The following is a 51,412-nucleotide window of genomic DNA, read 5'->3' on the forward strand; positions in this document are numbered from 1 at the left end:
ACGCGGGGTCGGTGGGCCGGTTGTCGCGCACGTCCACCGACGACGGCGTGCGCTGCATGACGTACAGGTGCGCCGCGTCGCGGGCCACGTGCGGGATCACCTGGAGCCCCGTGGCCCCGGTGCCGACCACGGCCACGCGCTTGTCCGCGAGCCCGGTCATCCCGCCCTCGGCGCTGCCGCCGGTGTAGCCGTAGTCCCACCGGCTGGTGTGGAACGTGTGCCCGCGGAAGTCCTCGATCCCGGGGATGCCGGGAAGCTTCGGCTGGGTCAGCGTGCCCGAGGAGACCACCACGTACCGGGCGCGCATCGCGTCGCCCCGGTCGGTGCGCACCAGCCACTCGGCGCCGTCCTCGTCCCAGGTGAGCTCCGTGACCCGGGTCTGGAAGACGGCGTCGCGGTACAGGCCGTACTGCTCGGCGATCCGCACCGCGTGCCGCCGGATCTCCTCCCCGGGCGCGTAGCGCATCGTCGGGAGGTACCCCGTCTCCTCCAGCAGCGGCATGTACACCGACGCCTCGATGTCGCAGTGGATCCCCGGGTAGCGGTTCCAGTACCAGGTGCCGCCGAAGTCGCCGGCCTCGTCCATCATCCGGATCGACCCGAAGCCCGCCTCGCGCAGCCGGGCGCCCGTGAGCAGGCCGCCGAACCCGCCACCGACGACCAGCACCTCCACCCGGTCGGTCAGCGGGGCGCGCTCCGTGCGCTCGGTGTACGGGTCCTTCGCGTAGTAGCCGAACTCCCCCGCCGCCCGCCGGTACTGGGCGCTCCCGTCGGGGCGCAGCCGGCGGTCGCGCTCGTGCCGGTACCGCTCGCGCAGGGCGTCGGGGTCGAGGGCGGCGATGCGGTCGGCAGGCGTCGTCGTGTCGGTCACGGAGGGCCTTTCGTCAGGAGAACGGTTCGCCAGGGCGACAGCCCTGCACCCACGAAACGTACATCAACGTACGTTTCGCGTCCGCCTCTGACGCCGTGTCGGTACGTCGGTACCCTCGGCGCCATGGCCGAACCCGTCCGTCGCGACGCCGCGCGCAACCGCGACCTGCTGCTCGCGGCGGCCCGCCGCGTGCTCGCGGCCGAGGGCCCCGACGTCCCGCTCGAGCGGGTCGCGGCCGCCGCGGGCGTCAGCCGCACCACCCTGCACCGGCACTTCCCCAGCCGCGAGGCGCTGGCGTCGGCCGTGCTCGAGCAGAACGTCGCCGACCTGGAGACGCTCGCCACCGCCCTGGGCGACGCGGACGACGGCGTGGTCACGCTGCTCCATCACGCGCTGGACGTCCAGGTCGCCGCACCGTCGTTCGCGCTCGTCGCCCTCAGCGACTCCCCCGCCCTCGCCGACCTCGCGCGGCGCACCGCGGCGGCCTTCGCGCCGCTGCTCGCGCGTGGCCTCGCGGCCGGCGTCGTGCACCCCGGCGTGACGACGCAGCACCTCATGCTCGCCCTGCCGATGGCCATGTCCGCGCTCGCCCTCGAACGGCGGGACCGTGGCGGCGCCCGCGGCACCCAGGCCCGGGAGATCGTGCACCGCGGCCTGTTCACCACGGCGGTCCCGGCGTCCTGACGTCGCGGCCGGGGGTCGCGCGGCACCGGCGGGCTGGCGCGGCTACGCGGAGGCCAGGAGCGCGGTGCAGTGCTCGAGGAGGTCGAGGTTCCCGTCCACGACGTCGCGCTCGGTCATGTCGTAGCGCTCCTCGCCCGCCACCCCGACGTCCTCGATCGCGAGGCCCGCGGAGGTGCCGGACCGGACCATGCGCCGCACGGCGAGCGCGAAGCCGATCCCTGGCGGCAACGGCGGGAGCGCGCGGTGGGCCGCGTGGTAGGCGTACTGGACGTCGTCGCCGCTCCAGACGTTCGCGCCGCCCCCGCCGGTCGCCGCACCCACGGCGACCACCCGGCCGATGCCGTGGTCCACCAGGCCCGCCGCGAAGAGGTCGCCGCAGGAGTACGTGTTGGCGTCGACGACGGCGACGACCGGACCCCGGTACGCCCGCGCGGCACCGTTGCACAGGTCGGGGTCCGCGAGGGGCAGGTGCTGCGAGAACTCCTCGCCGAGGTCGAGGGCGGCGCGCAGGGAGCCCGCCCAGTCGGCGAGGTCGGCCCCGTTGCCGTCGGCCTCGGCGAGGTCAGCCATCGCCGGCGTCGCGCGGCACGCGAACCGCGCCGGCTCGACCCGCTCGTCGGTGAAGAGCTGGAACAGCCGCTCGGCCGCGTCGACGACGCCGCCAGGGTTGGAGCGGAGGTCGACGACGAGCCCGTTCTGCGGCAGCCGGCGCAGCAGCCGGGCGACCTCGTCGACGAACCGGCCGGGATGGCGCACGTCGAACGTCCAGATCCGCAGGTAGCCGAACGTGCCGTGCGACGTCGTCACCGGCCGGGCGGCGAGGGCGTCCGCGATGCTGGTGCGCAGCCACCCGGAGCCCTTCGCCCGGGGCTGCACGCCCCGCCGGTCGCCCTCCCACAGGTCGGTGGCGAAGAGCAGCTTGCGAGCGCGGCGGGCGGTCTCGCCGACGACGTCGATCCCGCGGCGCGTCCGGGTCGCGACCCGGTCGTCGGCGGTCGCGGCGGCCCCCGGGCGGATGGCGCGCCACTCGAACCTGGCGGTGCGGTCGGGGTCTCCCGCCGGGTCCTCGGGCCTCCGGAAGCCGACGTCGACCCACAGCTCGTCCGGCGGCGGCAGGAAGGCGAGCGGCCGCTGGGTGAGCGTCTCGAGGGCCCGCGCCCGGCGGGCGTCCGGCCGTCCCCCGGTGAGGGTGTCGGCGAACAGGTCGACCGCGCGGGTGAAGGGCACCGCGTTCCAGGTGGTGAGCCGGACCCCGGGGGCGAACGCCGGGTCGGGCACCTCGTCCGTCGTCTTCGTGACCAGGAACGTGGGCGACGTGTACGGGCCGGACGACTCCACCAGGAACGGCAGCGCGGCGACGTACGGGTCGGCCCCGGGCACACCCACGAACAGCTGCGTGTGCTGGTCGCGCAGCCGGTTGACCACCCTGGTGAGCGCTCGCAGGAACCCGGCGCCGTCGAGCAGGGGGATCTCCCGGCGCAGGGCCGCGAGCGCCCGCAGCGGGTCGTAGCCGTAGAGCGCCCGCTTCTGCCCGTAGTGCACGTAGACGTCGGTGAGCAGCGTGGTCCAGAGGTCGACCAGGTCGTGCTGCTGCGTCGCCGTGAGCGTCACCGGCTCCGGCCCGGGTTCGGCCCGGGACGGCACGACGTCGTCGAGGCGGCTGCCGGCGCGCGCGCGGAGGGCGGCCGGGCTCGGCGGCGGCGTCACGACCCGAACCTCGCGCGCAGCGGGGCGAGGACGCCGTCCGGGATCGGCGCGGCGTCGAGGAGGTCGAAGTACGCCGCGTCGTGCTCCAGCGCCGGCACCGGCGGGATCCGCACCGTGCCCGGGTCCTTGGGCGGACCGGCGCGACCCGTGCGGCGGGTGTCGGGCATGTCGAGGAAGAGCTCGAGCTCGGCGTCCGGCGCGAAGCGGGGCCCGGCGGAGGCGCGCGCCTGGGCGGTCGCGATGGCCTGCTGGGGGTCCTGCTGCACCTCCCGCAGCCTGTCCAGGACCGCGCGCCACGACCAGGCGCGCTGCGGGTCGGCCGGGTCGGGCAGCGCGACCCGGCGCCGTCGGCCCCCCACCGTGGCGGTGAAGGCGGGCGGCGCCGCGGCCGCCGTCATGAGGCCCGAGTCCCCGTAGCGGGGGACGCCGCCGACGACGACGAGGGCGACGTCCCGCTCGCGGGCGGCGACGACGCGCGTCCAGGCGTCCCCGCGCCCGCGGCCCCGCACGACGGTGACGTCCGCGAGCGCCCCCGGGACGAGGCGGCCGACGGGACGGTGCCAGCACCGCTCGAGGAGCGTGCCGGGGTTGCTGGTGACCATCTCGACGATCTGCGCGTCCGTGAGGTCGTAGCCGAGACGGTCGGCGGCGATGCGGGCCACCTTCATCTCGCCGAGGAGGTTCTTCGTGCCCGACGGGCCCCAGTCGCTGCCCAGGCACACGGTGACGCCGCGGGCGCGGGCGTCGTCCACGAGGGTCGTCTCCGCGTAGAGCAGCAGGTTGGACAGCGGCGACCAGACGACGCCGCCCGCCTCGGCGGGGTCCCACCGGGCCCACCCGTCGGCGTCCACCGCGCAGGCGTGCACGGCCAGCAGCGTGGGGAGCAGCCCGTCGGCGCGGTCGAGGTCCGTGTAGTCGGCCAGGACCCGGGAGCCGCGACGCCCCTCCGCGCAGTGGTAGATGAACCCGGAGCCGGCGGTCATGCGCCGGACGGCGGTGGTGAGCGCCTCGCCCGTCTTGGTGACCACCGAGGTGTAGATCAGGTCGTCCCGACCGGTGCCGACGTCCTCGGCGTCGACGTTGCGCATCACGGTGCGATACCCGCGGTTGGCGGTGGGCCAGCCCTGCGCCGCGGTCGCTCCCCCGGCCATCGCGCGCACCTGCACGTACGCGAGCAACGCCTCGGGACAGGCCTTCGCGTACACCCAGGCGGGCTCGGTGATCGACTCGGTGTAGGTGTCGGCGTCCGGCCAGTGCTTGTTGTGCAACCAGGGCTCGGTGCGGCCGGGCTCGGCCCACAGCGGCAGCGCGTTGTAGGCCAGGTGGTTGTGCATGTCCACGAAGCCCGGCAGCACGGACGCGTCGCCGACGTCGACCTCGGTGGCGCGGGCGAAGCCGGCGACCCGCCGGCGACCGGTCGTGACGTCGACGACCGTGTCGCCGTCGATCCAGACCCGCCCGCGCGACGGGGGCTCCGACGCCCCCTGCGCCATCGTCGCGACGTTCCCGGTGATGACCAGCTGCGCCATGGCCGTCCCCCTGCTGTCGACCCCGGCGGGCGGGCGCCCGCACCGGGACTGTCGCCTCATTGTCGCCACGGTCAGCGGTGACCCACCGGCCGCGGGCACCGACTTCACCCGGTGGCGGGCGTGCGTGTCGCGCGCCCTGGGCGCTCCCTGTCGGTGAGGGAGGCGCCATGATCACCGATCCGTTCGACACCGGGCCGACCGGCCGGTTCCGGACCCTGTGCCGCACCTACCCGGACGACACGGTGTTCCGCGGCACGGACGGCTTCCGGTCGCTGTGGGGGCCGGTGTTCTACCGCGGACGGGCGAACGGCGCCGCCCGGCTGCTCGTCGTCGGGCAGGACCCGGCGCAGACCGAGGCGTTCACCCGGCGCATCCTGTCGGGACAGGCGGGACGGCGGGTGCAGGGCTTCGTCGAGAAGCTCGGGTTCACGTCCAGCTACCTCATGGTCAACGCGTTCCTGTACGGCATCTACAACCAGTCGATGGCGCTGCCGCACCTGAACGACCCGGAGGTCGTCGCCTACCGCCACCGGTGGTTCGCGGCGGCGCTCGCGCCCGGCCGCATCGAGGCGGTCGTGACCTTCGGCACCCCCGCCTTCGAGGCCTGGCGCACGTTCGTGACCTCCCCCGAGGGAGCCGGGGTGTCCGTGTTCCACCAGCGGGCCCTGCACCCGACGGCCGACAAGCCCGGCGGACCCATCAGCCGCAAGGACCTGCTCGACAACTGGAACGTCGCGCTGGAACGGCTGCACACGAGGGTCCAGGCGCCCGACGAGGTGCGACCGCTGATCCCCTACGGCGCCGACTTCACGCCGGACGAGCTGCCCGCCGTCCCGAGCCGCGACCTCCCGGCGGGCATCCCGGCCTGGATGCGCGACACCGACTTCTGGGCGGTGCTCGGCGACCCGCCGGGCACCGAGCGTGCCAACATCAGCGTCGAGGTGCCTTCCGCCTGACGACCGCCGCCCCGGCGCCGTCCGACGGTCCGCACTCCCGGCAGACCTGGCATGCTCTTCTCGACCCCCGTTCTCGGCCCCCGTTCTCGACCCCCGTTCTCGGCCCCACCTGGAAGGACCGGCGTTGGACGGATCCGCACTGGCGCACGTGTTCGCCGCGACCGCCGAGCGACGCCGCGCCGTCGCGGACCTGCTCGAGGCGTTGGACGAGTCGCAGCTCGCCGCGCCGAGCCTGTGCGCCGGCTGGGACGTCCGGACCGTCGGCGCGCACCTCGCCCAGACCGCGGCTCCCGGGGCTCTCGGAGAGTTCCTGCGGGACGTCGTCCGTGCCCGGGGCAGCATCCATCGCGCGAACGACGCCGCCGCCCGGCGCGCCGGGCGGCGACCGGTCGCGGAGACCGTGACGCTGCTGCGCCGGCGCGCCGAGAGCCGGTTCAGCCCGCCGTTGACCGGCCCGCGAGCGCCCCTCACCGACCTCCTCGTCCACGAGGGCGACATGCGGCTTCCCCTGGGGCTCGGCCACGACCCGGACCCGGACCCCGGGACGGTCCGCGTCGGGCTGGAGTTCGTCACGACGGGGCATGGGTGGCTGCGGGACGAGGCGTCGCTCGCGGACGACGAGTGGACCGACCAGCGTGTGCTCTACGAGTCGTTCCGCATCTACGTCGAGTCGGGCGGCGGCGGCCGGCCCCTCAGCAAGCGCGAGTTCTACGCCCGGCTAAGGCAGGTCGACGCGCTGAGCGAGTCGAAGCGGCGGGGCATCCGGGGCTTCCGGGGCATCACGATCCGCGCGGACCGGCCGTAGGGGGCAAGGGGGGGCGCGTTCCTCAACCTCTTCTCTATTAATCCCGCCCCTGTGCGGGACGGACTAATAGAGAAGAGGTAGGGACTGGCGCCCCCAACGCCCCCTCTGCCCCCTCATGCGCGAGGTTCGGAGTGAAGTCGCGCGCCGTACTCCGCGAGCATTCGCCTTGCCTCGGGACGGAGCTCAACCGGGCGACGACCGGCCGGAGCATCCTGGAGAAGGCGCAGAGGACGCCCACTCGCGGTGAGCGACGCGGGCTGCTGCGAGCGCCGACGGGGTGCGGGCGTCGTGGCGGCTGCAGCGGTCATGGCGGGATCCTCCTCGTGCTGCGGATTGTCCTACACAGTGGAGCCATGCTTTACGGGCGACGGGATATCGTGAAGCGACCCTGCATCGAGAAGGCCCCATGGATACCGCCGACCCCCATGCATAGCCGCTGTCGCCGCGCACCAGAGGTATCCCCGGCCAAGGGGGGTCACCTCATGCACGTCGGCCGCCTCTTGGATGCGGGCATCCCGTCCAGGGGTGCCGCCTCATGAACCCCTCGGGTCCCCATAGACCCTTGGCTCGATCCACCGCACGCTCGGGTAGGCCCCACATCTAGGACATGAACGGTTTTTGTGGATGGGCCCCCATCTCGAAAACTGGGATCGGCGGCCCATTCAAGTGCCTAAGGGGCGTCGGCAGCGGAGGATGGACTCCGAGGCCTATCGACCATGCCCCGCTGGCAAGCTGAGGGAACGTTGAACCTCGCATGATGGCTGGCGGCGCCAGGAGATCAGCACCGGCGATTACCGGCGTGAACGCGGCCACGGTCCTGCTCGGATCCCGATCGAACATGATGTGCATGCGCCGGTCGACCGGGACGAGATGGATGGTCATGCAGTCGGTGCCCACTGTTGAACAGACACGCGAGGTCTTCCTGACGGCCTCGACGAGCAGGGTCTCGACAGCATCGAGAGTCTGTCCGTCCGACGCACACAGTGCCTCCGCCAGTTCGTCTTGGATACTGTCCGGAACTCTGGTCCCGATCCGGTAGATCTTGAACCTTGAAGGTTCCCCCCACATCTTGGGGAACGTCTGCACTTTGGTCTTCCGACGCCGCTCGCCCCTGTGTTTGAGGGAGAGGAAAATCGGTCGGCTGTTCCGCGGGTCAGACGGGGCGACGCGCCAACGACGCTTCGAGACGTAGCCAGCGATCGACACCTCAACCTGCCTATCACGAACCTGCTGGCGCGGAAGGTCCCGCTCCAGGGCACGGCAAAGCCGAGCGATGATCTCGCCCAGGTGCGGTACCTCCTGCGGAGCGAACTCAATCGGGTTGCCCTCGCCCAGGAGCCTCGACTCGGGCAGCTTCCGAGCCATGACCTGCTCGGCAATCCAGTTTGCCGTCGACGCCCCATCGATGTGAGCCAGACCCGTGTATGAGACGACGACGGCACAGCCGATGCCCAGCACCACGACTGACTTGTTCGCGTACGCGTCGAACTCGGTAATCGTGCCGTCATTCGACACGGTCAGGCGTCGGTCACCAACCGTGACGATGAACCGCGGCCCGACGTAGGTCAGGTGAAGCGTCACAAGGCACCACCGCCTCGTCCCGACTCTCGTCGAGTTACGTCACAGCGTTGCCAGATGCCGCCCCAGCGCGTCACTCTCATGTCCAGATGCTCGCAGCGCCGGTCCTGAAGCTGGAGGGCAGCCCGGAGGTTTCACCCTCACCTGTGGCACAAATAGTGCTGCGCCCGGGCTACCTTCTCGGCATGCCGACGCCGTCCCCCAGTCCGATCCCGAGCCTCCAGGTCCTCCTCCAGCAGCAGAGTGAGCAGGGCTGGTGGCAGGACTGGGGTTCGTCGATCGTCCCGGGTCTAATCACGATGGTCGGTTCGGTGGCCGCGTCGCTCCTCGTCGCGTACTTCGCGCTGCGAGGCGTGAAGGAGAGCGCACAGAAGAACGCCCAGTCGCTCATAGACGCGGAGACGGAACGCGCCAGGAACGCGCGCGACCACGACGACTATCGATGGCTTCGAGGAGCGAGGGCGACGGCGTACTTCGGGATCATCAAGTCGACGCACGCCGCGGTCTTCGCCTGCAACCAGGTGGTGTGGTTCGGACGGCCGAAGGACCCTGCGGGTGAGAAGTACGAGGCGACGAACGTCGACAAGATGGTCGCGAATGTCGAGATCTGGAACGACGCATCCACTGAAACGCGCCGCTGGGCAGCCGAGGTTCGAGCCGTCGGCGACAGGCAAATCGCGACGCTTGGTGAGGCTGCCATGCATGTCGCTGGCAAGGCGATCCCTGCTGCGTACGAGGCCGGGGAGCAGCACACGCCCGAGGAGCCGTACGTCCGCGAGAAGGTCGGCGTGGAAGACCTCAAAGCAGCCCACAACAAGTTCGTCGAGATGGTGGCTCTTATCCGGATGGAACTCGGCTCCGACAACGCGGGCGTCCCGGAACCCGAGAGCCTCGCTGCCTCCAGCACCACACCTCAGCACGAGGACTGACGCCATGCCCCCGATCGACGTCGTGCTCCACACCGACTCCGGGTTCTGGTCCACCTGGGCCCCTCCCCTCGTGGCCGCTGCCTCCGCCGTCCTGGTCGCCGTGAGCTCACTCGCCGGCGTGCTCGCCGCCTCGCTCATCACGGCATGGCAGTCCCGAAGGGCGTCTGAGCGGAACGCCCAGGCGATGCTGGCAGCATCCGAACGAAGCGCGAAGGCCCTGCGCGACGTCGAGAACGCGCGCACTCAGACGGAACATGTCCGCCATCTCCAGGAACTGATCGCCGACGTCGCATCGACCTGCGCGGCGTACATCGGTGCGAGCCTTGCGGAGTTCCGGGACGACCTCGACACTTCGGAGGTCCACATGTCACGCCAGAGGTTCGAGAGGGCAATTGCTTTGGTCCGCCTCGCGTCCTCACACGCAGCGCTCGTGAGCGCGATTCACGACATCGAGGCCGCGCTTGAGAGACTGGACGAGGCGCGCTACAAGAACCTTGAGAACCAAGGTGTTGGCATGCCCTTGTCCGTAGCGGCTGCCCTGCTGATCGATAATGACGGCCTCCAAGACAAGTGCAGCGCTCTTGTCAGCACCGCGGCGTCGGTCCTGGCTGAGCCTCTTTCTCGAACACCCGAGGCCTGACAACCGCAGCTGACAAGCGGGCAACGGCACCGACCTAGTAGCGGCCACGCACCCCGCCAGTCGGCGCGCGGAGTGCCGAATACGCGCGGTGTCCGTGCTGGCAGAACGGTAATTGCGCTACAGACGTACTAACCGGCAGCATCGTGTCGACCTGCTGGTGCGGTCACCGAGACGTCGCCCTGACCGCCTCCGGAGCCCATGCCTCCTACGACGCCCATGAGTCCGAGGACCACGACGAGACCGTGCGCCTGGGCGCGATGGCGAGGGCGCGAGCAGCAGTGCGGGCGCGGACGACAGCCGTGTCGTCCCAGCCATCAAGCACGCGCGAACCTGCCCCTGCCGAAGCCGCTCGGGATCGGGTGAGCGCCTAGGGCAATTCACCCCCTGGTGTGCTACCCGCTGTACTGCACGGCAACTACCGTCTCGACATGGCCCACGTCGAGCCCAGCGTCGCGCTCGTTCAACTCGAACGTGCTCTCCGCCGCGTCATTCAGCACGCCTACCGCGAGCACTTCAAGGAAGGCGACTGGCTCGCGAGGATCAGCACCGACGAGCAGCGCGCGTGCTGGGCGAAGCGCGCCACCGAGGAAGAGAAGAAGCGCACGAAGCGGGGCGCGGCCGTCACGCCGACGACCGGCCTGGAGTACGCCCACCTCGCGGAGTTGCGGACGATCCTCAAGAAGCACTGGTCACCGGTCGCGCCCGCCCTCGGGGCGCACAAGGAAGTCGGCACGATGCTCGAACGCGCGGCCGACATCGAGGCGCTGCTGAAGAGGTTCGACGACCTCCGCAACACCGTGGCGCACAGCCGCGACCTCCTCCCCTTCGAGAAGGACCTCCTCGCCGGGATCGCCGGCGACATCGAGAATCGGGTGACGATCTACATGTCGAGCAAGGACCCCGCCGGGGACATCTACCCGCGCATCACCGCTGTCATGGACTCCTTCGGTCATCAGCCCCCGAGGAGAGCCTCGCCACCGAGCCATACGCCTGGGCCACGCCGAAGGTCAGGCTGCGACCGGGGGACATCGTGACGTTCACGTGTCGCGGCCACGATCCCCAAGGTCGCCCACTCGAATGGACTCTGATGCAGCACCACCGTGCACTCGCCTGGGATGGCAGCAACGGCCTGGACCGGGCCGTTGGCGACGAGGTGACTCTCACCTGGAAGGTGCAGCGGGACGACACGCGAGAGACATGCGCGACCGGCGTCGTGATGCGCACCCTCGACACCGAGTTCCACCGTCTGGGCACGACCGATCAGCACGCCATGTTCGAGTACGAAGTCCTGCCGCCCGCGGAGTAGGCGACATGCCCCCGATCGAGGTCAACCTCCACACCGACGCGGACTTCATCACGACGTGGGGGCCCGTCATCATCGCCGTCGTGTCCCTCGTCGGCGTGCTCATCGCCTCGAACGTGAACGCGAACGCGGCGCGGGCCGCCGCGAAGACCAGCGCGGAGTCGGTGATCGACGCGGAGCGCGTGCGCGCGCTGAACGAAGACCGGCGTCACGCGCGGAGCCTCGTCGCGGCTGCGGCCTCGGCTGCCCGAGAACGCTCGGACCTCGTGGCCCAGCACTCCTACCTCTGGCATCACGACCTGGCCGAGGAGCACTGGTCTGACGAGAAGCAGGCTCGGATGGTCGCCACCTACAACGAGATGTTCCGCGCCGTCGCACTGATCCGGCTCACCACCGACGATGAGACGATCCGTGGGGCCCTCGACGACCTCGCCACCGCTGTCGCCACCGTGCGGACCGCGATCGAGGCCGGTGCTCCCAGGCAGCCCGGCTGGCTGGAAGGCGTCACCGCCGCGTGCACGGTCATGGACGAGGCCGCGGACGCGCTCGTCACCGCCGCGGCGCCCGCTCTCGTCCCGGAGAAGGTCGCTGCTGAGTCGTGATCGCTCCCGCGTGCGAGCGGGCGGGCGCGGAGCGCCGATGGCGGCGCGGTGACCGTGCTGGTACGCATCCCGCTCGCGCGTGAGCGGCGGGGCTCTGGGCACGGTCCTGGGCACGCCGTTCTAGGCGGAACTGGGCACATAGTGGGCATGGAAAAGGCCGCGCCCCGTGGGGTGCGGCCTTGACCAGGAAAAACGTGCGTGGGCGATACTGGGTTCGAACCAGTGACCTCTTCGGTGTGAACGAAGCGCGCTACCACTGCGCCAATCGCCCGGTGCGTGGACGATATTAGCCACAGATCGGGCGGCGGACCAAACCGGCGCCACGGGCACTCAGGGGTCGAGGCGCTCGCGGCAGTTCCGCTCGAACAGCTCGCGCGCCGCGCGCGACACGTCCCCCACCTCGACGTCGGCGCCGTCCAGCCACACGACGGGCTGGACGTTGCGCCCGGACGAGGTGAGGGCGAGCTGCGCCTTCCCCCGGGTCACCTCGTCGAGGACGGTGAACGGCAGCTCGCCGTCCTTCGCCTCGCGCACGGGCAGGCCCTCCTCCGCCGCCCACTCGAGCGTGAGGGCGCGGGTGATCCCGGCCAGGCAGCCCGAGTCGAGGGTGGGGGTGACCAGCTCGCCGTCGCGCTCCACGAAGACGTTGGAGCCGGTGCCCTCGCACAGGTCGCCGACGGTGTTGGGCAGGATCGACTCGTCGCCGCCCTTGCTCACGGCGTCCGCGAGCGCCACGACGTTCTCCGCGTAGGACGTCGTCTTGAGCCCGGCGACGGCGGACCGCTCGTTGCGCGGCCACGGCGACCTCGCGGACCGCGACGTCGGCGCCATCGCGGACTGCTGCGCCGCCACGACGACGGTCTGCGGCGCGTCGACGCGACCGGAGCCGAGCGGGCCGACACCGGCCGTGACGGTGATGCGGAGCCGGCCGTCGAACGCGCCGTCCAGGCGCACGGCCTCGGCCAGCGCGGCCGCGACGCCGTCGCGCACCTTCTGCTCGTCGGGGGCGGCGAGGCCGAGCCCGGTCGCGGAGCGCGCGAGTCGTCGCAGGTGCCGCGTCAGCGCGAACGCCCGACCGTCGAAGACCGTGCAGGTCTCGAAGACCCCGTCCCCGACCGTGATGCCGTGGTCGACGGCGCTCAGCGCGGCCTCCCCCTGCCCGACCAGACGGCCCTCCGCCCAGATCACCAGACTCATGGGGCCAGTGTGCCCGACTTCACGCCCGGACGGCGTCGCCCCGGGCGTTCGAGTTCACCCCCGGTTCACCCCGACCGTTCGTAGCGGCGGCACCACGGCCGACTCACCATCAGAGAACGGGCCGCGACGGTACGGCCCTCGCACGATCGAGGTGATCGGCATGAGACAGGTGTTTCGCGTGCTCGCGTACGTCGTCGCGGCGGGGGTCGTCGTCCAGGCGGCCGTCATGGTCTACGCCGTCGCCGGGCTGGGACTCTTCATCGACGAGGGCGGGGTGCTGGACCAGGCTGCCATGGAGCAGTCCATGTCCGGGGAGTCCCTGTTCCCCGAGGAGATCGGGCTGATGCTCCACGGGATGACGGGCACCATGATCCTGCCGGCCATCGCCCTGCTGACCTTCGTCGCGTCGTTCTTCGCCGGCGTGCGCGGCGCCTGGCGCTGGGGCCTCGCGATCCTCCTCCTCGTGGCGCTCCAGGTCACGCTCGGCCTCGCGGGGCACAGCGTCCCGTTCCTCGGTGGCCTGCACGGGGTCAACGCCCTGCTGCTCTTCGGCGTCTCCCTGTACACGGGCTGGCGCGTGGCGGCGCGCGACCGGGCCGAGCAGGCGGCAGCCGCGACCGCGACGCCGGGGCTGGCCGCCGGCGGCGTCACGCCCTGACCCGCCGACATGGCGGCCGACCGTTCCCCGGTCCTGCGGCGCGTCGTCGCCGGGCTGGCGGCGGCGGCCGTCCTGGTGCCGCTCCTGCTGCTCTGGCAGACCAGCAGGGCACCGGGCCGGTTCTCCGTCACCGAGACGGGGTCGTTCGAGCGCGGCAGCGGGCCGCGCGTCACGACGCTCGAGGGTCACTCCGGCCATGGCGGCGGGAGCGCCGCGGCCGCCACGAGCGTCGACACGCTGGTGGCGCCGACCGGCCCGGCCGACGTGGCCCTCACGTTCACCGCGCGCGCCGAGCGCGTGGAGCTGGCGCCCGGCACGACGACGGACGCGTACACGGTGAACGGGACGACGCCGGGCCCGACGCTGCGCGCCGTGCAGGGCGACCTCGTCGAGGTGACGTTCGTCAACGAGAGCGTGCCGGGAGGCGCCACGCTGCACTGGCACGGGATCGACGTGCCGAACGCCGCGGACGGCGTCGCCGGCGTCACCCAGGACGCCGTCCCCGTCGGCGGCTCGCACACGTACCGGTTCGTCGCCTCCGACGCCGGAACGTACTGGTACCACTCCCACCAGGTCTCGCACGAGCAGGCGCGCAAGGGGCTGCTCGGGGCGGTGGTCGTGGCCCCGGCCCGGGACGCCCGGCCGGCCGGCGGGCGGGAGGTCGCGCGCCTCCTGGAGGATGCCGTCGACGTCCCCGCGCTGGTGCACCGGTACGGGGCGCGGCGCACGGTCCAGGGCGCGACCGGGGACCTGCCCGTCGACGTCCCGCCCGGGACGGCGGCGCGCGTCCGGGTGATCAACAGCGACAACGGCGTCCTGCCCGTCTGGGTGGGCGGGGTGCCGTTCCGCCTCCTCGCCGTCGACGGCACCGACGTGCACGACCCGCCCGAGGTCCGTGATCGTGCGGTGGTGGTCCCGGCCGGCGGGCGCGCGGACCTGCTCGTCGTGGCGCCGGACGACGGCTCGGCGGCGCGCGTCGAGCTGGGCGGTGCCTCCGCCGTCGTCGTGGGCCCCGACGGCGCGGCGTCCTCCCCGACGCGGCGCCCGACGGCGACCCTCGACCTGCTCGGCTATGGGACGCCGGCGCCGCTCGGCCTGGACCCGGACGCGGCGGACCGTTCGTTCGACTACGTCATCGGCAGGGCGCCGGGCTTCCTCGACGGGAGGCCGGGCATGCACTGGACGGTGAACGGGCACACCTACCCGGACGTGCCGATGTTCGAGGTCGGCCAGGGCGACGTCGTGCGCATGCGGATCGACAACCGCAGCGGGACGCCGCACCCGATGCACCTGCACGGCCACCACGTCGTCGTGCTGTCCCGCGACGGCGTGGCCGCGAGCGGCAGCCCGTGGTGGACCGACTCCCTCGAGGTGGCCGACGGCGAGGTCTACGACGTCGCGTTCGTCGCGGACAACCCGGGGATCTGGATGGACCACTGCCACAACCTGCCCCACGCCACCGAAGGCCTCGTGGCGCACCTGATGTACGCGGGGGTCACGACGCCGTACCTGCTGGGGCACGCCACCGGCAACGTCCCCGAGTGACGTGCCCGTGACGGCGTCTCAGCGCCGCAGCACCAGGTGCGTCACCTCCGGCGTGACCCGCGCGGACACGATGCGCAGGTCGTGCGTCCCCACGCCCTCGAACAGGCGCACCCCCTCGACGTCGAGCACCACGGGCCCGACGTGCAGCCGCAGCTCGTCGATGAGGTCCGCGGCGAGGAACTGGTTGACGGTCGTCGCCCCGCCGGCCACGGACACGTTCCGCTCGCCGGCCGCATCACGTGCCCGGGCGAGGGCTTCCTGCGGCCCACCGGTCACGAAGTGGAACGTGGTGCCGCCCTCCATCTCGATCGGGTCGCGCTCGTGGTGCGTGAGCACGAAGACGGGCGCGTGGTACGGCGGGTCCTCGCCCCACCAGCCGCGCCAGCCGAGGTCCCACTCCCCGCGCCCGGGGGTGAACATGTTCCGCCCCATGACGAACGCGCCCGCCGCGGTGATCGCGTCGAGCTCCGCGCGGTGGTCGTCCGGGTTGTCGAACATCCACGCGTGCATGATCCGTTCGCCGTCGCCGACACCGTCGCCGAAGGGCTGGTCGAGGGACTGGTTCACGCCCGCCGAGATGCCGTCCAGGGAGATACCGAGGTCGCAGGTCACCTGTGTCATGCACGGGAGACGGCGCCGGACGCGGAGACTCATCGGTGCGAAACGTCATCGGTGCGGAGACTCGACGGGGTCCGGGGACCCGTCGGCGCGGCGGCTCACCCCTCCGACGACGCGAGCCCGACCAGCCGGTCCGCCTTGAGCTCGGTCTCGTCCCACTCGCGCGCGGGGTCGCTCCCCCACGTGATCCCGGCGCCGGTGCCGAACCGCAGGACGCCGCCGCCGGGGGCGTCCTCCCACCAGAAGGTACGGATCCCGACGGCGAGCTCGGCCCGCCCGGCGTCGCCGTCGACCCAACCCACCGCGCCGCAGTAGGGACCGCGGGCCGTCGGCTCGAGCTCGGCGATCAGCCGCAGCGCGGACGACTTGGGCGCCCCCGACACCGATCCCGGCGGGAACGTGGCCTCGAGCGCCCGCGCCCAGCGTCCCGGAGCGTCGCCGAGCAGCTCGCCGCGCACGCGCGACACCAGGTGGACCAGGCCGGGGTGCTCCTCGACGGCCAGCAGGTCGGAGACCTCGACCGTGCCCGGGCGGCAGACGCGCTGGAGGTCGTTGCGCACCAGGTCGGTGATCATCACGTTCTCGGCGCGGTCCTTGGCCGTGAGCCCGGACGGCGTACGCGCGGTGCCCTTGATGGGGCCCGAGGCGAGCGACGCGGCCCCGCCGGCAGCGCCGGCCGGGACGTCGAGGGACAGGTACAGCTCGGGCGAGGCGCTCACGACCCACACCGGGTCGAGGCCGCTCGCCGCGGGCACGTGCACCGCGGCCGCGTACGGGGCGGGGTTGCCGGCGGCGAGCCGCGCGGCGAGAGCCGCGGCATCGGGCTCGACGATGTCCCGTCGGGCATCGCCCGACGAGATGCCCGACGGGACGTCCGACGCGGCCAGCGGGGCCGAGAGCACCCGGCACACGTTGACCTGGTAGACGTCGCCGCGCCGTACCCGCTCGCGGACCGTCGCCACGGCTCGGACGTACGCGTCCCGGTCGAGGGAGCTGGTCCATGCCGACGGAGAGGGGCCGCGCCAGCGCCCTCCGTCACCCCCCGCCGCCGGAGCAGGGCCCACGTCGGCGAACCGCCAGGCACGGGCCCGACCGCCCGGCCGCGTGACGCCGTCGCGCCCCAGGTCGGCCTCGAAGTCGGCGACGACGAACCACAGCCCCGAGTCGAGCCGTTCCGGCTGCTCGGAGAGATCGACGCACTCGACGGCGCGCGACGCGCGGCGCCCGGCGAACGTGGCCCAGGAGGTCGGATCGTGCACACGAGCACGCTAGTGGGTCCTGCGCGGACACCCCGGCGGAGGCGATTGGACGGACCGCCAGGGGTCCACTAATGTTTGGGGCGCGCCAGAACGGCGGGCACCGCAGGGTGTCCTGGTTCCTGGTCGCGCGGATGTGGCTCAGTTGGTAGAGCATCACCTTGCCAAGGTGAGGGTCGCGGGTTCGAGTCCCGTCATCCGCTCGGAGGCCCACTCTCTGATCGACTCACGATGAGCGTCGGGAGAGCACGTCTCAAGGTGGGTTGGCCGAGAGGCGAGGCAGCGGCCTGCAAAGCCGTATACACGGGTTCGAATCCCGTACCCACCTCGCAGCACGGGCGATTGGCGCAGCGGTAGCGCGCTTCCCTGACACGGAAGAGGTCACTGGTTCGATCCCAGTATCGCCCACCAGCATCACGAAGCCCCGACCGGGTCACCGGTCGGGGTTTCGTCGTTCTCGGGCCACGACCGGGCTCCCTGACGCGCCGTCGACGGCCGGAGGACGGCAGCGTCGCAGGTCACACGGTCGCGATTGGACCAGTGAGCCGAAGGTCGAGTAATGTTCCTCAGGCGCCGGGAGGCCAGGACAGCAGTCCTGAACGACCCGGTCGCGCGGATGTGGCTCAGTTGGTAGAGCATCACCTTGCCAAGGTGAGGGTCGCGGGTTCGAGTCCCGTCATCCGCTCCGAGCTCTGCATTTCCCTCTCGGGGGAGCGCAGCAGCCGCAAGGGCGATTGGCGCAGCGGTAGCGCGCTTCCCTGACACGGAAGAGGTCACTGGTTCGATCCCAGTATCGCCCACCAGAACGAGGCCGTCCCGGTTCGCCCGGGGCGGCCTTTCGCGTTCCTCCCCCACGGGTCCGCTCGCCGCCGGGTGTCGCCCTCGTCACCCCCGCGGCGTAGCGTCGAGAGCATGTGCCGCAACATCACGACCCTGCGGGGGCTCGAGCCGCCCGCCACCGACGAGGAGATCAGGGCCGCCGCGGAGCAGTTCGTCCGCAAGGTGACGGGCGTCCAGCGCTCGGCGAGCGCGGCCACACGTGAGCCGTGCGAGCAGGCCACCGCGGAGATCGCGGAGATCGTCACCCGCCTGCTCGGCGAGCTCCCCGAGCGTCGGCAGCCGCCGAAGACCGTGCCGCCGCTGCGCCGCGAGGAGGTGCAGGCACGCATCGCCGCGCGGCAGGCCGCGCGCGAGGAGCACGAGCGGATGCACGAGCTCGGGATCGCCCACACGCACTAGGCTCGCCCGCGTGGATCAGCCCTTCCCCGCACCCGCCGACGAGGCCCTCGTCGACGAACCGCCGACCGCGCCCGACCCGGTCTCCGCGACGATGCACCGCGCCAAGGCGCACGCCCGGGCGTCGCACGTCACGGTGGGACAGGTCCGGCACGGCCACGGCGGCGCCGTGGAGATCGACTGCTCGTGCGGGATGGTCCTCACCAACGGGCCGGACTGGTCCCTCGACGAGCACATCCGACTGCACCGCGCCGAGGCGCGCTACGTCGCCTTGAGCCGCGTCGCCCCCGCCGGGATGCCGCGACTGGTCCCCGTGGGCACGGACCGGCTCCCCCGCTGACGCCACGCGCCGTCGGGGTCGACGTCGACGCTCAGGATCACGTCACGGGGTCAGAGCTCGTCCGGGTCGTCCCAGGAGACTCCGCTCGAGGCGCCTTCGATGGGGCCGAGCTCCGCCGCGGAGAGCGACGCCGGCGCCTTTGCCGCGTCACCCCCGGACCTGGCGTCCCGGTCTCGATCGTCCAGCGGGCGCCGCCGGGGTGCCAGCCTGGCCTGCGAGGCGATCGACTCGTCCAACCTGTCCACCGGCACCGTGGGTCGGGTGCCTGTGCCATCCGTGCTCATGGCCAAGGTCTAGCAGCCGGCGGGTTGCCGCGCCCGCGCTTGGCACACTATTTAGTCGCCCAGGCCACGGGGCAGCACGTCCTGGACGAGTCCCGGACGACGGCCGGACGGTCGCTGCGCGCCACCGTCGCCCGCAGCATCCGGCACCTGGACGCGAGGCCGCGAAGGTTGCCCCTGGTGGCTAGAGTGTCCGCCGTGACCGCTGCCGATGCAGGCCTCGCCGACAGGGCGGCACCCGGAACACCGCCACCGCTCCCCGGGATGCGCGAGCGGTGGCCGGGGCCCCGCCCCCTGCTGTGGGCGCCGCGGGCCCACACCGTCGAGGTCGTGCTGCCGGCGTCCGGCTCCCGTCTCCCCCTCCGCCTCGTCGGCGCCCACGAGCCCGGGTACTGGCGCGCTGACGCCGAGCTCACGCCGGGCACCGACTACCTCTTCTCGGTCGACGGCGGACCGCCCGTGCCGGACCCCTGCAGCACCTGGCTGCCGTGCGGCGTCCACGGCGCGTCGCGCGTGCTGGACCAGGAGTTCGCCTGGACGGACGGCGCCTGGCGGGGCGCAGACCTCGACGCCGGCGCGCTGCTGCGCGTCGACCTCCCCACCTTCACCGCGGCCGGCACGCTCGACGCCGCCGCCGACCTCCTGGAGGACGTCGCCGCGACCGGCGTCGTGGGGGTCGAGCTCTCCCCCGTCGCCGCGTACGACCCCGAGCGCGGCCCAGCCGCCGGCGTCCGGCTGTTCGCCGTGCACGAGCCGCTCGGCGGCCCCGGCGCGCTCCACCGGTTCGTCGACCGCGCGCACCGCTGCGGGCTCGCCGTCGTCCTGGACGCCCCCCACCGGTGGGCCGTCGCCGACGACCTCGGCCTGCACGCCTTCGGCCCCTACGCCACCGGCTCACGGATCGGGCCGCGCACGGGAGCCCGGCCCGGCCCGCCCGGCTCCGACAGCCCGCGGATCAACCTCGACGGCAGCGGGAGCCGCGGTCCGCGTGACTTCCTCGTGGCCGACGCCGAGCGCTGGCTGCGCGACTTCCACGTGGACGGCCTGCTGCTCGACGTCGAGGCGCTCGTGGACCGCTCGGCGGTGCCGTTCCTCGGGGAGCTCGCGGAGGACGTGCACCACCTCGGCGAGCAGCTCGGCCGCCGGCTCCACCTCCTCGTCGACGGGCCGGGGCGCAGCGACCGGCTCACCACCGTCGTGCACCACATCCTCGCGGCGCCGGGCGACGCCGATCCCGTCCAGGACCTGCGCCGGCTCGCGCACGAGGTCTTCCCCCCGACGACGGCCCCGTGGCGTCCGCCGAGCCTGCGCCGGGCGCACCGCGCCACGCAGCGGGCCTCCGCGGTGCTCGTGCGCGACCTCACGCGGCTGCCCGCCGCCAACCGCTCCGTCCCGTGGACGCCCGACGCGGGCGACGCCTACCGGGAGGCCCCGGGCGTGACCGACGACGACCGGGCCTGCCTGCTGACGTTCGCGATCCTCGCGGGGACGCCACCGGTGCTCGACACGGAGCACGTGCCGGTGCCCGCGCGGGACGACCGGGCACGGCGCCTCGTGGACTGGACCCGGAGGCTGGTGGCGTTGCGCCCCGCCGCGTCGGCGGACCGCGACCTGCCCGTGGAGGTGCGGACCGCGGGGACCTCGCTCGTCGGTCGCCGGGGCCGCACCGCCGTCGCCCTCGTCACCGGCACGGAGCCGGCGGACGTGGACGTCTCGTCGCTCCCGGCCGACATGAAGGTCGTGGCCGCCTGGGACCCGGAGGGGACCACCCTGGCGGACGGCGTCCTGCGGATCCCGCCCCGTGCCCCCGCCGTGCTGCACTCCGGCCCCGTCGAGCCGTAGCCTCCACGGCTCGCCGCGGGCGGGCCTCACGCCGTCAGGCGTCGGCCTTCCTCCGCGAGGGCCCCGAGACGCGACAGCGCCCGGAAGTACTTCTTGCGGTAACCCCCGCGCAGCATCTCCTCGGAGAACAGGTGCTGCGCACCGTCACCGGAGAGGAGCACGGGCACGTCGCGGTCGTACAGGCGGTCGACGAGGACCACGAGCCGCAGGGCCACCTCCTGCCGCTGCACGGGCCGCACGCCGGTGAGCGCCACCAGCTCCACGCCGTCGAGCAGGGCGCCGTACCGGCTCGGGTGGACGGTCGCGAGGTGCGCGAGCAGCCCGTCGAACTCGTCGAGGACCGCACCCGGACGCCCGGCGGCCGCGCGCTCCACGACGTCGGCCGGGATCGGGGCCGCCTCGGTCACGACGGCGCGGTGGCGGTAGTCCTCGCCGTCGACGCGCAGCACCTCGAAGCGCGACGAGAGCGCCTGGATCTCGCGCAGGAAGTCCTCGGCCGCGAAACGGCCCTCGCCCAGCGCCTCGGGCAGCGTGTTCGACGTCGCGGCGAGGGCGACATCGCGGTCCGCGAGCTCGCGCAGCAGGCGCGACATCAGCACCGTGTCGCCGGGGTCGTCGAGCTCGAACTCGTCGATGCAGACCAGACGGCGCGTGGCGAGCGCCTCGACCGTCGGCAGGAAGCCCAGCGCCCCCACGAGGTTCGTGTACTCGACGAACGTGCCGTACGCGACCGCCCCCTCGCCCACGGCCGCCGTGACCTCGTGGGCCAGCGAGGTGAGCAGGTGCGTCTTGCCGACGCCGAAGCCGCCGTCCATGTACACGGCGGGCACCGCCCGACGTCGCCCGAACAGCGCCTTCAGCCCCGACGACCGCGGCGCGGCGATCTCGCGCGCGACCTCCTGCAGCCGGGCGGGCACCGTCGTCTGGCTCGGGTGGGCGGGGTCGGCCCGGTAGGTGGAGAAACGTGCCTGGGCGAAGTGGCGCGGCGGCACGAGGTCGGCGAGCAGCCGGTCCGGGGAGACCGTCGGACGCACCGCCGACAGGGACGGCACCGCGCCGTCGTGCGCGGGGGGCGTCGCGCCCGCGTCGGCGCCCGGGCCCGTACCCGTGTCCTGGTCCTGGTCCTCGTCCTGCGTGAGCGTCACGACCGTCAAGGCTACGCCGCGTCAGTACGCTGGCCGCTGTGAGATCTGCCACGACGCCGCTCGACCTGCTCGTCCCGGCACCGGAGCACCTGCCCCCCGACCCGACCGAGCACCGCCTCCGTGCGCTGTACGACGAGGGCACCGGGTCCGGCAGGTGGCTGCGGGCCAACTTCGTCAGCACGGTCGACGGCGGCGCGTGGGGCCCGGACCACCTGTCCGGCTCGATCAACGACGACGCGGACTGGCGCGCGTTCCGTGTCCTGCGTGCCGCGGCCGACGTCGTGCTCGTCGGTGCGGGCACGGCCCGCCACGAGGGCTACACGGCGCTCGACCGGCCGCAGGGCCTTCCCACGACGGGCGACCGACCCCTCGAGCTCGCGCTCGTCACGCGCTCCGGCCGGGTGCCGCAGCAGCTCGCCGACGGCGACCGGCCGCCGCTCGTCCTCACCGGCGCGGCGGGCGCGCGGACGGCGAGCCGGATGGTCCCCGCCGACCGGGTGCTCGCGGTGGCGTCGGCGGGCGACCCCGACGAGGTGGACCTGCGTGCCGGTCTCGCGGCCCTGGCCGACCGAGGGCTGCGCCGCGTCCTGTGCGAGGGCGGCCCGACGCTGCTCGCCGCCATGCTCGCGGACGACCTGGTCGACGAGCTGTGCGTCACGACCAGCCCGTGCCTCGTCGGGCCGGGCCCCTCCCGCATCGTGGCCGCCTCCCCCGCCGGGTCCCCCGGCGAGGGGCCGCGCCCGGCCGGGATCCCGGCGTCGCCGGCCACGCCCGCCCGCCTCACGCACCTGCTGCACGCGCCGGGCTCCGGCACGCTGCTGGCGCGCTGGCTCCTGCGCTGAGCCCGGTCCCGGGAGCCCCGTGGCGAGGCGCGCGTCACGTCCCGCCCCGCGCCGGCCCGCTGGCCTCGCATCCACGGCCCCGGGTGGCTACGGTGCTGGCATGCCGACGACCGTCGTCCTCACCGAGGACGCCCTCACCGACGCCGACGTGGCGCACATCCTGTCCCTGCACGACGAGCAGGCCGAGCGCTACCGCGTGCTCGTCCCCTCGGACACCGACCGCAACGTGGTCGCCGCGATCATCGACCACCTGTGGGTGGGCGAGCTGCGCGAGGCCGGCCAGGACCTCGTGGGCAAGGAGCCCACGCCCGAGCAGGCGAAGGTGACCGCCGCCGAGCGCCTCGAGCGGTCGCTCGCGGCGCTGCGGGCGGCCGGAGCCACCGCCGAGGGCACGGTGACCGAGGAGGACCCGCTGCCCGCGCTGAGCGCCGCCGTCGAGGCCCAGGGCGGCCCGGACGGCGTGGACGACGTGGTCGTCGTGACCTACCCCCACGTCGTCGCGGACACCTTCCGCTCCGACTGGGCGTCGCGCGCCCGCGAGCTCCTGCAGGTCCCCGTGCTGCACCTGTACGCCGGCACCAGCGAGATCGGCGACTGAGCCCGGTCCCCGAGACCCCCTGGCACGCGCGAGGGCCCCGTCCGGCGGACGGGGCCCTCGTGCGTGGCGCTGGGGTCGTGCGGTGCGGGATCAGCGCACGCGGTGGCCCGCCCCGGTGATCGTCGCGCGCACCAGCTCGTCCATGGAGTCGAGGAAGGGCTCCTCGTCCAGCAGGTCGTGGTCGACCGCGGCGACGGACAGCTCGGTGCAGCCGAGCACGACGACGGACGCGCCGCGCTCCACGAGCCGGGCCGCCACCCCGCGCAGGGCGTCGGGGTCGGCCGGCCGGCCGGCCTTGACCTGGTCGTAGATCACCGTGCTGACGACGTCCTGGTCGGCGGCGTCGGGGACGACGACGTCGACCCCGTGGGCGGCGAACGCGTCGTCGTACACCTTCGACGCGACCGTCCCCGCCGTGGCCAGCAGGCCGACGCGCCCCAGGCCGGGCACCCGCGCACGCGCCGCCGCGACCGTCACGTCGATGATCGAGACGAACGGCACGGTGACCGCGTCCAGCACCTGCTGGGTGAAGTAGTGCGCGGTGTTGCAGGGCATGACGAGGAACTGCACGCCGAAGTCCTGCAGGCGCCGGGCGTCCCGCGCGAGCACGGGTCCCGGGTCGGCGGGCGACCGGCCGAGCACGAAGTCCGTGCGGTCCGGGATCGTCGCGTGGTTGAGCACGACGAGGTCCACGTGGTCCTGGTCGCGCTCGGCGTCGGTGCGCTGCACCACCCGCTGCAGGAAGTACGCGGTGGCCAGCGGGCCCACGCCCCCGATGACGCCGACGGGCCGGTCCTCGACCGTCCCGTCGGCGTCACCGGCGCCGTGCTCGACCTCGGTGGTCACGCGCCCTCCCGCGCGCCCTGCGGCGCGGCCGGCCCGGTCCAGGCGAGGGCCCGCGACTGCGCCACCGGGTAGTGCCGGGCGTACTTGCGGTACTGGTTGAGCTGCGCCACCAGCAGGTAGGCGACCCGGCGCGGGTCCCACTCCTTGCGGTACCAGAGCGGGTTGGACGCCCGCCGGGTCAGCTGCAGGCGCCGCGTGCGGGTCCGGGTCCCCGGGTCGGCGACGTACCGGCGCAGCAGGGTGCCGGGCAGCACCGTGTACAGGTGCTCGGTGGTGACCTCGCCGTCGCCGGAGAGCGGGACGTCGGCACCGAGCACCGCGCGCGGGTCGGGGTCGAGGCCGCGCAGGTGCTCGTGCACGTAGAACTTCACCGGGTTCGCGCCCGTCGACGTGACGTAGTAGTTCGAGCGGCCCAGGCGCGGGTTGAGCTCGAAGAACACGTACCGCCCGTCGCGCGGGTCGTATTTGAGGTCGAAGTTCGCGACGCCGGTCCAGCCGACGTGCTCGAGCAGCCGGCGCGCCTGCTCCACGACCTCGGGCTGGGTGCCCGTGACGATCGCGGCCGGGTTGCCGAGCGCGCCCGGCGCGTGCTCCTCCAGCAGCACGTGCCCGAAGGAGGAGAACCGCACCTTGCCCTGGGCGTCGCTGTAGCAGGTGAGGATCCGCATGCCGGAGTCGTCCCCCGGGATGTAGTCCTGCACGACGAACGAGCCGACGTACCCGGCGTCCTTCACGCGGCCGAGCAGGTCGAGCAGCTCGGCGCGCGTGTCCACGAGGAAGACCTTCTTCTTCCCGGCGAACTCGACGTCGTGGTAGGCCGCCGTGCTGGCCGCCTTCGCGATCACCGGGAACGTCAGCCCGTCGGTGTCCGGCTCGGTGCCCGACGCGACGTCGTGCACGACCGTCGTCGGGTGCGCGAGGCCGAGCTCGGCGCACAGGGCACCGAACTCCTCCTTGTCGGTGAGCCGCAGCAGCAGCTCCTCACCCACGTAGGGCACCAGGTAGCGGTCCTCCAGGCGGTCGCGGTGCTGCACCAGCATCCGCACGAGCCAGTCGGCCGAGCCCACGACGACGAGGTCGGCGTCGGTGTGCTCGTCGGCGATGCGACGCAGGCGCGCCACGATCGCCTCGGGGTCGTCGATCTGCGGCTCGGCCACGTGCGTGAGGATGCGCGAGTGCCGCACCAGGCCCGTGGAGGCGCCGGACACGACCACGGACCGCACGCCGTACGCCTCGTGGAACGCCCGGGCCAGGCTGTACGCGCCGATGTCGCCGCCCAGGACGACGGGCTGCAGCCGCCGCTGCGGGGTCTGCGTCACGATGCCTCCTTCGTCGCGGCGCCGCCGGTCGACGTGCCGGCCGGTGCCCCGGCCGCCGTGTTCGCCGCGTAGTTCCGGCGCAGCGCCTCCAGCGGGTAGAACTGCCGGTACTTGCGCACGTGGTTGAGCATCGCCGTGAGCACGTACAGCCGGCGGCGCGGCGACGCGTCGGCCTTGTAGCGCAGCGGGTGCACGGTGCGGCCCGAGCGCTGCAGCCGCACGACGCGGGCGTGCAGCTCCGGGTCCAGCACGTACGAGCGCAGCAGGCGCTTCGGCACGACGGAGTACAGCACCTCGCGGTCCGCCGTCACCGGCTCGCGGCGCACGCCGTGCACGACGTCGTCCACCAGGGCCTCGGTCGGGTTCTGCCCGCCCGCGGTGAGGTAGTAGTTGTTCCGCCCGATGCGCGGGTTCTGCTCGAAGAACTTGAACACGCCGTCGCGCGGGTCGAGCTTGACGTCGAAGTTCGCGAACCCGCGCCAGCCCGTGTGCTCGAGGATCCGCTGGGCGGCGTCGAGGATCTCGGCGATCGGCTCGACGATCATCGCCGACGGGTTGCCCCGGGCGGCCGGCGTGCGCTCCTCCAGGAGCACCTGCGCCGAGGAGCGCAGCGTGACCCGCCCGCTCGTGTCGGCGTACGCCGTGACCGACCGCATGCGGGTGTCGTCGCCGGGGATGTTCTCCTGCACGAGGAACCGGCCGCGGAAGCCCGCCTCGCGCAGCGAGATCATCAGCCGGTCCAGCTCGGCCGGCGTCGCGATCTCGTAGATCTTCTTCTTCCCCGCGAACTGCACGTCGTGGTAGTCGGCGCTGCTCGCGGGCTTGGCGATGACCGGGAAGTCGAAGCCGACCGGCAGCGGCTCCCAGCCGGGCTCGGCCGCGCGGGCGAAGTCCTGGATGACGGTGGCGGGCGTCGGGATCCCGAGCTCGGCGCACACCTCCTGGAACTCCGCCTTGTCGGAGATCCGGTCGATGAGCGCGGCGTCCGCGAACGGCACCACGTACCCCGCGGCCTCGAGCTCCCCGCGGTGGTGCACGAGCACGCGCACCACCCAGTCCATGTTGGTGAGGAGCACGAGCGCGCGACCGGGGGCCGCCAGGCGGCCCGCCACGTCCTGGAGCGCCGCGACGATCTGCTCGGGCGCGGTGCCGGACAGCTCGGTGTCGATGATCTGCGAGTGCGCGATCGGGCCCGGTTCCGCGAAGGCGACGACGGTGGTGCGCACGCCGTAGCGCTCGTGGAACGAGCGGGCGAGCGCGTACACCCCGATGTCCGACCCGACGATGACGGGCTGGAACCCGGTCTCGGTGCTGGTGGTGCTCACGGGTGCGCTCATGCCTCCTGCTCGGAGCGGTCGGCCGACCACTCGGTGTGGAAGGTGCCCTCGCGATCGGTGCGGCGGTAGGTGTGCGCCCCGAAGAAGTCGCGCTGCGCCTGGATGAGCGCGGCGGGCAGCCGCTCGGCCCGCACGCCGTCGTAGTAGGCGAGGGACGACGAGAACGCCGGCGTGGGCACCCCGTTGAGGGCGGCCTGCGACACGACGCGGCGCCAGGCGGCGAGGCCGTTGCCGACGGCGCTCGTGAAGTACTCGTCCGCGAGCAGCAGCGGCAGCGCCACGTCGCGCTCGTACGCCTCGGTGATGCGGTTGAGGAAGCGCGCGCGGATGATGCAGCCGCCGCGCCAGATGCGGGCCATCGCGCCGCGGTCGATGTCCCAGCCGTACTCGGCGGAGGCGGCGGCGATCTGGTCGAAGCCCTGGCTGTACGCGACGACCTTCGACGCGTACAGCGCGAGGCGCACGTCCTCGATGAAGGCATCGCGGTCCGCGATCTCCCAGGTGCCCGCGTCGGCGGGCAGCGCGGCACGGCCGGCCTCGCGCTGCGGCACGGAGCCGGACAGGGCGCGGGCGAAAGTCGCCTCGGCGATGCCCGTGATCGGGACGCCCAGGTCGAGGCCGTTCTGCACCGTCCAGCGGCCGGTGCCCTTCTGCTCGGCCTGGTCGAGCACGACGTCGACGAACGCGCTGCCGGTCGCGGCGTCCACGTGCTGCAGCACGTCCGCCGTGATCTCGATGAGGAAGGACTCGAGGTCGCCGGTGTTCCACTCGGCGAAGATCTGGCCGATCTCGGCCGCCGACGCGCCCAGGCCCTGCTTGAGCAGGTCGTAGGCCTCGGCGATGAGCTGCATGTCGGCGTACTCGATGCCGTTGTGCACCATCTTGACGAAGTGGCCGGCGCCGTCCGGGCCGACGTAGGTGCAGCAGGGCGTGCCGTCGACCTTCGCGGAGATGTCCTCGAGGATCGGGCCGAGGCTCGCGTAGGACTCGCGGGTGCCGCCCGGCATGATCGACGGGCCGTTGAGCGCACCCTCCTCGCCGCCGGAGACGCCGGTCCCCACGAAGTGCAGGCCCTTCGCGCTGAGGTCCTTCTCGCGGCGGATGGTGTCGGGGAAGTGCGCGTTGCCGGCGTCGACGACGATGTCGCCCTCCTCCAGCAGCGGCACGAGCTCGTCGATGACGGCGTCCGTCGCGGCGCCCGCCTTGACCATGATGACGACCTTGCGGGGCCGCTCGAGGGAGGCGACGAAGTCGGCCATCGACTCGGACGGGACGAAGTCGCCCTCCTGCCCGGCCTCGGCGATCAGCGACTGGGTCTTGGCGTACGACCGGTTGTGCACCGCCACCGTGTAGCCGTGCCGCGCGAAGTTGCGGGCGAGGTTGCGGCCCATCACCGCAAGGCCGGTCACGCCGATCTGGGCACGAGCTGTCATCGTTTCCCTGCTTCCGTCGGTTCTCGGTTCGGGTCGGGCGGCCGGGTGGCGGCGACTGGCGCACGCGCTCCCCCCCGCCCGGGAGCCGGGACCAGCGTAGTCGGCGCGACGGCCGAGGTGTACGGACCATCACGATCCGGACACGACCCGCCCCCCGGTGCGTCGTTTCACCCGACCGGCCGCCCCGCGCCGTACGGTGGCTGGCGTGACCGGCGATCGCACGGGTGACTCGAAGCGGGATCCTCGGCAGGTGCCCGCCCCCTTCGCGGCCGCGCTGGCGTCCCTGCGCGACCGGCGGCTGCGCGGCGAGGTGCACCTGGCGGAGATCCCCGGCCCCACGCGCGTGGCCCCGTACTCGGTGGCCCTCGAGGGCGAGGTCGCCGAGCCCGGGGGTGAGGAGGTCGCCACCGGTCGGTTCGTCGTCCTGCACGACCCCGAGGGGCAGGAGACCTGGCAGGGCACGTTCCGGGTCGTCACGCTGGTGCGCGCCACCCTCGAGCCCGAGCTCGCCGCCGACCCCCTGCTGGCCGACGTCGCGTGGACCTGGGTGACGGAGTCGCTCGACGCCGCCGGCGTGGACGCCCTGGCGATCGGCGGCACCGTGACGCGTGTCCTCTCCCAGAGCTTCGGCGCGCTGGGTGCCACGCCCGACGCCGTGGACCTCGAGATCCGCGCGTCCTGGACCCCCACGGACACGGACCTCGGCGTGCACCTCGCCGTGTGGGGCGACCTCATGGCGACGGCCGGCGGCCTGCCCCCGCTGCCCGACGGCGTCGCCTCGCTCTCCGCACGCTCGGGCGGCCGCGGACACCCGCGGCCCGGGTCACGACCGCATACCGTGGGGCCATGAGCTCAGCAGTCCCCCCGACCGCCACCGACGTCGTCCCGCTCACCGAGCCCGCGGACGGCGTCGGTCGCGTGGTCGACACCCCGGTCGCCCTCGACCGCGTGGTCGAGCGGTTCGCGGCCGGCACCGGCCCCGTCGCCGCCGACGCGGAGCGCGCCTCCGGCTACCGCTACGGTCAGGCCACCTACCTGGTGCAGCTGCGGCGCGAGGGCGCCGGCACGGCGCTGCTCGACCCGGTCGCGCTGCCCGACCTGTCGGCGATCGGCGACGCCGTGGGCGACGCCGAGTGGGTGCTGCACGCGGCGTCCCAGGACCTGCCGGGGCTCGCCGAGCACGGGCTGCGCCCGGCACGGGTCTTCGACACGGAGCTCGCCGCGCGCCTGCTGGGGCTGGAGCGTGTCGGCCTCGCCGCCGTGGTCGCAGAGCTGCTCGGCCTGGGCCTGGCCAAGGAGCACTCCGCCGTCGACTGGTCCACCCGGCCGCTGCCCGAGGACTGGCTGCGCTACGCCGCCCTCGACGTCGAGGTGCTGGTGGACCTGCGCGACCGCCTGGCCGAGCGGCTCGACGCGGACGGCAAGGCGGAGTGGGCGGCCCAGGAGTTCGAGGCGGAGCGCACCGCGCCCCCGCCGGCACCCCGCGTCGACCCGTGGCGGCGCACGTCGGGCACGCACACGCTCCGCGACCGTCGTCAGCTGGCCGTGGTCCGCAGCCTCTGGCAGGCGCGCGACGCGAGCGCCCGTGCCCGCGACGTCTCCCCCGGCCGGGTGCTGCCCGACCGCGCCATCGTCGCGGCCGCCCGTGCGCTGCCGCGCACCGTGCCGCAGCTCACCGCCCTGCCGGAGTTCGCGGGGAAGGCCACGAGGCGCCGCGCGCCGGCGTGGCAGCGCGCGATCGACGAGGCCCTCGCCCTGCCCGACGACCGGCTGCCGAGCCAGCGCGGCCCGCGCACCGACGGCCCGCCCCAGCCCCGCACCTGGGCCGACCGAGACCCCGTCGCAGCCCGTCGGCTCACGACGGCCCGCGAGCTCCTCGCCACGATGTCCGGCGACCTGCACGTGCCGGTGGAGAACCTCCTGCAGCCGGACGCCCTGCGCCGCCTGTGCTGGACGCCGCCGGACCCGGCACGCTCGGCCGAGATCGCGGAGTTCCTGCGGGGCCGCGGCGCCCGCCCGTGGCAGATCGAGCTGGTCGCCACGCCCCTCGAGGACTCCTTCTCCGCGCTCGTCTGACCCGCTCCGCGCCCGGGCTGATACCGGGTCTCACGATGGTCTACTCTTGTTCCCGGTACTCGCGGTAGCGTGTACCTCGGCGCGGCCCCACCGGGTCGTCGCCCGAGAGAGCGGCGTCGCTCGTCGGACGCCGAAGTCCCGACCCTCGTCAGCGGATGGAGCTTCCATGACCACACGGAACCCGGCCCGCCGCGCGCTGCGCGACGTCGTCTTCGTCGAGGGCGTGCGCACGCCGTTCGGCAAGGCCCGGCCCGACGGCCTCTTCGCCGAGACCCGCGCGGACGACCTCGTCGTCAAGGCGGTCCGCGAGCTGCTGCGCCGCCACCCCGAGCTGCCGGGCGAGCGCGTGGACGAGGTGGCCATCGCCGCCACCACCCAGCAGGGCGACCAGGGCCTGACCCTCGGCCGCACCGTGGGGATGCTCGCCGGCCTGCCCCAGACCGTCCCCGGCTTCGCGATCGACCGCATGTGCGCGGGCGCGATGACCGCCGTCACGACCACCGCCGCCGGCATCGCGACCGGCAGCGCCGACGTCGTGATCGCGGGCGGCGTGGAGCACATGGGCCGCCACCCGATGGGCTTCGACGCCGACCCGAACCCGCGCTTCCTGTCCGAGAAGCTGGTGGACCCCGAGTCGCTCAACATGGGCGTCACGGCCGAGAACCTGCACGACAAGTTCCCGCACCTCACCAAGGAGCGCGCGGACGCCTACGCCGTGAACAGCCAGGCCAAGTACGCCAAGGCCCTGGCCAACGGCGACGTCGGCCCGGAGCTCGTGCCCGTGGCGGTCCGCTCCGCCGAGCAGGGCTGGGGCCTGGCCACCGCCGACGAGCTGCCCCGCCCGAGCACCACCGTCGAGGGCATCGCGAACCTCAAGACGCCGTTCCGCCCGGGCGGCCGCGTCACCGCGGGCAACGCGTCCCCCCTGACCGACGGCGCCACCGCCGCCCTGCTCGCCTCCGGCGACACCGCCGCCGAGCTGGGCCTGCCGGTCGCGATGCGCCTGGTTTCCTCCGCCTTCGCCGGCGTCGACCCGTCGATCATGGGCTACGGCCCGGTCCCCGCCACGGACAGGGCGCTCGCCCAGGCCGGCCTCACCATCGACGACATCGGCCTGTTCGAGATCAACGAGGCCTTCGCCGTGCAGGTGCTGAGCTTCCTCGACCACTACGGGATCGCCGACGACGACGAGCGCGTCAACCCGTACGGCGGCGCCATCGCCATGGGCCACCCCCTGGCCAGCTCCGGCGTGCGCCTCATGACGCAGCTCGCGCACCAGTTCGCGAAGCACCCCGAGGTCCGGTACGGCGTCACCACCATGTGCGTGGGCCTCGGCCAGGGCGGCACGGTGATCTGGGAGAACCCGCACCACGCCGACTACTCGGGCCACACCACCGCGACCACCGCGACGGACGAGGAGAACTGACCTGATGACCGAGAACACCCCCGACGTCCGCGCCGAGCGCGTCACGCACTCCCTCGTCCGCGACGTCGCGCTCCCCGGCGGCGCGGGCACGCTCGCGCTCGTCACCCTCGACAACGGCCTCGACCACACCAAGCCCAGCACGCTGGGCCCCGAGGGCATGGCCGAGCTCACCGCGGCGCTCACCGCGCTCCAGGGGCGCGCGGGCCGCGGCGAGATCGCCGCCGTCGCCGTCACCGGCAAGCCGTACTTCCTCGCGGCGGGCGCGGACCTGCTCCAGGTCTCCACCGTCACCTCGCACGAGCAGGCGCTCGAGCTCGGCCGCGGCGGGCACGCCGCCTACGAGCTGCTGCACGCCATGGGTGTGCCGACGTTCGCGTTCGTCAACGGGCTGGCGCTCGGCGGCGGCCTCGAGGTCGCGCTCAACTGCGACTACCGCACCGTGTCGTCCGACGCCCCCGCGCTGGGCCTGCCCGAGACCGGCCTCGGCCTCATCCCGGGCTGGGGCGGCGCCTACCTCGTGCCGCGCCTCGTGGGCATCGAGAAGGCCGTCGACGTGATCCTCACCCGGCCCGCCACGCAGAAGCCGTTCAAGGCGGCCGAGGCGGCCGCGATCGGCCTGGTGGACCAGCTCTTCGAAGCGGCCGACTTCCTCGAGCAGTCGATCCTGTGGGCGTCGCGCGTGCTGCGCGGCGAGGTCGAGGTGCCCCGCCGCGAGCTCGACCCGCAGCCGGTGTGGGACGCCGTCGTCGCGGCCACGCGCCAGCGGCTCGACGCCGTCGTCGCGGGCTCGCGACCGGCGCCCTACCGTGCCCTCGACCTCCTGGCCGCGGCCCGTACCGCGACCCGCGAGGAGGCCTTCGCCGCGGAGGACGAGGCGCTGGCCGACCTCATCATGTCCGACGAGATGCGCGCCAGCGTCTACGCCTTCCAGCTCGTCTCGGGCGGCAAGAAGCCCGTCGGCGCCCCCGACAAGGGCCTGGCCCGCCCGGTCACCCGGGTCGGCATCGTCGGCGCCGGCCTCATGGCGGCGCAGATCGCCCTCCTCGTCGCACAGCGCCTCGGCGTGCCCGTCGTCATGCGCGACCTCGACCAGGAGCGGGTCGACAAGGGCCTCGGCTTCGTCCGGTCCACCGTCGAGAAGCTGGTCGGACGCGGGCGGATGACGCCCGAGGCCGCCGCGCGCATCGCCGCGAGCGTCACCGGCACCACCGAGATCGGCGAGTTCGCCACGTGCGACGTGGTGATCGAGGCGGTCACCGAGGTCATGGGCCTGAAGAAGAAGGTCTTCGCCGAGCTCGAGGGCATCGTCTCCGAGGACACGGTCCTCGCGACGAACACCTCCGCGCTGTCCGTCACCGAGATGGCGGCCGACCTGGCGCACCCGGAGCGGGTGGTGGGCATCCACTTCTTCAACCCGGTGGCCCAGATGCCGCTGGTCGAGGTGGTGAAGGCCGAGAAGACCTCCGACGAGGCCCTCGCGACGGCGTTCGCGATCACGAAGAAGCTGCGCAAGACGGCCGTGCTCGTCGCCGACCGGCCGGGCTTCGTCGTCAACCGCCTGCTCGTGCTCGTCATGGGCAAGGTCGTCGAGGCGATCGAGAACGGCACGTCCGTCGAGGTCGCCGACACGGCGCTCGCGCCGCTGGGCTTCCCGATGCCGACGTTCGAGCTCTTCGACCTCGTCGGCCCCGCCGTCGGACTGCACGTGCTCACCTCGCTGCGCGAGGACCTGGGCGACCGCTTCCCGACGTCCCCCGGCCTGGAGAAGCTCGTCGCCGACGGCACGCGCGTCGTGCTGGACCGCCCGGCACCCGGGCTGCCCAAGCCGGTCGACCCGACGATCCAGGCCGTGTTCGGCGAGGCGCTGCCCGCCGGCACCACGGGCCGGCACGGCACCCCGGTGCTCGACGCCGCGGGCGTGCTCGACTCGGTCCTCACGGCCCTGACGGTCGAGATCGGCCACATGCTCGACGAGGGCGTGGTCGCCGGGCCGCAGCAGATCGACCTGTGCATGATCCTCGGCGCCGGGTGGGGCTTCCACACGGGCGGCATCACGCCGTACCTCGACCGCGCCGGGTACTCGGCGAAGGTCCTGGGCCGTCGGATCCTGCCCGACGGCGTCGCGAACGTCCCCGAGGCCGTCGCCTGACACGCCCTCCTCGGAGACCCGAGCCGCACGGCTCATGACGCACCGGTGGCCCGGTCCCTCGCGGGGACCGGGCCACCGGTGCGTGCGTACCGGAGGGTCGTCGGCGCCTACGCCGGGCCCCGCACGGCGCGCCGGATCGCCTCGACGGTCCTCCCGACGTCGTCCTCGTCCGTGGACCAGTTGCTCACCGAGACCCGCAGGACGTCCTGGCCGCGCCACCGGGAGCCGGAGATCCAGGTCTCGCCGTCGGCGAGGAGCCGCTCGCCGGCCGCGCGCGTCAGGGCGTCGTCAGCCAGCGCGAGGCACACCTGGGTGTAGACGACGTCGTTGACCACCCGCACGCCGTCGATGCGCGCCACGCCCTCGGCGATCGCCCGGGCGCGATCCGCCAGCCCTCCGACGAGCCCGGACAGTCCCGCACGCCCGAGGGAACGCAGCGCGGCCCAGGTGGGCACGCCGCGGGCGCGCCGCGAGAGCTCGGGCGCCTTGTCGTAGGGGTTGCCGGGGCCGGGCGCGTCCACGAGGTACGCCGTGTGCACGCCGAACGCCGCGCGCACGGCGGCAGGGTCGGCCACGACGGCGACGCCGCAGTCGTAGGGCACGTTCAGGGTCTTGTGCGCGTCGGTCGCCCAGGAGTCGGCGCCCTCGATCCCCTGCACGAGGTGGGCGAGACTGGGTGTCGCGGCCGCCCAGAGGCCGAACGCGCCGTCGACGTGCACCCAGGCGCCGTGGTCGTGCGCGAGCGAGATCGCCTCCGCGAAGGGGTCGAAGGACCCGGAGTGCACGTTGCCGGCCTGCAGAGCCACGATCGTCGGCGCACCCGGCGGCCCCTCGGCGAGCGCGGCGGCCAGGGCGTCCGTGCGCAACCGGCCCTGGTCGTCGGCCGCCACCTCCGTCGGGGCGCCGAGCCCGAGGTAGCGCAGCGCGAGATCGACGGAGTCGTGGCGCTCGGCACCGACCAGCACGCGCACCGGAGGGCCGCCCGTCAGGCCCCGCTCGTGGACGTCCCACCCCGCACGGCCGAGAACGGCCCCGCGCGCCGCGGCCAGCCCGGTGAGGTTCGCCGTCGTCGCGCCGGTCACGAAGCCCACGTCGGAGCCCGCGGGCAAGCTGAGCGCGTCGAGCACCCACCGTCCTGCCTCCTCCTCGACCGCGACGACGCCCGGCGTGGAGAACCGCATCCCGGCGTTCTGGTCCCAGGCGCTCACGAGCCAGTCGGCGCCCAGCGCCGCGGGCAGGGTGCCGCCCATGACCCAGCCGAAGAACCGGCCCGACCCGATCGCCATCAGGCCGGGCTCGACCCGGGCGGCGAGCTCGTCGACCACGTCGGCCGGCGCGAGCCCTCGACCGGGCAACGGCCCGGCGAGCGTGCGGCCGACGGCGTCCGCGTCGGCGCGTGGCGGGACCGGCCGCTCCCCCACGTCGTCGAGCCACGCCCGCGCGTGGTGCACGGCGCGGTCGAGCGCGCCCTCGAAATCCTTGCCTCTGACCGTCATCCGGGTGCTCCTTCGCGACCGGCCTCGGTGCCGCCGCCAGGATATCGAGGGGAACATCAAGGGGCGGCACGGCCTCGGTAGGAGGGAGGGCAGCGCCCGACGCTCGGGACGTCCTCGCTGCGAAGACCCGCGGGCCGGCGGAAGCGCGCGACGATCACGCACGCGTGTGAGACTTCCCCGCATGAAGCGGACCATGGGTATCGAGGAGGAGTTCCTGCTGGTCGGGGACGACGGACGGCCGGTCGCACGGGCCAGCGAGGCGCTCGACGCCTCGGGCGTCGACCTGACGAGGTCTCCCGAGACCGGCGGAGGCGCGCTCGAGACCGAGTTCATGGAGGAACAGCTCGAGACGGCGACCCACCCGCGTCACGAGCTCACCGACCTCGCCGCCGAGGTCCGCGCGGGCCGGCAGCGCGCCCAGGCGGCGGCCGACCGGGTCGGGGTGCGGGTCGCGGCGCTGGCCACGTCCCCGTGGCCGTTCGAGGGCACGACGGTGGCGCGGCTGCGCTACCTGGAGGCGCGGGCGGCATTCGGCCTCACGGCCCGCGAGCAGCTCACCAGCGGCTGCCACGTGCACGTTGCCGTGGCCGACGACGCCGAGGGCGTGGCCGTCCTCGACCGCATCGGGCCGTGGCTGTCCGTGCTGCTCGCGCTGAGCGCGAACTCGCCCTTCTGGCAGGGCGAGGACTCCGGCTTCGCCAGCTACCGCTCCCAGGTGTGGGCGCGCTGGCCCACGTCCGGGCCGGCCCGCTCCTTCGGGTCCCCGGAGGCCTACCGGCAGGCGGTCGACGACCTCGTCGCCACCGGGACGATCCTCGACCAGAACATGGTGTACTTCGACGCCCGGCTCTCCTCCCGCTACCCCACCGTCGAGATCCGTGTCGCCGACGTCTGCCTCGACGCCGACACGGCCACCCTGCTGGGTGCCCTCGCCCGCGGACTCGTCGAGACCGCGGCACGCGAGGCCTCGGAAGGGCTCGCGGCGCCGGTGCTGCGGCCCGAGCTGCTGCGCACCGCCTCGTGGCGCGCAGGTCGCTCGGGGCTGTCGACGGAGCTGCTGTCGCCGCACACGTGGCAGCCCGCACCCGCGCACGACGTCGTCGGGCAGCTCGTGGCGCACGTGCGCGAGGCGCTCACCGACGACGGCGACCTGGACGCGGTCACCGAGCTCCTCGGACGGCTGTGGGCCGGGGGCGGCGGTGCAGCACGGCAACGCGCCTGGCACGCGGAGTCGGGCGACCTGCGCGCCGTCGTGGATCGCGCCGTCGAGGTCACCCACGCCTGAGCGCGCGGTCTCGCGTCAGTCGTCCCAGCCCATGCGGAGCACCTCGAACGGGGTCGCGTGCTGCACGCCGAGGCGCGGCCCCGTCACCGACGTCATCCGGGCGAGGAACTCGGCCGGGTCGAAGTGGTCCCACCCGAGGCCGTCGAGGTAGGCGGCGTGGGCCCGCAGCGACGCGACACCCGCGTCGAACGTCGCGGTGACGTCCACCGCGTGCTCCGCGGCGGGCGACCCGGCCACCCACACCTGCCGCACGCCGCCCCACGGCTCGAGGCCCTCGGCCTCGAGCTGGTCGGTGAAGACCCAGCGGTTGCCTGCGTCGCGCACCGCGTCGACGACGGCGCGCCCGGTCGCGATGTGGTCGGCCTGGTTGAGCATCCCGCCGGGGAAGATCTCGCGGTAGTTGCCCGTGATGACGACCTCGGGACGGTGCCGGCGCACCGCACCCGCGATCGCCCGGCGCAGCGGCAGGCCGTACTCGATCACCCCGTCGGCGAACCCGAGGAACTCGACGTCCTCGACGCCCACGGCCCGCGCGGACGCGACCTGCTCGCCCTCCCGGACGCGGCGCGCCTCGTCCGGGCGCATGCCGTCGATCCCGGCCTCGCCGCTGGTCACCATGGTGTAGGCGACGCGCTTGCCCTGCCCGGTCCAGCGGGCGACCGCCGCCGCGGCGCCGAACTCCATGTCGTCGGGGTGCGCCACCACCGCGAGCGCCGTCGTCCAGGTCTCGTCGAGGGGCCGCAGCGGGGCGTCGTCCGGCGTCGTCGTCATACCGTCACGCTAGCGACGACGGCGCGCGGTCGCGCGCGTCGTCCGTCGCGAGCCGACGTCCGCCGACCTACCCGCCGACTCAGCCGCCGACTCAGCCGCCGACTCAGTAGGTGGTGAGCCCGTGGGCGCGGAAGACCTCGCGCACGGCCTCGGTCGCCTCGGGCGTCGGCGGCTGCGTGTCGTCGAGCTCGTAGGTGCGCCCGAGCTCCGCCCACTTGTCGCGGGCCATCTGGTGGAACGGCAGCACCTCGACGCGCTCGACCGTGCCGGGCCGCACGGCCTCGATGTCCGCGGCGTGCCGCGCGACCGCGGCGACGTTCTCCGGGTCGTCGGTGAGCCCGGGCACCAGCACGAACCGCACCCAGACCCTCACGCCGCGCTCGGCGAGCCGACGCCCGAACCGGAGCGTGGGCGCCAGGGAGCGCCCGGTGACGCGGCGGTAGGTCTCCTCGTCGCCCGCCTTGATGTCGAGGAGCACCAGGTCGGTGTCGTCGAGCATCGCGTCGGTCGCGTTCGCGCCGAGGAATCCGGAGGTGTCGAGGGTCGTGTGCACCCCGAGCTCCTTCGCACCGCGCAGGACGCGCGCGGCGAACGCGGGCTGCATGAGCACCTCGCCGCCCGAGAGCGTGAGGCCGCCGCCGGTCGCGGTGAAGATGCCGCGGTACCGGGTCACGCGCGCCAGCAGGTCCTCGGCGAGAACGGGCTCGCCGTCCTTCATCGCCAGGGTGTCGGGGTTGTGGCAGTACAGGCACCGCAGCGGGCAGCCGCTCAGGAACACGGTGAGCCGCGTGCCGGGGCCGTCCACGGCGGTCACGAGCTCCCAGGAGTGCACCGAGCCGAGCTCGCCCGAGCGCATCAGCGCCAGGCGGTCGGACCGGTCCACCTCGGTCGTCTCGATCCCCCGCAGGCCGGCGCCGGCCCGGCGCCGGGAGGGGGCGTCCAGCAACGCCGGGCCGGCAGTCATGGTCAGAGCCCCCCGTGGAAGGTCCGCGACAGCACGTCGAGCTGCTGCTCGCGGGTCAGCCGCACGAAGTTCACCGCGTAGCCGGAGACGCGGATCGTGAGCTGCGGGTACTTCTCCGGGTGCTCCATCGCGTCCTCGAGCGTCTCGCGCACGAGGACGTTGACGTTCATGTGGTAGCCGTCGGCGCCCACCGAGGCGTCGAGAAGGCCGGCGAGGTTCGCCACCTGCTCCTCGCGGGTGCGGCCGAGGCCGGACGGCACGACGGTGTTGGTCAGCGAGATCCCGTCCTGCGCCTGGTCGTAGGGCAGCTTCGCGACCGACAGCGCGGACGCGAGCATGCCGTGCGTGTCGCGGCCGTTCATCGGGTTGGCGCCCGGCGAGAAGGGTTCGCCCGCGCGGCGGCCGTCCGGGGTGTTCCCCGTCGCCTTGCCGTAGACCACGTTGGACGTGATCGTCAGCACCGACTGGGTGGGCACGGCGTCGCGGTACATGCGGTGGCTGCGGATCTTGGCCATGAACGACTCGACCAGCTCGACCGCGATGGCGTCGACGCGGTCGTCGTCGTTGCCGTAGGCCGGGTAGTCGCCCTCGATGTCGTAGTCCACGATGATGCCGTTCTCGTCAGCCACCGGGACCACGCGGGCGTACCGGATCGCCGACAGGGAGTCCGCAGCGACCGACAGGCCCGCGATGCCGCAGGCCATGGTGCGCAGCACGTCCCGGTCGTGCAGGGCCATCTCGAGCCGCTCGTACGCGTACTTGTCGTGCGACCAGTGGATGCAGTTCAGGGCCTCGACGTACGTCTCGGCGAGCCAGTCCATGGTGCGGTCGAAACGGGCGCGCACGTCGTCGTAGTCGAGCGGCAGGCCCGGCGCCACGGCGGGGAACGCCGGGGAGACCTGCTTGCCGGTGACCTCGTCCTTGCCGCCGTTGATCGCGTACAGCAGCGCCTTGGCCAGGTTCACCCGCGCGCCGAAGAACTGCATCTGCTTGCCCACGGCCATCGGCGAGACGCAGCACGCGATGGCGGCGTCGTCGCCCCAGGCGGGGCGGATCTGCTCGTCGGACTCGTACTGCACCGCGGAGGTGTCGATCGACACCTTGGCGCAGAACTCCTTGAACCCCTCGGGCAGCCGCGGGCTCCAGAAGACCGTCATGTTCGGCTCGGGCGCCGGCCCCAGGTTGTACAGGGTCTGCAGGAAGCGGAACGAGTTCTTGGTGACGAGCGGGCGACCGTCCTCGCCCATGCCGCCGATGGTCTCGGTGACCCAGGTCGGGTCGCCGGAGAACAGCGCGTCGTACTCGGGGGTGCGCAGGAAGCGCACGATCCGCAGCTTGATGACGAAGTCGTCGACGATCTCCTGCGCCTCGGGCTCGGTGAGCCGCCCGGCGGCCAGGTCGCGCTCGATGTAGACGTCGAGGAACGTCGACGTGCGCCCGAGGGACATCGCGGCGCCGTTCTGCTCCTTCACCGCGGCGAGGTAGCCGAAGTAGAGCCACTGCACGGCCTCGCGCGCCGTCGTCGCCGGACCGGAGATGTCGTACCCGTAGGACGCGGCCATCTCCTTGAGCTCGCCGAGCGCGCGGATCTGCTCGGCGTGCTCCTCGCGCTCGCGCACCACGGACTCGCTGAACGGCTGGACGTCGAGGCCGAGCTTGTCGACCTTCTTCGCGGCGATCAGCTGGTCGACGCCGTACAGGGCCACCCGGCGGTAGTCGCCGATGATCCGGCCGCGGCCGTAGGCGTCCGGCAGGCCGGTGATGATGTGCGAGCTGCGGGCGGCGCGGACGTTCGGCGGGTAGATGTCGAAGACGCCCTGGTTGTGCGTCTTGCGGTACTCCGTGAAGACCTTCCGCAGGTTCTCGTCGACGGGGTAGCCGTACGTCTTCAGCGCGCCCTCGACCATGCGCCAGCCGCCGTTCGGCATGATCGCCCGCTTGAGCGGGGCGTCGGTCTGCAGGCCGACGATCAGCTCGGCGTCGCGGTCGATGTAGCCCGGGCCGTGCGCGGTGATGGCCGCCGGGGTGTGCGGGTCGACGTCGTAGACACCCTTCTCGCGCTCGGCGGGGAACATCGCCGACAGCTTGTCCCACACCGCGGTGGTGCGCGCCGTCGGTCCCGCGAGGAACCTGTCGTCACCGGTGTACGGGGTGTAGTTGCGCTGGATGAAGTCGCGCACGTCGATGCCGTCGCACCAGGGTCCCGGGGTGAAACCCGTCCAGGCGATGGTCGTCGTGGGTGCCGCGTCGGTGGTCATAGGAGCCCCCTCCTTCTGAGGTATGACCACAGCCTATTCGTGAATGCCTTCACAAGCGATGCCGAACGGCTGTGACGTCGCAGACACCCGTCGGCGTCAGCCCAGGACGGCGCCGGGCGGGGACGCGGACAGGGCCGCGGACATGTCGGCGGCCAGCGCGATCGCCTCGCGCGTCGTCGGCGCGACGACGTCGGGCCGGCCCGGGCCGTCCCACGACCGGCCGTGCGACACCCACGCCGTGCGGGTGCCGGCCGCGCGGCCGGCGGCGACGTCGGCGTGCGCGGCGTCGCCCACCATCCAGACCTGCCGCCGGTCGGCGTCCGCGGCACCGAGCCGCTCGAGTGCCACCTCGAGCAGCCAGGGGTCGGGCTTCGCGACGCCCTCCTCCTCCGAGACGACGATCGCGTCCACGTGGGCCTCCAGCCCGCAGCGCGCGACCTTGCCGTGCTGCTGCGCCGACGTCCCGTTGGTCACGACGGCCACCCGGTGCCCGGCGCGACGCAGCACGTCGAGGGAGACGAGGACGCCGTCGTAGACCCGGACGCCGTCGAGGACGCCGGCGCGGAACCGCCGGATCGCGGCGGGGACGTCGTCGTCCCAGCCGAGTCGCGCGATCAGCACCCGCGCGAGCGCCTCCTTGGAGCCGTGCCCGCCCTCGTCGGCCGCGAGGATCGCGGCGAGGTCCGCGGGGCCGAGCGCGGCCCGGTCGACCTCGCCCGAGGCCCACGCCTCGAACGCCTCCGCGCGGCCCACCAGGGTGTTGTCGAGGTCGAGCAGCCAGATCATGACGGGAGGCTAGCTGCCAGGGCGCGGCCGCACCCGGCCGTCTCGCCGCGGCGGCCGGCCGTCAGTCCCGGGCGAGCACGGCGAGGGCGTCGCGCACGGCGTCCTCGGCCCGCATCCGCTGCTGGCCGATGATCTGGTCGCGGCTGGCGTGGTCGAGGAAGGCCACCGGGAGGCCGACGTGCACGAACGCGGTCCGCACGCCCTGCTCCCCCGCCCGCTGTGCGGTCGTCGCGCCGACGCCGCCGTCGACGACGCCGTCCTCGATCGTCAGCACGAGGTCGTGCTCGCCGGCGAGCTTCACGAGCGCCTCGGGCACCGGGAGCACCCAGGTGGGAGCCACCACGTCCACCGCGAGGCCGTGCGCGGCGAGGGACTCCCCCGCCGCGAGCGCCGTGCCCACCATGGAGCCGACGCCGACGACGAGGACCTTGCGCCCGTCCGCGCCCGGGGCCGCCGTGTGACGGGCGACCACGTCGACGCCGTCGAGCGACTCGAGGGCCGGGACGGGGTCGGAGAGGGCGCCCTTGGGGTACCGCACGACCGTCGCGGCGTCGTCCACGTCCACGGCGGCGCGCAGGGCCGCCCGCAGCGTGGGTTCGTCGCGGGGCGCCGCGAGCCGCAGCCCGGGGACGATGCGCAGCATCGCCATGTCCCACATGCCGTTGTGGCTCGCGCCGTCGTCGCCCGTGATGCCGGCCCTGTCCAGCACGAACGTCACGCCCGCCTTGTGCAGCGCCGCGTCCATGAGGACCTGGTCGAAGGCGCGGTTGAGGAAGGTGGCGTAGACGGCGACCACGGGGTGGAGGCCGGCGAACGCCATGCCCGCCGCCGAGGTCACGGCGTGCTGCTCGGCGATCCCGACGTCGAAGGTGCGGTCCGGGAACTCCTGCGCGAACGGCGCCAGCCCCACGGGGTGCAGCATCGCCGCGGTGATCCCGACGACGTCCGGCCGGTCGCGGCCGATCTTCACGATCTCGTCCGCGAAGACCTTGGTCCAGCCGAACCGCGACGGCGCGACGGGCAGGCCGGTCTCGGGGTGGATCTGCCCGACGGCGTGGAACCGGTCGGCGACGTCCTGCTCGGCCGGCGTGTAGCCCCGGCCCTTCTCGGTGATGGCGTGCACGATCACGGGGCCGCCGTACGCCTTGGCCCGGCGCAGCGCGTGCTCCATGGCCACGACGTCGTGCCCGTCGACCGGACCGACGTACTTCAGCCCGAGGTCCTCGAACATGCCCTGCGGCGCGACGACGTCCTTGAGGCCCTTCTTCAGCCCGTGCAGCCAGTCGTAGGCGAAGCGCCCGGGCGCGCCCGTGCGGTGCAGGGTGCGCTTGCCCCACGACAGGAAGGCCTCGTACCCGCGGGTGGTGCGGAGGGTGTCGAGGTGGTTCGCGACGCCGCCGATGGTCGGCGAGTACGAGCGTCCGTTGTCGTTGACGACGATCACGAGGCGGCGGTCCTGCGAGGCCGCGATGTTGTTCAGCGCCTCCCATGCCATGCCGCCGGTGAGCGCGCCGTCGCCGATGACGGCGGCGACGTGCCGCTCGGGGTGCCCCTGCACGGCGTTCGCCTTGGCGACACCGTCCGCCCACGACAGCGCCGTGGACGCGTGCGAGTTCTCGACGACGTCGTGCTCGGACTCGGCGCGCGAGGGGTAGCCGGACATGCCGCCCGCCTTGCGCAGCGCGGAGAAGTCCTGCCGGCCCGTGAGGAGCTTGTGCACGTACGCCTGGTGCCCCGTGTCGAAGACGAGGGTGTCCCGCGGCGACGCGAAGACGCGGTGCAGGGCGATCGTCAGCTCGACGACGCCCAGGTTCGGCCCCAGGTGCCCACCCGTCCGCGACACCTGGTCGACCAGGAAGGCCCGGATCTCCGCCGCGAGCTGCGTCGTCTGCTCCGGCGAGAGCCGGCGGACGTCCTCGGGCGAGCCGATGCTGCTCAGCAGGCTCATGCGTTCCTCCCCGTTCATAGCCACACCACTCTAGGCGGTCCCGCCCGGTGGTCCGGGACGTCCCACGGACCGCGCACCGCCACGTGCGGGCGCGGTAGAGGGTAGTTTCGTCCCTGGCCGACGGGAACACGTGACCGCCGGCGAGCGTTCGGCAGACGGACGACCCAGGAAGCTCGTCCTCTCCCGACACATCTCCCAGGGGACACCTGTGCGCTTTCTCGACGGGCAGCAGCCCACCACCGACCTCACCTACGGCGACGTCTTCATGGTCCCGTCCCGCTCGGACGTGACCAGCCGCTTCGACGTCGACCTCGCGACCGACGACGGCACCGGCACCACGATCCCCGTGGTCGTGGCGAACATGACGGCCGTCGCGGGCCGCCGGATGTCGGAGACCGTCGCCCGCCGCGGCGGCATCGCGATCCTCCCGCAGGACATCCCGGTGGACGTCGTCGCCGACGTGGTGGCCGACGTGAAGTCCAAGGACCCGGTCATCGAGACGCCCGTCGTCGTCGCGCCCTCGGACACCGTCTCCACGGTGCTCACCCTGCTGGGCAAGCGCGCGCACGGCGCCGCCGTCGTGGTCCAGGACGGCAAGCCCGTCGGCGTCGTCACCGAGGGCGACTGCGCGGCCGTGGACCGGTTCGCGCAGGTGCACCAGGTGATGTCGGACGACGTCGTCGCGCTCGACGCCGTCCAGCTGGAGGCCGACGGCCTCGAGGCCACGTTCGAGCGGATGCACGCCGCCAAGATCCACCTCGCCCCCGTGGTGCGCGACGGCGCCCTCGCGGGCGTCCTGACGCGCAAGGGCGCCGTGCGCTCGTCGGTGTACAGGCCCGCCCTCGACGCCGCGGGCCGCCTGCGGGTCGGCGCGGCCGTGGGCATCAACGGCGACGTCGCCGCCAAGACGCGCGAGCTGCTCGACGCCGGCGTCGACGTGCTCGTCGTCGACACCGCGCACGGGCACCAGTCCAAGATGCTCCAGGCCCTGGAGGCCGTGCGCTCCGTCGACCCGCAGGTGCCGGTCGTCGCGGGCAACGTCGTCACGGCCGAGGGCGTGCGCGACCTCGTCGCCGCGGGCGCCGACATCCTCAAGGTGGGCGTGGGCCCGGGCGCCATGTGCACCACGCGCATGCAGACCGCCGTCGGCCGCCCCCAGTTCTCCGCCGTGCTGGAGTGCGCCGCCGCCGCGCGCGAGCTCGGCAAGCACGTGTGGGCCGACGGCGGGGTGCGGCACCCGCGCGACGTCGCCCTCGCCCTGGCGGCCGGCGCGTCGCAGGTCATGGTCGGCTCCTGGTTCGCCGGCACGTACGAGTCGCCCGGCGACCTGCACGACGACGGCACCGGCCGCCTGTACAAGGACTCGTTCGGCATGGCGTCGGCCCGCGCCGTCGCCGCCCGCACCGCCGGGGCGGGCTCGGCGTTCGGCCGGGCGCGCAAGGCGCTGTACGAGGAGGGCATCTCGACCGGGAAGATGTACCTCGACCCGCTGCGCCCGGGCGTCGAGGACCTGCTGGACGAGATCACCTCCGGCCTGCGCTCCAGCTGCACCTACGCCGGCGCGCGCACGCTCCGGGAGTTCCACGAGCGCGCGCTGGTGGGCGTCCAGTCCGCCGCCGGCTACGCCGAGGGCATGCCGGTCGCCACGAGCTGGTGAGCCGGCCGTGAGCACGGGCACGACCACCGGGACGGACCCCGGCGCGGGCGGGCACGCCGCCCGCGCGCAGCTCGCGGCGCTGGCGACGGACCGCCGGTTCCTCGCCGACTGGGGTCTCGCGCGGGGCGACCTCGACGCCGCCTCCGCCCGCCCCGCGGCCGTCCTCGTGCTCTTCGGGGTGCTGGACGACCTGGCCGCCGACCACGACGCGCAGGCCCTCGCCGTCGCCCACGACCTCGACGTCCTGCTCCTGGAGCGGGCGGCGACCCTGCGCTCGCACGCCGGGCAGGTCGCGTTCCCCGGCGGCCGGGCCGAGGACGGCGAGACGCCGGTCGACGCGGCCCTGCGCGAGGCCGTCGAGGAGACGGGGCTCGACGCGGGCGGCGTCGAGGTGCTCGGCACCCTGGCGCAGCTGCCGATGCCGGTGAGCAACCACCTCGTCACGCCCGTGCTCGGCTGGTGGGCGCGGCCCACCCCCGTGCGCGTGGTGGACGTCGGGGAGTCCGCGCACGTGTTCCGCGCCCCGGTGGCCGACCTCCTGGACCCCGACCACCGCGTGACGACCGTGCTGCGGCGCGCCGGCCGTACCTGGCGCGGGCCGGGGTTCGAGGTGCTCGACGGCGCGGGCGTGCCGCACCTGGTGTGGGGCTTCACCGCGGGCATCCTCGACGCCGCGTTCGACCGCCTGGGGTGGACCGAGCCGTGGGACCGCGGCCGCGAGCGCGAGCTCTGACCTGCGGTGTCGGCGGGGGCCGCTAGCGTCCGCGCCATGGAACCCGGCTCCCCCTTCCTCGCCCTGCGCACGGGCCGCCCCGAGGGCACGCCCTACGACCTCGTCGTCCACGACCTCGGGGCGGTGCGCGTCCCGTCCGGCAGGCTCGAGGCCTCCGACCCGTACGTGACCCTGGGCGAGGGCCTGGAGGTCCCCGTGCCTGCCGGCACCTACCCCGTGCGCGTCACGGTCGCCGACGTCTCGCAGGAGCAGGACGGCAGCCACCTGCGCGAGGCCTATCTCTCGGTCGTCCTGGCCGACGCACCCGCCGCCGAGGTCAGGCCCTTCGTGCCCGAGGGGCGCAGCACGACGGACGAGGCGGGCGAGCCCCTGTGGTTCGGGGTGGGCGTCGACGCCGGCGCGGTGGGCTTCGCCGACGCGCGGGCCGTCCGGGTCGCGACGGCGGCGGTCGACGACTGGTACGAGGAGGTCGTCGACCACGGCGGCGCGGACTCCTGGTTCGCGCTGCAGGACTCCGCCGACCACCTCGTCGTCGGGGCCGCGAACGCACCGCTCCCCCACGCCGGCGACGGCGAGAACGTCGTGCTCTCCCACTCGGGGTGGGGAGACGGCTTCTACCCGGTGGTCACGACCCACGACGCGGACGGCGCGCTCACCGGGGTGCACATCGACCTCCAGGTCGTCGAGGCCGCGCCGTGGTGGGAGGCGGAGAGCAACGACGCCGCCCCGGGCGACTGACCTCGGGCGCGCGTCCGCGATGATGGTCCGATGCCTGCCGCCGAGATCGACGTCGACGTCCCCCTGACCCGCGCGCTGCTCGCCGAGCAGCACCCGGACCTGGCCGGTCGCCCGCTGGAGATCGTCGCGCACGGGTGGGACAACGTCATGGTCCGCCTCGGCGACGACCTGGCGGTGCGCCTGCCACGGCGCGCCCTCGCCGCGCCCCTCGTCGAGCACGAGCAGCGGGCGCTGCCCACGCTGGCCGACCGGCTGCGCGCCGCGGTGCCCGACGTCGTCGTGCCCGTGCCGGTGCGGGTCGGGCGACCGAGCGCGGCGCTCGGCTACCCGTGGTCCTGGAACGTGGTGCCGTGGGCGGACGGGGTGAGCGCGGAGGCGACGCCGGTGGCCGACCGCACCGCCTGGGCAGGGACGTTCGGCCGCCTCCTCGCGGCGGTCCACGCGCCCGCCCCGGACGACGCGCCGGCCAACCCGGTGCGCGGCGTCCCGCTGGCGGCACGTGCCGAGGCGCAGGACCCGCGGGCCCTCGACGATCGCCTCGCGGCCGTCCCCGCCGGCGGCCGCACCGCCGCCCGTCGTCTCTGGGACCACGCGCTCGGCGTCCCCGAGCACGCCGGGCCCGCGGTGTGGCTGCACGGCGACCCCCACCCCGCGAACCTGGTCGTCGGGCCGGGCGAGGACGGGCGAGGGGACCGGCTCGCCGCCGTCGTCGACTGGGGCGACGTGACGTCCGGCGATCCCGCCTCGGACCTCGGCTGCCTGTGGCTGTGCTTCGACGCCGAGGGCCGCGCCGCGTTCCGCGCCGTGGTGCAGGCGCACGCGAACGAGGGGCGGGGGTGGGACGACGCGACGTGGGCCCGGGCCGCGGGCTGGTCGCTGCTGTACGCGACGAACATGCTCGCCCATCCGGAGCTGCACCCCCGGCTGCTCCCGATCGGCCGGCACGGGCTCGCGGCGCTGCTCGACGAGGCGGCCTGAGGGCCCGGACGCGGCACGATCGGGCCGGACCCGGGCGGACGTGGGGCAGACTCGGGAGCATGGCCGCTGACCCCCAGAGGACCACCTGGACCGACGCCGACCCGCGCGCGTTCGTCGCCGCCGTGGCTCGCCCCGCGCGGCGGCGGGACGCCGAGACCCTGCTCGCCCTGATGGAGCGGGCCACCGGGCAGCCGCCGCGGATGTTCGGCACGTCGATCGTGGGCTTCGGCGAGTACCGGTACGCGTACGCGAGCGGCCGCACGGGTCACGCGGCCGCCGCCGGGTTCTCCCCGCGGGCGGCGGCGAGCGTCGTCTACCTCTCCGACGGTGTGGAGACGCACGCCGACGCGCTCGCCCGCCTCGGCACCCACACGACGGGGGTGGGATGCCTCTACCTCAAGGACCTCGCGCAGGTGGACCTCGGCGTCCTGGCGGAGATCGTCGCCGCGTCGTACGCCGCGCTCACGGCGGGGACGTACGGGCTGCGGGCGCGCGAGGGCGGCGACCCGACGTCGGCACCCCGCTGACCCTCCACGGGTAGCCGTCAGCCGGCGTCGAGGGCCGCCGGGTCGGCGCCACGGGCCTCGAGCGAGCCCCGCACGGCGGCGAGCGCACGGTCGTAGACGGCGTCGTCGCCGAGCAGCAGCGAACCGTCGTTGGCGGCGTTCAGCATCGCGGTGATCTCGAAGGCGAGCTGGTCGACGTCGGTGTCGGCGGCGAGCTCCCCGGCGCCCGCCGCGAGCTCGGCGTGCCGGCGCAGGTAGGACGTCCAGTCGCGGTGGGCCATGACGACCGCGTCGCGCACCGCCCCCTCCTGCGTGTCGAACTCGACCTCCACCGTGCGGAAGAAGCACCCGCCGGCGAACACCCGGCGGCGGGAGTAGTCCGACCACTGCCGCACGAGCGCCCACAACCGGGCGAGACCCGGCGCGGCCACTCGCGCGGGCTCGACGACAGCCTCGACGAACATGGTCCGGGCGTGCTCCACGGCGGCGAGCTGGAGCCCCTCCTTGCCGCCGAAGAGCCCGGCGATGCCGCTCTTGTTGACCGGCAGCCGGGCGGCCAGCGAGCCGAGCGTGAGCGCCTCGAGGCCGCGGACCGACGCGTCCTGGACGGCGAGGTCGAGGACGGCGCGCCGCGACCGGTCCCCGCGCACGCGGCGGCCGTCGGCAGGCACGTCGCCGGAGGTGCTCGTCGGGGAGCCTGTCGCGGTGGTCGGCGTCTCGATGCTCACGAGATGAGTGTACGACCGTTCGTTCGGTGTTACTGTGCGAACGTTCGTACAGTTATCCTGCCCGCCCACACCTGGAGGCCGCCGTGCCCTACGTCCCCGCCCCCGTCAGCACCGGCCTGCGCGCGCTGTCCGCCGTCGCCCCACCGCTCGCGGTGCGGGTCGCCGCGCGCGCGTTCTGGCACATCGGCCCACCGGCCGACGTCCGGCCGGCCGACCGCGCCGTGCACGAACGCGCCGAGCGCCGAGCCGTCGACGTCGGCGGCGAGCAGGTCGTCACGTACCGGTGGGGCGACCGCCGGGCGCCCGCCGTGCTCCTCGTCCACGGCTGGAAGAGCCGGGCCTCGCGGCTCGCCGGACTCGTCACGTCCTTCGAGGCGGCCGGCCTGGGCGTCGTGTCGTTCGACGGCGTCGCCCACGGCGAGTCCACCGGCCGGCGCATGTCCGCCCTCGAGCACATGGCGGCGATCCGCGCCGTGCACGACGCCGAAGGGCCGTTCGCCGCCGTGGTCGGACACTCCCTCGGCGGCCTCGCCGCCGGCCTCGCCCTGGCCGACGGCCTGCCCGTCGATCGCTTCGTCTCGGTCGCGGCGATGACCGGCTTCGACGCCATCGCGGAGTCCTTCCTGCGCCTGGTGGGGATGCCCGCCGGGCCGCACGAGCGCCTCTGCGACCACGTCGAGCGCACCATTCCCGGCGACGTGCGCGACGTCCGTTCCCGGATCGACCTCGTCGCGCACCCCGTCCCGGAGCACGTCGCGACGCTGTTCGTCCAGGACGACGACGACCGCATGTCGCTGCCCGCGGGCGCGCCGCTCCTGCACGCTGCGGTGCCGGGCAGCAGCCTCCTCACCACCCGCGGCCTCGGCCACACCCGGGTGCTCGACGACCCCGCCGTCGTGGCGGCCGTCGTCGCGCACGTCACGGCACCGCTGCCCCTGACCGTGAGACGGTGAACGGACGGGCCGCGCGGGCCGCGACGGACCCGGGAGCTGACCGCACCGGCGCAGCAATGGTGGTGGATCTGGTCACGACGCCGCCGGCGGCGATGCACCTCCCGGCGGGGTGGCGGCTGGGCGCGCAACACCCGACGCCGGAGCGACGGGTTCCCCCGGTCCACGGGGCGGGTCCATGCCGTCCCGAGGGTCGACCGCGGCGGGCAGGAGCTGGGTCGCCAGCGAATCGGCGGTGGCCGCCAGCGTCTCGACATCCATCCCGGCGCGGCCCATGAACGTCAGGCCCTGCTGCGCGGCCAGCAGCGCCCGGGCGACGCCGACGGGGTCGACCGAGGCGCTCAGGTCACCTTCCACCTGAGCCCGTCGCACCCCCTCGGTCAGCGCCGCCGTGATCCCCTCGTAGGCTCGCCGCGCCTCCGCGGCGACGACAGGATCGGCGGAAGCCAGCTCGGTGGTGCTGTTGGCGAGCAGACACCCGCGCCGGGCAGCCCTGCCGGCGGGATCGCCCACCGGCATCAGCACGAACGAGCGCAGCGCGTCCACCGCGCGCGGAGCGGAGTCGACCGTCCCACGCACCGCGTGGTCGAGCGATGCCACGTACCGGCGCAGCACCCTGAGGAAGAGCTGGTGCTTGTCCCCGAAGGCGGCGTAGAGGCTGCCCTTGCCCAGGCCGCTGACACGCATGAGGTCCTGGAGCGACGTCGCCGCGTAGCCCGCGTCCCAGAACTGGTCACGGACTGAGCACAGCACCGCGTCCTCGTCGAACTGCCGTGGCCTCGCCATCGGCCCACGGTATCAATTCTTGACCGCTCGGTCCACCATGGATATCGTGGACCGTGCGGTCCATAACTGGTTCGCACGCCATGCCACCGCCGACCGCCCGCCCCTTCCGGCGGTCCACACACCACATCGCAGAGGACGACTTCTCATGGGTCAGCTCACCGACAGGACAGCCCTGGTCACCGGCGCGAGCACAGGCATCGGGTTCGCCACGGCGGAACGCTTCGTCGCCGAGGGCGCGCGCGTCTACCTCACCGGACGCCGAAAGCAGGTGCTCGACGCCGCGGCGCACGCGCTGGGCGACAAGGCGATCGCGATCCAGAGCGACGTCTCCGACCTGGACGACCTCGACAGGCTGTTCGAACGGATCGCCGCGGACGGGGATCGCCTCGACATCCTCTTCGCGAACGCCGGCGGCGGCGAAGCGGGACAGCCCCTCGCCTCGCTCACGCCCGAGGCCTTCGACCACACTTTCGGCATCAACCTGCGTGGCACCGTCTTCACGGTCCAGAAGGCGCTCCCGCTGCTGAACGACGGCGGGAGCATCGTGCTCACCGGGTCCAGCTCGGCGCACCGCGGCACCGCCGGCTTCGGGGTCTACTCCGCCACCAAGGCGGCCATCAGGCAGCTCGGCCGGGTCTGGGCCGCCGAGCTCGCGCACCGCGGCCTGCGCGTCAACACGATGGTGCCCGGCCCCACCGACACGCCGGGGCTGCGCGGCCTCGCCGAGAACCCGGAGCAGGCGGGTGCGTTCCTCGACGAGCTGGCGAGCAGCACACCCCTGGGACGCGCCGCCGACCCGGCCGAGATCGCCAACGCCGTCCTCTTCCTGGCCTCGGATCAGTCCAGCTACATCACGGGCAGCGAGCTGTTCGTGGACGGCGGTGAGGTCCAGGTCTACCCCTGACCAGCGCGGCGGAGCGTCGCGATCGGCGTCCTGGCGACGCGCCTGCCCGCCGCCCCCTGAGCACGACGGCGCCCCGCCCCTCCGCGCAGGAGGGACGGGGCGCTGTCGTGGTGCGGCGCCGCTCGTCAGGCGACTCTCATGGCCGCCCGAGTCTGCGGTTCCGCCTCAGGCGACGA

General features: G+C 73.7%; 47 protein-coding genes and 6 tRNA genes (1 of these 53 only partly in view). 32 read left to right on the plus strand and 21 right to left on the minus strand.

Going from position 1 to position 51,412, the window contains the following annotated elements:
- A protein-coding gene (locus tag ACFQ80_RS01525) for a flavin-containing monooxygenase (RefSeq protein WP_430562295.1) crosses the window boundary here: on the minus strand, positions 1–871 show its 5' end (the start). It extends 950 nt beyond the left edge of the window; only the first 871 of its 1,821 coding nucleotides appear in the window; the start codon lies at positions 869–871; its stop codon lies off the left edge, out of view.
- Between the two features lie 123 nt (positions 872–994).
- On the opposite strand from ACFQ80_RS01525, the gene ACFQ80_RS01530 reads away from it, so the two are divergent.
- Complete coding sequence (locus ACFQ80_RS01530) at positions 995–1,555, plus strand: TetR/AcrR family transcriptional regulator (RefSeq protein WP_430562296.1); 561 nt, start codon at positions 995–997, stop codon at positions 1,553–1,555.
- Positions 1,556–1,597: 42 nt separating this feature from the next.
- Here the strand turns inward: ACFQ80_RS01530 and ACFQ80_RS01535 are convergent, their stop codons facing one another.
- On the minus strand, positions 1,598–3,262 hold the full coding sequence (locus ACFQ80_RS01535; protein WP_430562297.1) for a S41 family peptidase: 1,665 nt from the start codon (positions 3,260–3,262) through the stop codon (positions 1,598–1,600).
- On the minus strand, positions 3,259–4,791 hold the full coding sequence (locus ACFQ80_RS01540; protein WP_430562298.1) for an amidohydrolase family protein: 1,533 nt from the start codon (positions 4,789–4,791) through the stop codon (positions 3,259–3,261). The genes ACFQ80_RS01535 and ACFQ80_RS01540 overlap by 4 nt, the downstream gene beginning before the upstream one ends.
- A 167-nt stretch (positions 4,792–4,958) precedes the next feature.
- Here ACFQ80_RS01540 and ACFQ80_RS01545 point away from each other — a divergent pair, with 167 nt between their 5' ends.
- Both ACFQ80_RS01545 and ACFQ80_RS01550 read left to right on the plus strand, forming a co-directional pair.
- The gene (locus ACFQ80_RS01545) at positions 4,959–5,747 is read left to right on the plus strand and encodes a hypothetical protein (protein WP_430562299.1); all 789 of its coding nucleotides are present in this window, start codon (positions 4,959–4,961) and stop codon (positions 5,745–5,747) included.
- Positions 5,748–5,871: 124 nt separating this feature from the next.
- A complete protein-coding gene (locus ACFQ80_RS01550; protein ID WP_430562300.1) occupies positions 5,872–6,552 on the plus strand; it encodes a maleylpyruvate isomerase family mycothiol-dependent enzyme in 681 nt (226 codons plus the stop codon).
- A 600-nt stretch (positions 6,553–7,152) separates the two neighbouring features.
- Here ACFQ80_RS01550 and ACFQ80_RS01555 read toward each other — a convergent pair.
- Positions 7,153–8,133, minus strand: coding sequence for a hypothetical protein (locus ACFQ80_RS01555; protein ID WP_430562301.1), 981 nt, complete (start codon positions 8,131–8,133; stop codon positions 7,153–7,155).
- An 86-nt stretch (positions 8,134–8,219) separates the two neighbouring features.
- On the opposite strand from ACFQ80_RS01555, the gene ACFQ80_RS01560 reads away from it, so the two are divergent.
- The 5 genes from ACFQ80_RS01560 to ACFQ80_RS01580 all read left to right on the plus strand — a co-directional run bounded on the left by ACFQ80_RS01560 (position 8,220) and on the right by ACFQ80_RS01580 (position 11,604).
- Positions 8,220–9,059, plus strand: a complete 840-nt coding sequence (locus tag ACFQ80_RS01560; RefSeq protein WP_430562302.1) for a hypothetical protein — start codon at positions 8,220–8,222, stop codon at positions 9,057–9,059.
- Between the two features lie 4 nt (positions 9,060–9,063).
- Positions 9,064–9,699 (plus strand): hypothetical protein, encoded by a 636-nt coding sequence (locus ACFQ80_RS01565; protein ID WP_430562303.1) that lies wholly within the window; start codon positions 9,064–9,066, stop codon positions 9,697–9,699.
- Between the two features lie 428 nt (positions 9,700–10,127).
- Entirely contained in the window at positions 10,128–10,733 is a 606-nt protein-coding gene (locus tag ACFQ80_RS01570; protein WP_430562304.1) for a hypothetical protein, read from the plus strand.
- A 53-nt stretch (positions 10,734–10,786) separates the two neighbouring features.
- On the plus strand, positions 10,787–11,005 hold the full coding sequence (locus tag ACFQ80_RS01575) for a hypothetical protein (RefSeq protein ID WP_430562305.1): 219 nt from the start codon (positions 10,787–10,789) through the stop codon (positions 11,003–11,005).
- Positions 11,006–11,010: 5 nt separating this feature from the next.
- Complete coding sequence (locus ACFQ80_RS01580) at positions 11,011–11,604, plus strand: hypothetical protein (protein ID WP_430562306.1); 594 nt, start codon at positions 11,011–11,013, stop codon at positions 11,602–11,604.
- Between the two features lie 199 nt (positions 11,605–11,803).
- On the opposite strand, the gene ACFQ80_RS01585 is transcribed toward ACFQ80_RS01580, so the two are convergent.
- Together ACFQ80_RS01585 and ACFQ80_RS01590 are read right to left on the minus strand one after the other, a co-directional pair.
- Positions 11,804–11,875: transfer RNA gene (locus ACFQ80_RS01585), tRNA-Val, on the minus strand.
- 59 nt (positions 11,876–11,934) lie between these two features.
- A complete protein-coding gene (locus ACFQ80_RS01590) occupies positions 11,935–12,801 on the minus strand; it encodes an aminotransferase class IV (protein WP_430562307.1) in 867 nt (288 codons plus the stop codon).
- 160 nt (positions 12,802–12,961) lie between these two features.
- On the opposite strand from ACFQ80_RS01590, the gene ACFQ80_RS01595 reads away from it, so the two are divergent.
- Both ACFQ80_RS01595 and ACFQ80_RS01600 read left to right on the plus strand, forming a co-directional pair.
- Entirely contained in the window at positions 12,962–13,459 is a 498-nt protein-coding gene (locus ACFQ80_RS01595; RefSeq protein WP_430562308.1) for a hypothetical protein, read from the plus strand.
- 9 nt (positions 13,460–13,468) lie between these two features.
- Positions 13,469–15,004 (plus strand): multicopper oxidase family protein, encoded by a 1,536-nt coding sequence (locus tag ACFQ80_RS01600; protein WP_430562309.1) that lies wholly within the window; start codon positions 13,469–13,471, stop codon positions 15,002–15,004.
- Positions 15,005–15,022: 18 nt separating this feature from the next.
- Here the strand turns inward: ACFQ80_RS01600 and ACFQ80_RS01605 are convergent, their stop codons facing one another.
- Positions 15,023–15,625 (minus strand): dihydrofolate reductase family protein, encoded by a 603-nt coding sequence (locus ACFQ80_RS01605; protein WP_430551132.1) that lies wholly within the window; start codon positions 15,623–15,625, stop codon positions 15,023–15,025.
- A gap of 95 nt (positions 15,626–15,720) precedes the next feature.
- Positions 15,721–16,881, minus strand: a complete 1,161-nt coding sequence (locus tag ACFQ80_RS01610; protein ID WP_430562310.1) for a chorismate-binding protein — start codon at positions 16,879–16,881, stop codon at positions 15,721–15,723.
- 127 nt (positions 16,882–17,008) lie between these two features.
- On the opposite strand from ACFQ80_RS01610, the gene ACFQ80_RS01615 reads away from it, so the two are divergent.
- The 8 genes from ACFQ80_RS01615 (at position 17,009) to ACFQ80_RS01650 (ending at position 20,577) form a co-directional block, all read left to right on the plus strand.
- Positions 17,009–17,081, plus strand: a tRNA-Gly gene (locus tag ACFQ80_RS01615).
- 54 nt (positions 17,082–17,135) lie between these two features.
- A tRNA-Cys gene (locus tag ACFQ80_RS01620) sits at positions 17,136–17,206 on the plus strand.
- 8 nt (positions 17,207–17,214) lie between these two features.
- A tRNA-Val gene (locus ACFQ80_RS01625) sits at positions 17,215–17,289 on the plus strand.
- Between the two features lie 201 nt (positions 17,290–17,490).
- Positions 17,491–17,563: transfer RNA gene (locus tag ACFQ80_RS01630), tRNA-Gly, on the plus strand.
- Between the two features lie 43 nt (positions 17,564–17,606).
- Positions 17,607–17,681: transfer RNA gene (locus ACFQ80_RS01635), tRNA-Val, on the plus strand.
- A 109-nt stretch (positions 17,682–17,790) separates the two neighbouring features.
- Entirely contained in the window at positions 17,791–18,117 is a 327-nt protein-coding gene (locus tag ACFQ80_RS01640; protein WP_429729700.1) for a DUF2277 domain-containing protein, read from the plus strand.
- Between the two features lie 10 nt (positions 18,118–18,127).
- Positions 18,128–18,454, plus strand: coding sequence for a hypothetical protein (locus tag ACFQ80_RS01645; RefSeq protein ID WP_430562311.1), 327 nt, complete (start codon positions 18,128–18,130; stop codon positions 18,452–18,454).
- Positions 18,455–18,933: 479 nt separating this feature from the next.
- Positions 18,934–20,577 (plus strand): hypothetical protein, encoded by a 1,644-nt coding sequence (locus tag ACFQ80_RS01650; protein ID WP_430562312.1) that lies wholly within the window; start codon positions 18,934–18,936, stop codon positions 20,575–20,577.
- A gap of 26 nt (positions 20,578–20,603) precedes the next feature.
- Here ACFQ80_RS01650 and zapE read toward each other — a convergent pair whose 3' ends face one another.
- The gene (zapE, locus tag ACFQ80_RS01655) at positions 20,604–21,629 is read right to left on the minus strand and encodes a cell division protein ZapE (RefSeq protein WP_430551269.1); all 1,026 of its coding nucleotides are present in this window, start codon (positions 21,627–21,629) and stop codon (positions 20,604–20,606) included.
- A gap of 131 nt (positions 21,630–21,760) precedes the next feature.
- Here zapE and ACFQ80_RS01660 point away from each other — a divergent pair, with 131 nt between their 5' ends.
- A complete protein-coding gene (locus ACFQ80_RS01660; RefSeq protein WP_430562313.1) occupies positions 21,761–22,564 on the plus strand; it encodes a dihydrofolate reductase family protein in 804 nt (267 codons plus the stop codon).
- A 100-nt stretch (positions 22,565–22,664) separates the two neighbouring features.
- A complete protein-coding gene (locus ACFQ80_RS01665; RefSeq protein ID WP_430551127.1) occupies positions 22,665–23,162 on the plus strand; it encodes a hypothetical protein in 498 nt (165 codons plus the stop codon).
- A gap of 90 nt (positions 23,163–23,252) precedes the next feature.
- Here ACFQ80_RS01665 and ACFQ80_RS01670 read toward each other — a convergent pair whose 3' ends face one another.
- The 4 genes from ACFQ80_RS01670 to gndA are packed head-to-tail and all read right to left on the minus strand — an operon-like array spanning position 23,253 to position 28,097.
- The gene (locus ACFQ80_RS01670; protein WP_430562314.1) at positions 23,253–24,008 is read right to left on the minus strand and encodes an aspartate/glutamate racemase family protein; all 756 of its coding nucleotides are present in this window, start codon (positions 24,006–24,008) and stop codon (positions 23,253–23,255) included.
- Positions 24,005–25,327 (minus strand): carboxylate--amine ligase, encoded by a 1,323-nt coding sequence (locus tag ACFQ80_RS01675; RefSeq protein WP_430562315.1) that lies wholly within the window; start codon positions 25,325–25,327, stop codon positions 24,005–24,007. The genes ACFQ80_RS01670 and ACFQ80_RS01675 overlap by 4 nt, the downstream gene beginning before the upstream one ends.
- Positions 25,324–26,664, minus strand: coding sequence for a hypothetical protein (locus ACFQ80_RS01680; RefSeq protein ID WP_430562316.1), 1,341 nt, complete (start codon positions 26,662–26,664; stop codon positions 25,324–25,326). The genes ACFQ80_RS01675 and ACFQ80_RS01680 overlap by 4 nt, the downstream gene beginning before the upstream one ends.
- Positions 26,661–28,097, minus strand: coding sequence for an NADP-dependent phosphogluconate dehydrogenase (gene gndA / locus ACFQ80_RS01685; protein WP_430562317.1), 1,437 nt, complete (start codon positions 28,095–28,097; stop codon positions 26,661–26,663). The genes ACFQ80_RS01680 and gndA overlap by 4 nt, the downstream gene beginning before the upstream one ends.
- A 250-nt stretch (positions 28,098–28,347) precedes the next feature.
- On the opposite strand from gndA, the gene ACFQ80_RS01690 reads away from it, so the two are divergent.
- The 4 genes from ACFQ80_RS01690 to ACFQ80_RS01705 all read left to right on the plus strand — a co-directional run bounded on the left by ACFQ80_RS01690 (position 28,348) and on the right by ACFQ80_RS01705 (position 33,748).
- Entirely contained in the window at positions 28,348–28,947 is a 600-nt protein-coding gene (locus ACFQ80_RS01690) for a DUF3000 domain-containing protein (RefSeq protein ID WP_430562318.1), read from the plus strand.
- A complete protein-coding gene (locus ACFQ80_RS01695) occupies positions 28,944–30,173 on the plus strand; it encodes an HRDC domain-containing protein (RefSeq protein ID WP_430562319.1) in 1,230 nt (409 codons plus the stop codon). The genes ACFQ80_RS01690 and ACFQ80_RS01695 overlap by 4 nt, the downstream gene beginning before the upstream one ends.
- Before the next feature lie 166 nt (positions 30,174–30,339).
- A complete protein-coding gene (locus tag ACFQ80_RS01700) occupies positions 30,340–31,599 on the plus strand; it encodes a thiolase family protein (RefSeq protein WP_430551120.1) in 1,260 nt (419 codons plus the stop codon).
- Positions 31,600–31,603: 4 nt separating this feature from the next.
- Positions 31,604–33,748: a 3-hydroxyacyl-CoA dehydrogenase NAD-binding domain-containing protein gene (locus ACFQ80_RS01705; RefSeq protein ID WP_430562320.1), complete on the plus strand. Its 2,145-nt coding sequence runs from the start codon at positions 31,604–31,606 to the stop codon at positions 33,746–33,748.
- 107 nt (positions 33,749–33,855) lie between these two features.
- Here the strand turns inward: ACFQ80_RS01705 and ACFQ80_RS01710 are convergent, their stop codons facing one another.
- Complete coding sequence (locus ACFQ80_RS01710) at positions 33,856–35,244, minus strand: pyridoxal phosphate-dependent decarboxylase family protein (RefSeq protein ID WP_430562321.1); 1,389 nt, start codon at positions 35,242–35,244, stop codon at positions 33,856–33,858.
- A 181-nt stretch (positions 35,245–35,425) separates the two neighbouring features.
- Between ACFQ80_RS01710 and ACFQ80_RS01715 the strand changes: the two genes are divergently transcribed.
- Positions 35,426–36,529 (plus strand): glutamate--cysteine ligase, encoded by a 1,104-nt coding sequence (locus ACFQ80_RS01715; protein WP_430551117.1) that lies wholly within the window; start codon positions 35,426–35,428, stop codon positions 36,527–36,529.
- Between the two features lie 15 nt (positions 36,530–36,544).
- On the opposite strand, the gene ACFQ80_RS01720 is transcribed toward ACFQ80_RS01715, so the two are convergent.
- The 5 genes from ACFQ80_RS01720 to dxs all read right to left on the minus strand — a co-directional run bounded on the left by ACFQ80_RS01720 (position 36,545) and on the right by dxs (position 43,256).
- The gene (locus ACFQ80_RS01720; protein ID WP_430562322.1) at positions 36,545–37,300 is read right to left on the minus strand and encodes a PIG-L deacetylase family protein; all 756 of its coding nucleotides are present in this window, start codon (positions 37,298–37,300) and stop codon (positions 36,545–36,547) included.
- A 103-nt stretch (positions 37,301–37,403) separates the two neighbouring features.
- Complete coding sequence (gene pflA / locus ACFQ80_RS01725; RefSeq protein ID WP_430562323.1) at positions 37,404–38,264, minus strand: pyruvate formate-lyase-activating protein; 861 nt, start codon at positions 38,262–38,264, stop codon at positions 37,404–37,406.
- Positions 38,265–38,266: 2 nt separating this feature from the next.
- Positions 38,267–40,522, minus strand: coding sequence for a formate C-acetyltransferase (gene pflB, locus ACFQ80_RS01730; protein WP_430562324.1), 2,256 nt, complete (start codon positions 40,520–40,522; stop codon positions 38,267–38,269).
- 96 nt (positions 40,523–40,618) lie between these two features.
- Complete coding sequence (locus ACFQ80_RS01735) at positions 40,619–41,308, minus strand: HAD family hydrolase (RefSeq protein WP_430562325.1); 690 nt, start codon at positions 41,306–41,308, stop codon at positions 40,619–40,621.
- A gap of 61 nt (positions 41,309–41,369) precedes the next feature.
- The gene (gene dxs, locus ACFQ80_RS01740; RefSeq protein WP_430562326.1) at positions 41,370–43,256 is read right to left on the minus strand and encodes a 1-deoxy-D-xylulose-5-phosphate synthase; all 1,887 of its coding nucleotides are present in this window, start codon (positions 43,254–43,256) and stop codon (positions 41,370–41,372) included.
- A gap of 208 nt (positions 43,257–43,464) precedes the next feature.
- Here dxs and ACFQ80_RS01745 point away from each other — a divergent pair, with 208 nt between their 5' ends.
- Genes ACFQ80_RS01745 through ACFQ80_RS01765 form a run of 5 tightly spaced genes read left to right on the plus strand, consistent with a single transcriptional unit; the run spans position 43,465 to position 47,889 of the window.
- Positions 43,465–44,913 (plus strand): GuaB1 family IMP dehydrogenase-related protein, encoded by a 1,449-nt coding sequence (locus ACFQ80_RS01745; protein WP_430562327.1) that lies wholly within the window; start codon positions 43,465–43,467, stop codon positions 44,911–44,913.
- 7 nt (positions 44,914–44,920) lie between these two features.
- A complete protein-coding gene (locus ACFQ80_RS01750; RefSeq protein ID WP_430562328.1) occupies positions 44,921–45,646 on the plus strand; it encodes an NUDIX hydrolase in 726 nt (241 codons plus the stop codon).
- Positions 45,647–45,682: 36 nt separating this feature from the next.
- Complete coding sequence (locus tag ACFQ80_RS01755; RefSeq protein WP_430562329.1) at positions 45,683–46,384, plus strand: DUF4241 domain-containing protein; 702 nt, start codon at positions 45,683–45,685, stop codon at positions 46,382–46,384.
- Between the two features lie 30 nt (positions 46,385–46,414).
- Positions 46,415–47,362, plus strand: a complete 948-nt coding sequence (locus ACFQ80_RS01760; RefSeq protein ID WP_430562330.1) for an aminoglycoside phosphotransferase family protein — start codon at positions 46,415–46,417, stop codon at positions 47,360–47,362.
- Between the two features lie 59 nt (positions 47,363–47,421).
- A complete protein-coding gene (locus ACFQ80_RS01765) occupies positions 47,422–47,889 on the plus strand; it encodes a DUF1801 domain-containing protein (protein WP_430562331.1) in 468 nt (155 codons plus the stop codon).
- A 17-nt stretch (positions 47,890–47,906) separates the two neighbouring features.
- Here the strand turns inward: ACFQ80_RS01765 and ACFQ80_RS01770 are convergent, their stop codons facing one another.
- Positions 47,907–48,596: a TetR/AcrR family transcriptional regulator gene (locus ACFQ80_RS01770; RefSeq protein ID WP_430562332.1), complete on the minus strand. Its 690-nt coding sequence runs from the start codon at positions 48,594–48,596 to the stop codon at positions 47,907–47,909.
- Between the two features lie 83 nt (positions 48,597–48,679).
- Here ACFQ80_RS01770 and ACFQ80_RS01775 point away from each other — a divergent pair, with 83 nt between their 5' ends.
- A complete protein-coding gene (locus ACFQ80_RS01775) occupies positions 48,680–49,549 on the plus strand; it encodes an alpha/beta fold hydrolase (protein ID WP_430562333.1) in 870 nt (289 codons plus the stop codon).
- Positions 49,550–49,621: 72 nt separating this feature from the next.
- Here the strand turns inward: ACFQ80_RS01775 and ACFQ80_RS01780 are convergent, their stop codons facing one another.
- On the minus strand, positions 49,622–50,332 hold the full coding sequence (locus ACFQ80_RS01780) for a TetR/AcrR family transcriptional regulator (RefSeq protein WP_430562334.1): 711 nt from the start codon (positions 50,330–50,332) through the stop codon (positions 49,622–49,624).
- Positions 50,333–50,477: 145 nt separating this feature from the next.
- Here ACFQ80_RS01780 and ACFQ80_RS01785 point away from each other — a divergent pair, with 145 nt between their 5' ends.
- Positions 50,478–51,236, plus strand: coding sequence for an SDR family NAD(P)-dependent oxidoreductase (locus ACFQ80_RS01785; protein ID WP_430562335.1), 759 nt, complete (start codon positions 50,478–50,480; stop codon positions 51,234–51,236).
- Positions 51,237–51,412 lie beyond the last annotated feature (176 nt).

The organism is Isoptericola sp. NPDC056578 (assembly GCF_042793275.1).
Taxonomy (GTDB): Bacteria; Actinomycetota; Actinomycetes; order Actinomycetales; family Cellulomonadaceae; genus Isoptericola.

Excerpts from the sequence above, each read along its gene's own strand:
- ACFQ80_RS01785 (WP_430562335.1), top strand. The coding sequence starts at position 50,478 with ATGGGTCAGCTCACCGACAGGACAGCCCTGGTCACCGGCGCGAGCACA.
- ACFQ80_RS01560 (WP_430562302.1), top strand. The coding sequence starts at position 8,220 with ATGCTCGCAGCGCCGGTCCTGAAGCTGGAGGGCAGCCCGGAGGTTTCA.
- ACFQ80_RS01665 (WP_430551127.1), top strand. The coding sequence starts at position 22,665 with ATGCCGACGACCGTCGTCCTCACCGAGGACGCCCTCACCGACGCCGAC.
- ACFQ80_RS01545 (WP_430562299.1), top strand. The coding sequence starts at position 4,959 with ATGATCACCGATCCGTTCGACACCGGGCCGACCGGCCGGTTCCGGACC.
- ACFQ80_RS01715 (WP_430551117.1), top strand. The coding sequence starts at position 35,426 with ATGAAGCGGACCATGGGTATCGAGGAGGAGTTCCTGCTGGTCGGGGAC.
- ACFQ80_RS01565 (WP_430562303.1), top strand. The coding sequence starts at position 9,064 with ATGCCCCCGATCGACGTCGTGCTCCACACCGACTCCGGGTTCTGGTCC.
- ACFQ80_RS01575 (WP_430562305.1), top strand. The coding sequence starts at position 10,787 with ATGCAGCACCACCGTGCACTCGCCTGGGATGGCAGCAACGGCCTGGAC.
- ACFQ80_RS01720 (WP_430562322.1), bottom strand. The coding sequence starts at position 37,300 with ATGACGACGACGCCGGACGACGCCCCGCTGCGGCCCCTCGACGAGACC.
- gndA (WP_430562317.1), bottom strand. The coding sequence starts at position 28,097 with ATGACAGCTCGTGCCCAGATCGGCGTGACCGGCCTTGCGGTGATGGGC.
- ACFQ80_RS01605 (WP_430551132.1), bottom strand. The coding sequence starts at position 15,625 with ATGACACAGGTGACCTGCGACCTCGGTATCTCCCTGGACGGCATCTCG.
- ACFQ80_RS01735 (WP_430562325.1), bottom strand. The coding sequence starts at position 41,308 with ATGATCTGGCTGCTCGACCTCGACAACACCCTGGTGGGCCGCGCGGAG.
- ACFQ80_RS01540 (WP_430562298.1), bottom strand. The coding sequence starts at position 4,791 with ATGGCGCAGCTGGTCATCACCGGGAACGTCGCGACGATGGCGCAGGGG.
- ACFQ80_RS01590 (WP_430562307.1), bottom strand. The coding sequence starts at position 12,801 with ATGAGTCTGGTGATCTGGGCGGAGGGCCGTCTGGTCGGGCAGGGGGAG.
- ACFQ80_RS01530 (WP_430562296.1), top strand. The coding sequence starts at position 995 with ATGGCCGAACCCGTCCGTCGCGACGCCGCGCGCAACCGCGACCTGCTG.
- ACFQ80_RS01600 (WP_430562309.1), top strand. The coding sequence starts at position 13,469 with ATGGCGGCCGACCGTTCCCCGGTCCTGCGGCGCGTCGTCGCCGGGCTG.
- ACFQ80_RS01765 (WP_430562331.1), top strand. The coding sequence starts at position 47,422 with ATGGCCGCTGACCCCCAGAGGACCACCTGGACCGACGCCGACCCGCGC.
- ACFQ80_RS01695 (WP_430562319.1), top strand. The coding sequence starts at position 28,944 with ATGAGCTCAGCAGTCCCCCCGACCGCCACCGACGTCGTCCCGCTCACC.
- ACFQ80_RS01710 (WP_430562321.1), bottom strand. The coding sequence starts at position 35,244 with ATGACGGTCAGAGGCAAGGATTTCGAGGGCGCGCTCGACCGCGCCGTG.
- ACFQ80_RS01700 (WP_430551120.1), top strand. The coding sequence starts at position 30,340 with ATGACCACACGGAACCCGGCCCGCCGCGCGCTGCGCGACGTCGTCTTC.
- pflA (WP_430562323.1), bottom strand. The coding sequence starts at position 38,264 with ATGACTGCCGGCCCGGCGTTGCTGGACGCCCCCTCCCGGCGCCGGGCC.
- pflB (WP_430562324.1), bottom strand. The coding sequence starts at position 40,522 with ATGACCACCGACGCGGCACCCACGACGACCATCGCCTGGACGGGTTTC.
- ACFQ80_RS01755 (WP_430562329.1), top strand. The coding sequence starts at position 45,683 with ATGGAACCCGGCTCCCCCTTCCTCGCCCTGCGCACGGGCCGCCCCGAG.
- ACFQ80_RS01580 (WP_430562306.1), top strand. The coding sequence starts at position 11,011 with ATGCCCCCGATCGAGGTCAACCTCCACACCGACGCGGACTTCATCACG.
- ACFQ80_RS01680 (WP_430562316.1), bottom strand. The coding sequence starts at position 26,664 with ATGAGCGCACCCGTGAGCACCACCAGCACCGAGACCGGGTTCCAGCCC.
- ACFQ80_RS01570 (WP_430562304.1), top strand. The coding sequence starts at position 10,128 with ATGGCCCACGTCGAGCCCAGCGTCGCGCTCGTTCAACTCGAACGTGCT.
- ACFQ80_RS01705 (WP_430562320.1), top strand. The coding sequence starts at position 31,604 with ATGACCGAGAACACCCCCGACGTCCGCGCCGAGCGCGTCACGCACTCC.
- ACFQ80_RS01595 (WP_430562308.1), top strand. The coding sequence starts at position 12,962 with ATGAGACAGGTGTTTCGCGTGCTCGCGTACGTCGTCGCGGCGGGGGTC.
- ACFQ80_RS01640 (WP_429729700.1), top strand. The coding sequence starts at position 17,791 with ATGTGCCGCAACATCACGACCCTGCGGGGGCTCGAGCCGCCCGCCACC.
- ACFQ80_RS01780 (WP_430562334.1), bottom strand. The coding sequence starts at position 50,332 with ATGGCGAGGCCACGGCAGTTCGACGAGGACGCGGTGCTGTGCTCAGTC.
- ACFQ80_RS01760 (WP_430562330.1), top strand. The coding sequence starts at position 46,415 with ATGCCTGCCGCCGAGATCGACGTCGACGTCCCCCTGACCCGCGCGCTG.
- dxs (WP_430562326.1), bottom strand. The coding sequence starts at position 43,256 with ATGAGCCTGCTGAGCAGCATCGGCTCGCCCGAGGACGTCCGCCGGCTC.